This is a genomic window from Sedimentibacter sp., assembly GCF_038562225.1.
Lineage (GTDB): Bacteria > Bacillota > Clostridia > Tissierellales > Sedimentibacteraceae > Sedimentibacter.
This window is the reverse complement of record NZ_JBCFAS010000001.1, coordinates 630605-687469: the sequence shown is the minus strand read 5'-3', so window position 1 is coordinate 687469 and position 56865 is coordinate 630605. Positions and strand designations below refer to the sequence as shown.

General features: G+C 42.2%; 62 protein-coding genes and 2 tRNA genes (1 of these 64 running past the window's edge). 54 read left to right on the top strand and 10 right to left on the bottom strand.

Annotation, left to right across the window (positions count from 1 at the left end; all coding sequences use genetic code 11):
- Window positions 1-577, bottom strand: the 5' portion of a protein-coding gene (locus tag AAGU76_RS03315; protein ID WP_342484014.1) for a peroxiredoxin. Its footprint begins 257 nt before the window's first position; only the first 577 of its 834 coding nucleotides appear in the window; it begins with the start codon at window positions 575-577; its stop codon lies off the left edge, out of view.
- 138 nt (window positions 578-715) lie between these two features.
- Entirely contained in the window at window positions 716-955 is a 240-nt protein-coding gene (locus tag AAGU76_RS03310; protein ID WP_342484013.1) for a hypothetical protein, read from the bottom strand.
- 172 nt (window positions 956-1127) lie between these two features.
- On the opposite strand from AAGU76_RS03310, the gene mltG reads away from it, so the two are divergent.
- The 3 genes from mltG to AAGU76_RS03295 are packed head-to-tail and all read left to right on the top strand — an operon-like array spanning window position 1128 to window position 4031.
- The gene (gene mltG, locus AAGU76_RS03305; RefSeq protein WP_342484012.1) at window positions 1128-2147 is read left to right on the top strand and encodes an endolytic transglycosylase MltG; all 1020 of its coding nucleotides are present in this window, start codon (window positions 1128-1130) and stop codon (window positions 2145-2147) included.
- A gap of 9 nt (window positions 2148-2156) precedes the next feature.
- Window positions 2157-2801 (top strand): O-methyltransferase, encoded by a 645-nt coding sequence (locus AAGU76_RS03300; protein ID WP_342484011.1) that lies wholly within the window; start codon window positions 2157-2159, stop codon window positions 2799-2801.
- Window positions 2802-2810: 9 nt separating this feature from the next.
- Window positions 2811-4031, top strand: a complete 1221-nt coding sequence (locus tag AAGU76_RS03295) for a U32 family peptidase (RefSeq protein ID WP_342484010.1) — start codon at window positions 2811-2813, stop codon at window positions 4029-4031.
- Window positions 4032-4117: 86 nt separating this feature from the next.
- Here the strand turns inward: AAGU76_RS03295 and AAGU76_RS03290 are convergent, their stop codons facing one another.
- The 3 genes from AAGU76_RS03290 to AAGU76_RS03280 are packed head-to-tail and all read right to left on the bottom strand — an operon-like array spanning window position 4118 to window position 5088.
- Window positions 4118-4540 carry a DUF6762 family protein gene (locus AAGU76_RS03290; protein WP_342484009.1) on the bottom strand — a complete coding sequence of 141 codons (423 nt, stop codon included), beginning with the start codon at window positions 4538-4540 and terminating at the stop codon, window positions 4118-4120.
- Between the two features lie 28 nt (window positions 4541-4568).
- Window positions 4569-4880, bottom strand: coding sequence for a YbjQ family protein (locus AAGU76_RS03285; protein ID WP_342484008.1), 312 nt, complete (start codon window positions 4878-4880; stop codon window positions 4569-4571).
- A complete protein-coding gene (locus AAGU76_RS03280) occupies window positions 4861-5088 on the bottom strand; it encodes a hypothetical protein (protein ID WP_342484007.1) in 228 nt (75 codons plus the stop codon). Before AAGU76_RS03280 ends, AAGU76_RS03285 begins: the two co-directional genes overlap by 20 nt.
- A gap of 337 nt (window positions 5089-5425) precedes the next feature.
- Between AAGU76_RS03280 and AAGU76_RS03275 the strand changes: the two genes are divergently transcribed.
- From AAGU76_RS03275 to AAGU76_RS03255, 5 genes are all read left to right on the top strand, one after another.
- Window positions 5426-6742, top strand: a complete 1317-nt coding sequence (locus AAGU76_RS03275; RefSeq protein WP_342484006.1) for a dicarboxylate/amino acid:cation symporter — start codon at window positions 5426-5428, stop codon at window positions 6740-6742.
- Window positions 6743-6863: 121 nt separating this feature from the next.
- A complete protein-coding gene (locus tag AAGU76_RS03270) occupies window positions 6864-7670 on the top strand; it encodes a lysophospholipase (RefSeq protein ID WP_342484005.1) in 807 nt (268 codons plus the stop codon).
- A 77-nt stretch (window positions 7671-7747) separates the two neighbouring features.
- Window positions 7748-8299 (top strand): NUDIX hydrolase, encoded by a 552-nt coding sequence (locus AAGU76_RS03265; RefSeq protein ID WP_342484004.1) that lies wholly within the window; start codon window positions 7748-7750, stop codon window positions 8297-8299.
- A gap of 61 nt (window positions 8300-8360) precedes the next feature.
- Complete coding sequence (locus tag AAGU76_RS03260) at window positions 8361-8600, top strand: CDGSH iron-sulfur domain-containing protein (protein WP_342484003.1); 240 nt, start codon at window positions 8361-8363, stop codon at window positions 8598-8600.
- A gap of 402 nt (window positions 8601-9002) precedes the next feature.
- Entirely contained in the window at window positions 9003-11000 is a 1998-nt protein-coding gene (locus tag AAGU76_RS03255) for a fructose-1,6-bisphosphatase (RefSeq protein ID WP_342484002.1), read from the top strand.
- Between the two features lie 41 nt (window positions 11001-11041).
- Here AAGU76_RS03255 and sigK read toward each other — a convergent pair whose 3' ends face one another.
- Window positions 11042-11743, bottom strand: a complete 702-nt coding sequence (gene sigK / locus AAGU76_RS03250; protein ID WP_342484001.1) for an RNA polymerase sporulation sigma factor SigK — start codon at window positions 11741-11743, stop codon at window positions 11042-11044.
- Between the two features lie 199 nt (window positions 11744-11942).
- Window positions 11943-12662 carry a hypothetical protein gene (locus AAGU76_RS03245; protein WP_342484000.1) on the bottom strand — a complete coding sequence of 240 codons (720 nt, stop codon included), beginning with the start codon at window positions 12660-12662 and terminating at the stop codon, window positions 11943-11945.
- Between the two features lie 141 nt (window positions 12663-12803).
- Here AAGU76_RS03245 and AAGU76_RS03240 point away from each other — a divergent pair, with 141 nt between their 5' ends.
- The 8 genes from AAGU76_RS03240 (at window position 12804) to AAGU76_RS03205 (ending at window position 18058) form a co-directional block, all read left to right on the top strand.
- Complete coding sequence (locus AAGU76_RS03240) at window positions 12804-13649, top strand: histidinol-phosphatase (protein WP_342483999.1); 846 nt, start codon at window positions 12804-12806, stop codon at window positions 13647-13649.
- A 205-nt stretch (window positions 13650-13854) separates the two neighbouring features.
- Entirely contained in the window at window positions 13855-14253 is a 399-nt protein-coding gene (locus tag AAGU76_RS03235) for a PTS sugar transporter subunit IIA (RefSeq protein ID WP_342483998.1), read from the top strand.
- 10 nt (window positions 14254-14263) lie between these two features.
- Window positions 14264-14740, top strand: coding sequence for a PTS sugar transporter subunit IIB (locus tag AAGU76_RS03230; protein WP_342483997.1), 477 nt, complete (start codon window positions 14264-14266; stop codon window positions 14738-14740).
- The gene (locus AAGU76_RS03225; protein WP_342483996.1) at window positions 14737-16185 is read left to right on the top strand and encodes a PTS system mannose/fructose/sorbose family transporter subunit IID; all 1449 of its coding nucleotides are present in this window, start codon (window positions 14737-14739) and stop codon (window positions 16183-16185) included. The genes AAGU76_RS03230 and AAGU76_RS03225 overlap by 4 nt, the downstream gene beginning before the upstream one ends.
- Window position 16186: 1 nt before the next feature.
- Window positions 16187-16804, top strand: a complete 618-nt coding sequence (nadD, locus tag AAGU76_RS03220; protein WP_342483995.1) for a nicotinate-nucleotide adenylyltransferase — start codon at window positions 16187-16189, stop codon at window positions 16802-16804.
- Window positions 16794-17297, top strand: a complete 504-nt coding sequence (yqeK, locus tag AAGU76_RS03215; RefSeq protein WP_342483994.1) for a bis(5'-nucleosyl)-tetraphosphatase (symmetrical) YqeK — start codon at window positions 16794-16796, stop codon at window positions 17295-17297. Before nadD ends, yqeK begins: the two co-directional genes overlap by 11 nt.
- The gene (gene rsfS, locus AAGU76_RS03210) at window positions 17294-17662 is read left to right on the top strand and encodes a ribosome silencing factor (protein ID WP_342483993.1); all 369 of its coding nucleotides are present in this window, start codon (window positions 17294-17296) and stop codon (window positions 17660-17662) included. Before yqeK ends, rsfS begins: the two co-directional genes overlap by 4 nt.
- Window positions 17663-17671: 9 nt before the next feature.
- Window positions 17672-18058: a RidA family protein gene (locus AAGU76_RS03205; protein ID WP_342483992.1), complete on the top strand. Its 387-nt coding sequence runs from the start codon at window positions 17672-17674 to the stop codon at window positions 18056-18058.
- Window positions 18059-18221: 163 nt separating this feature from the next.
- On the opposite strand, the gene AAGU76_RS03200 is transcribed toward AAGU76_RS03205, so the two are convergent.
- Window positions 18222-19511 carry a D-alanyl-D-alanine carboxypeptidase family protein gene (locus AAGU76_RS03200; protein ID WP_342483991.1) on the bottom strand — a complete coding sequence of 430 codons (1290 nt, stop codon included), beginning with the start codon at window positions 19509-19511 and terminating at the stop codon, window positions 18222-18224.
- 134 nt (window positions 19512-19645) lie between these two features.
- Here AAGU76_RS03200 and AAGU76_RS03195 point away from each other — a divergent pair, with 134 nt between their 5' ends.
- The 18 genes from AAGU76_RS03195 (at window position 19646) to AAGU76_RS03110 (ending at window position 39306) form a co-directional block, all read left to right on the top strand.
- The gene (locus AAGU76_RS03195) at window positions 19646-20239 is read left to right on the top strand and encodes a helix-hairpin-helix domain-containing protein (protein WP_342483990.1); all 594 of its coding nucleotides are present in this window, start codon (window positions 19646-19648) and stop codon (window positions 20237-20239) included.
- A 110-nt stretch (window positions 20240-20349) separates the two neighbouring features.
- Window positions 20350-21390, top strand: coding sequence for a selenide, water dikinase SelD (selD, locus tag AAGU76_RS03190; RefSeq protein ID WP_342483989.1), 1041 nt, complete (start codon window positions 20350-20352; stop codon window positions 21388-21390).
- Between the two features lie 11 nt (window positions 21391-21401).
- Window positions 21402-22802, top strand: coding sequence for an L-seryl-tRNA(Sec) selenium transferase (gene selA / locus AAGU76_RS03185; RefSeq protein ID WP_342483988.1), 1401 nt, complete (start codon window positions 21402-21404; stop codon window positions 22800-22802).
- 12 nt (window positions 22803-22814) lie between these two features.
- On the top strand, window positions 22815-24716 hold the full coding sequence (gene selB / locus AAGU76_RS03180) for a selenocysteine-specific translation elongation factor (RefSeq protein WP_342483987.1): 1902 nt from the start codon (window positions 22815-22817) through the stop codon (window positions 24714-24716).
- 117 nt (window positions 24717-24833) lie between these two features.
- Window positions 24834-25520, top strand: coding sequence for a response regulator transcription factor (locus AAGU76_RS03175; RefSeq protein WP_342483986.1), 687 nt, complete (start codon window positions 24834-24836; stop codon window positions 25518-25520).
- A gap of 295 nt (window positions 25521-25815) precedes the next feature.
- On the top strand, window positions 25816-26889 hold the full coding sequence (carA, locus tag AAGU76_RS03170; RefSeq protein WP_342483985.1) for a glutamine-hydrolyzing carbamoyl-phosphate synthase small subunit: 1074 nt from the start codon (window positions 25816-25818) through the stop codon (window positions 26887-26889).
- Entirely contained in the window at window positions 26880-30086 is a 3207-nt protein-coding gene (gene carB, locus AAGU76_RS03165) for a carbamoyl-phosphate synthase large subunit (protein ID WP_342483984.1), read from the top strand. The genes carA and carB overlap by 10 nt, the downstream gene beginning before the upstream one ends.
- Window positions 30087-30130: 44 nt before the next feature.
- Window positions 30131-30228 (top strand) — tRNA-Sec (locus tag AAGU76_RS03160).
- A 19-nt stretch (window positions 30229-30247) separates the two neighbouring features.
- A complete protein-coding gene (locus AAGU76_RS03155) occupies window positions 30248-30616 on the top strand; it encodes a universal stress protein (RefSeq protein ID WP_342483983.1) in 369 nt (122 codons plus the stop codon).
- Entirely contained in the window at window positions 30617-30913 is a 297-nt protein-coding gene (locus AAGU76_RS03150) for a hypothetical protein (RefSeq protein WP_342483982.1), read from the top strand.
- A gap of 114 nt (window positions 30914-31027) precedes the next feature.
- Window positions 31028-32518 carry a hypothetical protein gene (locus AAGU76_RS03145; protein WP_342483981.1) on the top strand — a complete coding sequence of 497 codons (1491 nt, stop codon included), beginning with the start codon at window positions 31028-31030 and terminating at the stop codon, window positions 32516-32518.
- Between the two features lie 141 nt (window positions 32519-32659).
- Window positions 32660-33361, top strand: a complete 702-nt coding sequence (locus tag AAGU76_RS03140) for an ABC transporter ATP-binding protein (RefSeq protein ID WP_342483980.1) — start codon at window positions 32660-32662, stop codon at window positions 33359-33361.
- Window positions 33354-35144, top strand: coding sequence for an efflux RND transporter periplasmic adaptor subunit (locus AAGU76_RS03135; protein WP_342483979.1), 1791 nt, complete (start codon window positions 33354-33356; stop codon window positions 35142-35144). Before AAGU76_RS03140 ends, AAGU76_RS03135 begins: the two co-directional genes overlap by 8 nt.
- Window positions 35145-35155: 11 nt before the next feature.
- Complete coding sequence (locus AAGU76_RS03130) at window positions 35156-36496, top strand: ABC transporter permease (RefSeq protein ID WP_342483978.1); 1341 nt, start codon at window positions 35156-35158, stop codon at window positions 36494-36496.
- A gap of 91 nt (window positions 36497-36587) precedes the next feature.
- Window positions 36588-37649, top strand: a complete 1062-nt coding sequence (locus AAGU76_RS03125) for a mechanosensitive ion channel family protein (RefSeq protein ID WP_342483977.1) — start codon at window positions 36588-36590, stop codon at window positions 37647-37649.
- A 112-nt stretch (window positions 37650-37761) separates the two neighbouring features.
- Entirely contained in the window at window positions 37762-38145 is a 384-nt protein-coding gene (locus AAGU76_RS03120) for a thioesterase family protein (RefSeq protein WP_342483976.1), read from the top strand.
- Between the two features lie 51 nt (window positions 38146-38196).
- Window positions 38197-38658, top strand: a complete 462-nt coding sequence (nrdR, locus tag AAGU76_RS03115) for a transcriptional regulator NrdR (protein WP_342483975.1) — start codon at window positions 38197-38199, stop codon at window positions 38656-38658.
- Between the two features lie 15 nt (window positions 38659-38673).
- Complete coding sequence (locus AAGU76_RS03110) at window positions 38674-39306, top strand: DUF4241 domain-containing protein (protein WP_342483974.1); 633 nt, start codon at window positions 38674-38676, stop codon at window positions 39304-39306.
- Between the two features lie 177 nt (window positions 39307-39483).
- Here AAGU76_RS03110 and AAGU76_RS03105 read toward each other — a convergent pair whose 3' ends face one another.
- Window positions 39484-40416, bottom strand: coding sequence for a CorA family divalent cation transporter (locus AAGU76_RS03105; RefSeq protein ID WP_342483973.1), 933 nt, complete (start codon window positions 40414-40416; stop codon window positions 39484-39486).
- Window positions 40417-40620: 204 nt separating this feature from the next.
- Here AAGU76_RS03105 and AAGU76_RS03100 point away from each other — a divergent pair, with 204 nt between their 5' ends.
- From AAGU76_RS03100 to AAGU76_RS03035, 14 genes are all read left to right on the top strand, one after another.
- Window positions 40621-41010, top strand: a complete 390-nt coding sequence (locus AAGU76_RS03100) for a NusG domain II-containing protein (protein WP_342483972.1) — start codon at window positions 40621-40623, stop codon at window positions 41008-41010.
- Between the two features lie 22 nt (window positions 41011-41032).
- Window positions 41033-41551: a Gx transporter family protein gene (locus AAGU76_RS03095; protein WP_342483971.1), complete on the top strand. Its 519-nt coding sequence runs from the start codon at window positions 41033-41035 to the stop codon at window positions 41549-41551.
- A gap of 10 nt (window positions 41552-41561) precedes the next feature.
- A complete protein-coding gene (locus tag AAGU76_RS03090) occupies window positions 41562-41804 on the top strand; it encodes a DUF4321 domain-containing protein (RefSeq protein ID WP_342483970.1) in 243 nt (80 codons plus the stop codon).
- A gap of 9 nt (window positions 41805-41813) precedes the next feature.
- Entirely contained in the window at window positions 41814-42392 is a 579-nt protein-coding gene (locus AAGU76_RS03085) for a Maf family protein (RefSeq protein ID WP_342483969.1), read from the top strand.
- 37 nt (window positions 42393-42429) lie between these two features.
- Window positions 42430-43119, top strand: a complete 690-nt coding sequence (gene radC / locus AAGU76_RS03080) for a DNA repair protein RadC (protein ID WP_342483968.1) — start codon at window positions 42430-42432, stop codon at window positions 43117-43119.
- Between the two features lie 25 nt (window positions 43120-43144).
- Window positions 43145-44206 (top strand): rod shape-determining protein, encoded by a 1062-nt coding sequence (locus AAGU76_RS03075; RefSeq protein WP_342483967.1) that lies wholly within the window; start codon window positions 43145-43147, stop codon window positions 44204-44206.
- A gap of 49 nt (window positions 44207-44255) precedes the next feature.
- Window positions 44256-45056: a rod shape-determining protein MreC gene (mreC, locus tag AAGU76_RS03070; protein WP_342483966.1), complete on the top strand. Its 801-nt coding sequence runs from the start codon at window positions 44256-44258 to the stop codon at window positions 45054-45056.
- A 24-nt stretch (window positions 45057-45080) separates the two neighbouring features.
- Window positions 45081-45572, top strand: a complete 492-nt coding sequence (gene mreD, locus AAGU76_RS03065) for a rod shape-determining protein MreD (RefSeq protein WP_342483965.1) — start codon at window positions 45081-45083, stop codon at window positions 45570-45572.
- Window positions 45573-45588: 16 nt separating this feature from the next.
- Entirely contained in the window at window positions 45589-48999 is a 3411-nt protein-coding gene (locus tag AAGU76_RS03060; RefSeq protein WP_342483964.1) for a penicillin-binding transpeptidase domain-containing protein, read from the top strand.
- A gap of 99 nt (window positions 49000-49098) precedes the next feature.
- Window positions 49099-49809, top strand: a complete 711-nt coding sequence (locus tag AAGU76_RS03055) for an AAA family ATPase (protein WP_342483963.1) — start codon at window positions 49099-49101, stop codon at window positions 49807-49809.
- Between the two features lie 84 nt (window positions 49810-49893).
- The gene (locus tag AAGU76_RS03050) at window positions 49894-50523 is read left to right on the top strand and encodes a M23 family metallopeptidase (RefSeq protein WP_342483962.1); all 630 of its coding nucleotides are present in this window, start codon (window positions 49894-49896) and stop codon (window positions 50521-50523) included.
- A gap of 11 nt (window positions 50524-50534) precedes the next feature.
- Complete coding sequence (locus tag AAGU76_RS03045; protein ID WP_342483961.1) at window positions 50535-51050, top strand: site-2 protease family protein; 516 nt, start codon at window positions 50535-50537, stop codon at window positions 51048-51050.
- An 11-nt stretch (window positions 51051-51061) separates the two neighbouring features.
- Complete coding sequence (locus tag AAGU76_RS03040; RefSeq protein ID WP_342483960.1) at window positions 51062-51589, top strand: GNAT family protein; 528 nt, start codon at window positions 51062-51064, stop codon at window positions 51587-51589.
- Between the two features lie 351 nt (window positions 51590-51940).
- Window positions 51941-52678: an SH3 domain-containing protein gene (locus tag AAGU76_RS03035; RefSeq protein WP_342483959.1), complete on the top strand. Its 738-nt coding sequence runs from the start codon at window positions 51941-51943 to the stop codon at window positions 52676-52678.
- Between the two features lie 145 nt (window positions 52679-52823).
- Here AAGU76_RS03035 and AAGU76_RS03030 read toward each other — a convergent pair.
- Window positions 52824-52909, bottom strand: a tRNA-Leu gene (locus AAGU76_RS03030).
- Between the two features lie 290 nt (window positions 52910-53199).
- Here AAGU76_RS03030 and AAGU76_RS03025 point away from each other — a divergent pair.
- Genes AAGU76_RS03025 through AAGU76_RS03000 form a run of 6 tightly spaced genes read left to right on the top strand, consistent with a single transcriptional unit; the run spans window position 53200 to window position 56835 of the window.
- Entirely contained in the window at window positions 53200-53547 is a 348-nt protein-coding gene (locus AAGU76_RS03025; protein ID WP_342483958.1) for a DRTGG domain-containing protein, read from the top strand.
- Window positions 53544-53969, top strand: coding sequence for an ATP-binding protein (locus AAGU76_RS03020; RefSeq protein ID WP_342483957.1), 426 nt, complete (start codon window positions 53544-53546; stop codon window positions 53967-53969). Before AAGU76_RS03025 ends, AAGU76_RS03020 begins: the two co-directional genes overlap by 4 nt.
- Window positions 53970-53978: 9 nt before the next feature.
- On the top strand, window positions 53979-55226 hold the full coding sequence (locus tag AAGU76_RS03015) for a [Fe-Fe] hydrogenase large subunit C-terminal domain-containing protein (RefSeq protein WP_342483956.1): 1248 nt from the start codon (window positions 53979-53981) through the stop codon (window positions 55224-55226).
- Window position 55227: 1 nt separating this feature from the next.
- Window positions 55228-55563: a serine kinase gene (locus tag AAGU76_RS03010; protein ID WP_342483955.1), complete on the top strand. Its 336-nt coding sequence runs from the start codon at window positions 55228-55230 to the stop codon at window positions 55561-55563.
- Window positions 55560-56249 (top strand): PHP domain-containing protein, encoded by a 690-nt coding sequence (locus tag AAGU76_RS03005; protein WP_342483954.1) that lies wholly within the window; start codon window positions 55560-55562, stop codon window positions 56247-56249. Before AAGU76_RS03010 ends, AAGU76_RS03005 begins: the two co-directional genes overlap by 4 nt.
- Before the next feature lie 40 nt (window positions 56250-56289).
- Window positions 56290-56835 (top strand): ATP-binding protein, encoded by a 546-nt coding sequence (locus AAGU76_RS03000; protein WP_342483953.1) that lies wholly within the window; start codon window positions 56290-56292, stop codon window positions 56833-56835.
- Window positions 56836-56865: the final 30 nt, after the last annotated feature.

Below are 56865 nucleotides of genomic sequence, written 5' to 3'. Positions count from 1 at the left end.
TCCAGTTGGCAGGCGTTCCAACGTTGTATTCTGTTGAAAGCTGCAGGGCGTCAATGAGTCTTAAGAGCTCATACATGTTCCTTCCGTTGGTAGCAGGGTACGTAAGGATGGCCCTTATGCGCTGGTTAGTGTCTATTATAAACACATCCCTAACGCTTTGTTCATAGATTCTGTCAGGATTAACCATGCCGTAAAGGGCAGCCACATTGGCGTCCCTGTCGGCAATCAGGGGGAATGGAATTTTTATGCCTGTATTCTGAAGAATGTCGTAAAACCATCCTATATGGGCGGGATTGCTGTCTATGCTTACGCCTAAAAGCTGCACGTTCCTTTTTACAAATTCCGGATAAAGCATGGTGAATGCTATGAATTCACTGGTACAGATCGGAGTGAAATCTCCCGGGTGAGAAAAAAGAAGCACCCATTTTCCACGGTACTGGGACAGTGTAACTGTTCCTGAAGTTGTGATTGCAGTGAAGTCCGGTGCGATCCTTCCTATTGTCAGGCATTGGCGGTTTCTTTCAATGATGGCATCGGTGAAATTTGTATCTGAATTGGAATTATTTCTGGAAATCATGTGAACCTCCTTATGTATTTTGTTTATAATATGTTGCTTTATTTGCTTTTGTTAATTAATCATAGATGCTAAGTCTTGAAAAATGCCGTTGCACAAATAAAGCAGCCGGCGAAAATTCACCGGCTGCTTACATGCTTATTACTTTTTGATAATGTGGAAGTCAACACCCCAAATAGGTCCGAATTGGGATGGTTTGTTATTAACAATCTTCTTGTTTTCCATTTTTGTATTCTCTTTTTTGGAAAGAATACTTAAGTTTGGATTCAGCTTACCGTCTAAGTCACTGGATAAACCTCTGTTTCCACCCATCTTTAATCTTAATACGCTTAAGTTATCAATCTTCGTATTGGGAGCGTCGCCCAAGTTCAATCTGTCCAAAAGAACCAGCCCTCTCTTCGAAGTAACAAGCATTATTATGATTGCCGAAGACAAAAAAAATATTCACCGAAAGTCAAAAATATGATTTTTATTGTAATTGGGAATGAAAGGTTGTATAATTTAATGGATTTCAAAAAAATAGAAACTATATGTTTACATATACGGAGGACTTATGAGAAAAATAATTGCTGTGCTTTTGGTGGCAATCATTGCTGCAAGTGCTTTCATGCTGATGGACAACTACATGGAAGAAAACCTTGAAGCTGTAGATATGAACGATACAGCCGAAATTGCGGTTGAAATTCCTTCTGGAAGCACAACAAGCGACATAGCGGAAATATTGAAGGAAAACAATCTGATAAAAAATATTCGGGTTTTCAAGTATCACACGGAAAAAACAGGAGCAGACTCAAGGCTGAAGGCAGGAACCTACATGCTTTCAAGGAGCATGGATGCTGATGAACTGCTGCAGGCTTTAATAAGCGGAGGTGATTCCGGGAATACTTTAAACATAACTGTCATTGAAGGCCTTACGCTGGAAGAAGCTGCCAAGTCTATTTCTGAACAGACTGGTCTTGGCTACGAAAGCCTTTCTGCAATGATGAAGGATGCAAACTACTTCAGGGATGATTATGAGTTTCTCAAGGATAATCCTGAAATAGAAAACCTTCAGGGATTTTTGATGCCTGACACTTACAACGTGTACAAAAATTCAAGCGAAGAAGACATCATAAGAGTGCTTCTGTCGCAGTTTGACGATTACTATACTGCTGAAATAAAGCCAAAGCTTGAAAATGCCAAGCTTGACTTTACAGATACCATGATTCTTGCAAGCATTGTAGAAAAGGAAGCGCTTCTTGACGAGGAGAGGGATGAGGTTGCAGCTGTGTTTTTAAACCGCCTTGACATCAACATGAAGCTTCAATCCTGCGCAACCGTCAATTACGCACAGGGAGAATGGAAGGAAAGACTGACGTACGACGACATAGCAATTGACTCTCCCTACAACACATATGTGGTTTACGGACTTCCGCCCGCAGCCATCAATTCACCAGGCAGAGTTTCGATCAATGCTGTACTTGAGCCTGCGGATGCGGACTATTTGTTCTTCGTAGCAAAGGGAGACGGCTCCCATTATTTTTCAAAGACCTACGATGAACACATAAAGGCAGCAAATGAGTATTTACAATAAGGATGAAAAATGGACAATATAAACAGAGAATATATAGACACATATATACAAAGCCTCATTAAGTATGAGGATGAAAAACTTGAAAAATTCAGACAGGATTGTCTGGAGAGAAATCTTCCCATAATCCACAAGGAAGTCGGTCAGTTCATAAAGCTGGTCATAAACCGTCTGGAGGCCAGAAGCATCATTGAGGTTGGCACCAACGTGGGTTATTCCTCCATATTCATGGTGAACGCCATGAAACCGGGAGGAAGAGTAGTGACGCTGGAACGAAGCGAAAAATTTTACGACGAAGCTCTTAAAAACATCAAAAGCTTCGGACTTGAAGAACAAATACAGGTTCATCTGGGAGATGCTGTGGAGAATCTTGACAACATTGCAGGTACCTTTGACATGGCTTTCATCGACGCAGCCAAAAGTTACTACAGGACATTCTTTGACAAGTGCTGCAGGATGATGAAACCCGGAGGAATGATTCTTTCCGACAACGTGCTTTATCAGGGCATGATAGCAACAGACGACCTGGTTGTGAGAAGAAAAAAAACTCTTGTGAGAAACATGAGAAACTATCTTGAATACATCTCAAATGACGACAGGTTCATTACATCGGTTCTTCCCCTGGGGGACGGACTGGCAGTCACATTAATCAAATAAGGAGAATATATGTTACCAAAATTGTTAGCACCTGCGGGAAATTTAGATAAGCTCATCATGGCTGTTGAGTACGGGGCAGACGAAGTGTACTTCGCCGGAAAGACTATGGGTATGAGGGCAGCAGGCAAGAATTTCAGCAGCAGGGAATTGGAAGAAGGAATAGAGTATTGCCACAAGCATGGCAAAAAATCAAACATAACAGTGAATATAGCACCACACAACGATGATCTGGATGGTCTTGAAGATTATCTGAGGTATCTTTCCAAGATAGGAGCTGATGCCCTCATAGTTGCAGATCCGGGAGTTGTGGATCTTGTGAAGCAAACCATACCAGACATGAGAATTCACCTTAGCACCCAGGCCAATACAACCAACTACCATTCGGCAAATTTTTGGTATAAGCAGGGCGTAAGCCGAATAGTTCTTGCCAGGGAGCTTACATTTGAAGAAATAGAAGCAATAGTGAAGAATTCTCCAAAGGACCTTGAATTTGAATCCTTTGTCCACGGAGCCATGTGCATTTCATACTCCGGAAGGTGCCTTCTGTCAAGCTTCATGACGGGAAGATACTCAAACAAAGGAGACTGCGCACAGGCATGCAGGTGGAAGTACAACCTGGTGGAGGAAAAGCGTCCGGGTGAGTACTACCCCATAGAAGAGAATGAAGAAGGAACGTTCATCATGAACTCCAAGGACATGTGCATGGTGGAACACCTTCAGAAGTTTAAGGAGTTAGGCATTACAGCTCTTAAAATCGAAGGCCGAAACAAAAGCGAGTACTACACTGCGGTTGCGGTACGTTCATACAGAAATGCCCTTGACGAGCTTGAAAAGCCTGAAAGTGAAAGAAATACACGCTACTGGAAGGAAGAAGTTGAAAAGACTTCTCACAGGGATTTCTCTTACGGCTTTTTCCTGGGCAACCCGTACAAGGACGGACAGATATACAATTCAAGCAGCTACATCAGAACTTACGATGTGGTTGGAATTATAAGATCCTATGACAAAGAAACAAAAATAGCCACGGTTGAGCAAAGAAACAAGTTCAGTGAGGGTGATCTGCTGGAAGGCTTCGGACCCAAAGGAAGACACTTTGAAGTTGTGGCCAGGGATTTAAGAGACGCACAGGGCAACAAGATAGATTCAGCTCCCCACGCTCAGATGACAGTGAAGATATACATGGACCACGAAGTGGAGCCAAACTACATTCTGAGAAAGAAAGTAGAATAATAAAAAAAATCTTGAGATATGCCGGTAACAATGACCGGACTGAAAAGTAATTTAAAGGGCAACAGATATACTGCTGCCCTTTACAACTATTCTTCCGTTTCCTCCGTGTAATCATCGGGATTTATTAACGGTATTATCCGTTCTGTTTCTTCCACATGAATATTTAGTATTTCATTTAGCAATTCTTCTATTTGTTTATGGTTTTCCGAATACTGAATTTTCAAGATCCATTTTGGGTTGAAGTCTCCGGATAATTCTTCAATTTCAACTATTCTTTCAGAAAAAACATCATGGTCGTACAAATCGAAAAGTCCGGAATATTTCCAATCTTCCTCTATTTCATGAGTTGTAAGCGTCAGGTATATATAGTATCCGTCACCTTCCTGCACCGCATAGATTTTATCTATATACTCCATGTGATTGGGAATTTCATATGATCCGACAGTGCTGTCGAAAAAACCTGTTTGAGAATCCTTCAGCATGAGTACCAGGTTATTGTAATTGTCCATTTTACCTCCGTTGTAAATTGAAATTTATCTACTTGAATTTTACAGCTGTTCCGTAGGCCATCACTTCAGCCGCTCCGGCCATTACTGATGCTGAGGCATATCGGATGTTCACAACAGCATCGGCTCCCATTGCTTCTGCTTCCTCGACCATTCGTTTTGTTGCCAGGGCACGGGCGTTGTTCATCATTTCATTGTAAGCCTTAAGCTCTCCGCCTATGATAGTTTTCAATCCTTGAGTAATATCACTTCCGATATTTTTGCTCTGTATGGTGCTTCCTTTTACAAGCCCTAACATTTCAAATTCCTTGCCTGTTATATAATCAGTATTTACCAAGATCATCTTCTTCACCACTCCTTATTTCCTTTATTCTTTCCACTAAAACAAAAATACTTGCACCAATCAGTCCCAGAGGAACAATTGAACCGATAATTTTCCATATGGCCGGTATGGGTTCATAAAGCCATGCAATACAGAATACAGCCAGGTAGATAAAAAGCAGAATTGTTATAACAATTGGCGCTACCAGCTTTTTGTCAGAACTTTTCATAGGAATTCTCCTCTCTTATACAAATTATATCATGATGTTCTCAATATTCAATACAAATATGATGCATCATTAAAATTTCAACGGCATTTTTAAAATTCTCCCTAAAGAAACGTGGTTAAAATTTACAAATTAATTTAGTTGACAAATGACATATCATGCTATATCATACTAAACATATAGGAAAAGTAATTTAAGGAGGAGTACCATGATTGAAATAGGGTCGCAGATGTTTATGAAAAGTTTCGGTGCTGCAGGGAGAATATGTTGTTGTTGCAGGTAGCAGTTAGTTTTTTACAATGTAAACAAATTATCACAACAACATAAAAGGAGAATAAAAATGAATTTGAATATAGATATCACTTTGTACGCGGCGCTTGGATCTGCCGCACTGTTAATTGGATTTCTTGCATGGATGGCAAAAAAGGACATTGATTTCGGCATAAGAACATTGACGGCCCTGGGTTTTGGTTTGGTACTTGGCGTTTTGTTCAGGGGTAAGCTGGATTTGGTACAGCCCATCGGTAAAATATATGTGAGCCTTATATCGGCATTTGTTATACCACTGTTGTTCTTCAGCGTAATATCAAGCATATCAGCTCTTGACAACATTCAAAGATTAAGGAGTATCGGAGTCAAAAGTGTATTGTGGCTGACAGGAAATACCGCCATTTCTTCAGGATTGACGGTCGTTACGGCTCTGGCGTTCTTTATTGGAAAAGGTGCTGAAGTAAATCTTCCAACGGATTACGTTGCAAAGGAAGTTCCTCCGTTCACTCAGGTTATCATTGATCTGTTTCCAAAGAACATTTTTGCACAGGCATCAAACAACGCAATAGTACCTATAATATTGTTCTCGGTGATCCTGGGAGTGGCTCTGGTTGCCCTGTCCTCTGAAAATGAAAAGGAAGCGAAGCCGTTCAAGGACTTTATAGATTCCGGCTCTAAAGTAATCTACAAGGTCATTTCATACGTCATAGAGCTTACGCCATACGCTGTTTTGACCCTGGTTGCCAGCGCTGTTTCAAACAACGGACCTGAAAAGCTCATGCCGCTTTTATCAGTGCTTCTTGTTGCATATGCTCTTTGCTTTGTACAGACATTCCTGGTAAACGGAATACTCATTGCAGCATTTGGAAAACTTAATCCGTTTAAGTTCTTCAGGCACATATGGCCTGCCCAGGTTGTTGCCTTCACATCGCAGAGCAGTATCGGAACAATACCTGTAACAGTGAAGTCGCTTAAAAATTCCGGAGTGTCCGAAAGCATTGCATCGTTTGTGGCACCTTTGGGAGCAAACATGGGAATGCCGGGCTGCGCAGGAATCTGGCCTACGCTTCTGGCAGTGTTCGCCATAAACGCACTGGGAATTGAATATTCGGTTACACAGTACATCATACTGATTCTGCTGACAACAGTTGTAAGCATTGGAACCGTCGGAGTGCCCGGCACTTCAACAATAACTACAACAGCCATATTTGCAGCCGCAGGCCTGCCCATAGAAATAATAGTTCTTATGACACCCATAAGCTCAATAGTTGACATGGCCCGTACCGCTACAAACGTGACTGCAGCGGCCACAAGCTCTCTGCTGGTTGCAAAAAGTGAAAAGGAACTTGACGTTGAGAAATACAACGGAAAGGTTCTTCAGTCTTAAGAGATGGAATAGCACCATAAGGTGCTATTTTTTTGCATTAATTAACCTTCCGGCTTGATTGACATTTACTGACAATTGAAGTACAATTATTGGAAACGATAACAATGTATTGGGAGGAATCATGAATAACGAATTTTTTGTTTCATCCTTTGACGGTACAGGACTGTACGCCAAAAAAGATTTCCCGGACGAGCCTAAGGCATTGGTGGTTATAGTCCACGGACTTTGCGAGCATCAGGGAAGATACGATTATCTTACTCAAAAACTGACGGATAACGGCTATGGAGTTTACAGATTTGACCACAGGGGGCATGGAAGGTCGGAAGGAAAAAAAGTTTTCTATGGTGATTTCAACGAGCTTATTGATGATGTCAATTTCATAACAGAACTTGCCAGGATGGAAAATCCTTCACTTCCGCTGTTTGTGCTTGGCCACAGCATGGGAGGATTTGCAGCTGCATTGTTTGGGGTCAAGTATCCGGGCAAGGCTGCCGGCATAGTCACATCGGGGGCTCTCACAAGAAACAACATAGGACTTGCATCCGACATGCCCGCTGATCTGCCTGTGGATACGTATTTTCCAAACGAGCTTGGAGGAGGGGTTTGCTCTGATCCTGCAGTGGTAAAAGCTTATGGCGATGACCCCTATGTGGAAAAACAAATTTCGGCAGGACTTTTTTACGAGGTTTTAAAAGGAGTTTTGTGGCTTAAGGAAAATTCACAAAAGTTTGAATATCCTGTGCTGCTTCTGCACGGCTGCAACGATGGTCTTGTTAGTGAGAAAGATTCAAGGGACTTCTTCGGAGACATTTCTTCAAAGGACAAGAGTCTTAAAATTTATCCCAAGCTGTTCCATGAAATATACAACGAGCCTGTGAAGGATGAAGTCATAGCCGATACGATAAACTGGCTTGACAAAAGAATTTAGATCAAGTTTTTTCCCGGCGTAAGCCGGGTTTTTGGTTATAGTAAAATAGATTATCATACTTTAGAAAGCTGGATATTATGAACTGGATTGAAGCTATAACAAATTACGTACCCTGCTGCCGGCAGGAAGAAAGCGATAAGGAAGTAATTCTTAAATTTTTGGATAAGTTTGACGACGTGCTCACGAGGGACAACAAATTGGCTCACATGACAAGCTCTGCATTTGTGGTGAATAAAAAAAGGGACAAGGTTCTCATGATCCATCACAACATTTATAATACATGGTCATGGACGGGAGGCCATGCTGACGGGGAGGAAAATCTTCTTAAGACTTCCTTGAAGGAGCTGAATGAGGAAACAGGAATAAAAAGCTTCAGGATTCTGAATGAAAACATGGTTTCATTGGACATTCTGCCTGTTTTCGGCCACATGAAAAATGGTGAATTCATTTCGCCGCATCTTCATTTCAATGCAGCTTACCTGGTGGAGGCTGACGAAACTGAACAGCTCATATCAAAACCTGATGAAAACAGCGGAGCCATGTGGATAGATGTTGATGAAATTGGCATGCGTTCAAATGAGGAACACATGAAGAAGATATATTGTAAAATCCTGTCTAAAATCAAGTAAAGAATAAATCATTGATACCTGAGCATAATACCTGTAAATACATTATGTAAAGGAGCAATAGATGGAAAAGCCAGAATCACCTTTGAAACAGCCTGTTGCTGTGCAGCTTAAGCAAGGAGAGAGTTACTATTACTGCACCTGCGGCATAAGCGGCACTCAGCCTTTCTGTGACGGTTCGCACCAGGGAACTTCCTTCGAGCCAATGAAGTTTACAGCCACCATAGACGGAACTTCACACCTGTGCGGCTGCAAGCACACAAAAAATCCGCCTTACTGCGACGGATCACACGATAACCTCTAAAGCTTCGGCAGAAGCTTTTTTGTATGCCCTAACCCCATTTATGCGAGCGACAGCGAGCTGATAAATCGGTGAACGAAACTGCGCCTCCTTTCAGCCCTAACCCCATTTGTGCGAGCGACAGCGAAGTACAAATGGCGGTAGGTCAACCGCAATGATTATGATTTACCCAATTTCTTAGACCGTTAGGGAGAAAGAAATTGCAGGTAATTCAAACATTATGAGTTCCAAATTTGTATGAACGAAAGTGAATAAACAAATTTGTGAACGAAACTGTGGTTCAGAATAGGTTATGATTCCTGCCTTTGAAACAGTATACAATAAATGGAAATGAATCAAAGATATGTTGGATTAATGGTTTCAATATGCTATAATTTATGTATAACCATAAAAGGAGCTGAGAAAATGACTTATTCTAATGATGATGCTATACATGGATTTGACAAGGAGCTCAGATATTTAGACCTTTTGTCAAAGCAGTTTCCTACCATAGCTTCAGCATGCACTGAGATAATAAACCTGCAGGCTATACTTAACCTGCCAAAAGGAACAGAACATTTCCTTTCTGACATCCACGGAGAATGCGAATCCTTCAGCCACGTTCTTAAAAACGGTTCAGGCAACATCAAAAGAAAAATCACGGAAGTATATGGAGACACCTTAAGCGAGAAGGAAATCAAAAGTCTTGCTACTTTAATTTATTATCCGGAACAGAAGTTGGAAATAATTCATAAGCAAGAAGAAAACATAGAGGAATGGTACAGGATTACCATCTACAGGCTTATTGAAATAAGCAGAAAAGCTGCCTTCAAGTATTCACGCATGAAGGTAAGAAAAGCTCTTCCCGAAGAATTTGCATACATAATCGAAGAACTCATGCACAGAGGACCTGAGGAATTTGACAAGGAAGAATACTACAGCGAAATCATAAAGACCATTATCAAAATAGGAAGAGCCGATGAATTCATAATAGCCATGTCAAAGCTGGTACAAAGACTGGTCATAGACAGACTTCACATTGTGGGAGACATTTTTGACAGAGGGCCCGGTGCCGATGTTGTCATGGACATTATCACAAATTACCATTCCGTCGACATTCAGTGGGGCAACCACGACGTATTGTGGATGGGAGCGGCAGCAGGAAGCGAAGCATGTATAGCTACTGTTTTGAGAATCTGCGCCAGATATGTAAATCTTGATACAATCGAGGACGGTTACGGAATAAACATGCTTCCTCTGGCTACCTTCGCCCTGGAATATTACGGAGATGATGAGTGTGCGTCGTTCAAGCCAATTGTTGAAAGCGATAAGATTTACACAGATAACGATCTGAGGCTCATTGCAAAAATGCACAAGGCCATTTCAATAATTCAGTTCAAGCTTGAAGGGGAAATAATAAAAAGGCGTCCTCACTTCAACATGGAAGACAGACTTCTTCTGAACATGATAGACTATCGTGAGGGTACTATCAAACTTAACAACAAGACGTATACCCTTAACGATAAAAGCTTCCCCACGGTAAATCCTGACAACCCTTATGAACTCATACCTGCCGAAATGGAGCTGGTGGAAAGGCTTAAGTCTTCCTTCCTCAACAGTGAGAAGCTTCAGAAACACGTTAGGTTTTTGTTTTCAAACGGCAGCATGTACCTGAGATTCAACTCCAACCTCCTTTACCACGGCTGCATACCCGTCAATGAGGACGGAAGCTTCAAGAAGGTCAAAATAGGCTCCTCAGGCAGGGAATACAGCGGCAAGGAATATTTCGACAGGCTTGAGATACTTGTGCGCGAAGGATATTTCCATGTGAACGACCCTGAGGCCAAGCTCTATGGCATGGACATAACATGGTATCTTTGGACCGGACCTGATTCACCTTTGTTCGGCAAAGACAAGATGACAACCTTTGAAAGGTACTTCATTGACGACAAGGAATCCCACGTTGAAAATAAAAGTCCGTACTTCAAGCTGGAAGATAGTGAGAAGATGTGCAGAATAATTTTTGAGGAGTTCGGTCTGAATCCGGAAGCGTCCCACATAATAAACGGGCACATGCCGGTTAAGCTTAAGAGCGGAGAAAGCCCCATAAGAGCTAACGGAAAGCTCCTTGTAATAGACGGAGGTTTTTCCAGGGCATATCAGAAGACTACTGGCATTGCAGGATACACGCTGATTTACAACTCTTACGGACTCATACTTGTTTCGCATGATCCCTTTGAATCCGCCCAGGTTGCCATTGAGCAGGAGAAGGATATTCACTCCACAACCATGGTGCTTGAAAAAGAAGTGGAAAGGAAGAGGGTCAAGGACACTGACGACGGCGAAAGCATAAAGAACCAGATTAAGGATTTGGAATTACTCCTGGATGCATACCGCATAGGAGTAATAAAGGAACACAGATAATACAAAAAGGCAATGTAAATTGCCTTTTAAAATTTTTTGATCTAATTTCCAACGTTTGAAACCAGTGCGTCGTACAGCTTCTTCAAGGCTTTCTTTTCTATTCTTGATACATAGGACCTTGATATTCCCAGAAGCTTGGCAATTTCTCTCTGAGTTTTGTGTTCATTGTTCCGTATGCCGTACCGCATTTCTATTATGCACTTTTCCCTTTTTTGAAGCGTCTTATCCAGTATCTCATCCAGTGCCTTTATTTTTTCTTCCTTGTCAAGCCTTCCCACTATTTCTTCGCCTTCGTACTTGATTATGTCTATGAGGTATATGTTGTTTCCTTCCTTATCGGTTCCCAAAGGTCCCTGAAGGGAGATTTCCTTCTTCAGCTTCTTGTCGCTTCTTATGGTCATCAAGACTTCGTTGTCTATGCACTTGGCTGCATATGTGGCAAGCCTTATTCCTTTGCTGTTGTCAAATGTGGATACCGCTTTGATTAATCCTATGGTCCCTATAGATATCAAATCTTCCTGGTCTATGCCAACTGTCTTGTATTTTTTTATAACATGGGCAACAAGCCTAAGATTTCTTTCTATAAGGGTGTTTCGTGCTTCTTTGTCTCCTTCTTTTGATTTTTGTATGAGCTCGGATTCCTCCTCTTTGCTAAGTGGCTGCGGAAACGAACTTCCGTTGGTTATGTAACCGAAGATGAAAACAGATAATGGAAATATCAGCTGCAATACATTTTCTATCAAAAAAAACACCCCCAGAGTTATACATTATATGCAGCCTGAAGAGAAAAACTGTATGTACACTTTATTTTATTTTTGGAAATATTTTATTTTTCGGGCAATATATAAAAAATGATAAAAAACGACCGGATGTGACTAAAATCTGGTCGACATAAATAATAAATATGTAATATTCAAGCATGGCTTGAATATTACATAAAAACTATCTCATGGAACGGCTGTTTCCGGTGTGGTTGTTGTGGCTGTTTGTGCCTCCTCCCGGCGCTGCGGGAGAGGATGAACCCGGTGTGGGTGTGGTTGTTCTTGGCATCTGCGGTGTGGTACCCGGGGTAGGCATTGTAGTTCTTGGCATCTGAGGAGTGGTCATTCCCGGCATTTGCGGCTGTGTCATATTATCATGCTCCATCATCTCTTCCATGTGCTTCTGCATATACTCCATGCAGTTCATGTTTCGTGCCAGTTCCATAAGCTGTTCGCATGTCATTTCCATGGGGATGGTTCCGGTTCCGGGAGTAAGGATTCCCGGATAGCGGTTGCCGTCTGGAGGCATGCCGGGCATTGCAGGAAGGCCTCCTGGTCCTCTCATTTCCGGCATAGGCATTGTGCTTCGTGGAAGTGCCGGCATGTCGCCGTCGGGAAGATCATCCATCTGGCTGTCTGGTATAAACGGTGTGCCAGGCATCATATTAGGCATGCCGGGCATGGATGGCATGTTTGGTATGGTTGGTATTGATGCTGGTTGCATGCCGCTTGCCATAAAAGGCGTGGATGGCATGTAATTTTGCATGTACATACTGCTTCCGTACGGAGGCATTCCGGGAAGGCAATCTCCGGACAGGCCCTGAGCATAGCCCATGTGTTCGTAGCCGTATGGCATAGAATTATAGTGGGGCGTGTCATTTCTATAGTTTGAATAACTCATATATATCCTCCAATATCAAATAATTTCTTACAATTAATATACGTCGGAAAAAAGGATTAGTGAATCAAAACTGAAAATTGTTTCTTTACTATTTGGTTAACTTCAATTAAAATATAGATACTGACAATAGGAGGAACTACGATGCACCTGAGCAACCTGCACACCCATACTGCATACTGCGACGGCAAGTACGGCGCAGAGGATATGATACTGGCGGCAGTGAACAGCAACTTCCAGTCCATAGGAATATCAACACACGGACCAACGCCTTTTTTCTCGGACTGGAACATACAGGCTGGACATGTAAACAAATACATAGAAGAAGTAACTTATCTGAAGGAAAAATATAAAAGTTCAATCGAGGTGTTTCTGGGTATGGAGCTTGATTACATACCTGGAATCGGATTTGATGAATTGTCGCTGTCTCTGATTGATAAACTTGACTACTACATAGGCTCCGTTCATTACCTGGGGTATTTCAAGAACGGCGTAATGTGGACCGTAGATTACAACCTTGACGAGCTGACGAGAGGAATTAATGAATGCTTTAAAGGCGATGCCAGAATGGCTGTTGAAACGTACTACAATGTCATATCAGAAATGGCTTTTAAACATCAGCCGCCCATAATCGGACATCTGGATCTGTTCAAGAAAAATAACAAGGAAAATGCCCTGTTTGACGAGAGGGAGGAATGGTACGTAAGGGCTGTGGACAGCTGCCTTGATGTAATAAAAAACACATGCTCATCCATTGAAGTTAACACCGGAGGAATAGCCAGAGGGTACACAACTGAACAGTATCCTTCAACATTCATTTTGAAGATGATAAGGGAAAAGAATATTCCAATTGTTATAAATTCCGACGCCCACAAGGTTGATGGAATTGACTGTAAGTTTGATGAAATGTACAGCCTGGTCAGAAGTCTTGGTTTTGAAAAGCTGAACTATCTTACAAAAGACGGCTGGACCACGCAAAATTTAAACTAGGAGATTGTTAAACCCGTCAAACATATGATATAATAAAAACAAAAGTTGAAACAAAGACTAACGTCTTTGTCTCGATGTTTTTTATTGTATCGTTGTGAAGCAAGCCGATTTGCGATGTATTATGATATAATAAAAACTAGTACTCTTATTGAATTCGATATCCACACATATGTATAAAAGAATAGCAACAGAAGGAGATGAAATAATGATAAATATTTTACTTGTAACACACGGTGATTTTGGCAAGGAATTATTGAAAAGCTCTGAACTTATAATAGGCAAGGTTGAAGGTGCACAGAGCATATCATTTCATCAGGGGGAAAGCTTCGATGAGCTGTTGAGGCAGGTTGAGGAAAAGATAGATGAGCTTTCCGGGGAAGATTTGATTGTTTTTACAGACATGTACGGGGGTAGCCCATACAATGCGGTAACAAGAACAATGAAAAACAGAAATTTCTATCACATTACAGGAATCAATTTTCCGCTGTTCATTGACATTGCTGTTAGCAGAGATTGCTATACAATGGAGGAAGTGGCAGAAAAAATAATCAAGAACGGCAAAAAAAGCATAGTGTTTGTTAACGAGCAGTTCTTGGCAGAATAACGGAGGAACAATGAAAAACATCGTATTGACCAGGATCGATGACAGGCTTTTGCACGGTCAGGTGGTAGTATCCTGGATTCCATTTTCGAAGGCTGACGAAGTGGTGATTGTTGATGATGAATATTCTAAGGATGAATTCATGTCACAAATCATAAAAAATGCAGCTCCGAATAACATAGACGTTAAAGTTTTAAGCACGGAGGAAGCATCATCATACCTTAAGTCGGATGATAATGGATCGAGGATTTTAATCCTTTCAAGATATATTGAATATGTTGATGAATTAATAAAATCAAATGTAGCCATAGATAGTCTTAACGTAGGAGGACTTGGAAGCGGCAAAGGCCGCGAAAGATGCCTGAACTCCATCCACCTGAACGGGGATGAGATCAATTTGCTTAAAAACATGGAACAACGCGGAATTAAGGTTGAACTTAAGACTCTTCCCAAGGACAGGGCGGTTACTGTCGAACAGGTTTCAAAATGACATTTGCTGATTATTTTTTTATAAGTGTTTTATATTTCTGGGCAAGCAGCACGGCGCTGTCCCTGGGCATCGGATATTACACCGTGTACAGGCCTGTTGTGGCAGGTCTTGCGACAGGGTTGATACTTGGAGATCCGTTTCTTGGGATGAGTGCAGGTGCTGTTGTTAACATTGTGTACATGAGCTTTGTTTCCACAGGAGGATCCTTTAAGGGAGACCAGTGCCTTACAGCCGTAATGGCTGCAGCCTGGGCGGTGGTTTATGGCTTCTCGCCTGCGGAATCTGCTGTGCTGGCGTATCCCTTTGGATTTTTGGGGACGCTTATATGGAAGTACAGACTCAGCATCAATTCCATATTTGTAAACGGATACGAGAAGGAATACGAAAGGGGAAACAACCCTGACATAAGTCTTTATGACGGCTTATACCCTCAATTACTTTTGTACATAATGAGCAGCGCAGTGGTGGCAGTATCTTTTCTGGCACTGAACGCGGCTGGAGCATATGCAGCAACATATTACAGCATTATTAAAGGTTTTTTGCATGGGGTCGCCATGTTTATGGTATTTGCTTCAGTTGCAGTCTTGTTGCTAAGCCTTAATAACAAGAAGTCGCTTCTTGTTTTCGCAGCATCCTTTGCGGTTGTGCTGCTGACTGATTTGAATACATATGTTGTTTTGCTTTTTTTGATCTTTTTGCTTTTATTCATTTCAAACAAAAAAATATTCTGCATTAATAAAAGTGACCATAAAAACAATAATATAAGAAAGAAAGATCTTGTGTACTCGTGGTTCATCTGGATGAACTTTTCGCATTCATGCTACAGCTACGGAAGGCTTCAGGGTATGGCTTATGGTCACAGCATGAAGAACATATTCCGCAAGCTTTACAGCCGGGAGCAGGAAGTGTCCGATGCAGTACACAGGCACTGTGAATTCTTCAACACGGAACCCAATATGGGAACACCCATTCACGGCTACATTGTTGCTATGGAGGAAGAAGCGGCCATGAAAGGTGAGAACCTTGATGCATCATATATCAAGAAAGGGATGATGGGCATCGCCGCCGGACTTGGAGACTCCTTTACGCAGGTGGTGTTGACTCCATTGTTTATTTCAACTTCAGTCATGATGTGTCTGGACGGGAAATTTCTGGCGGCGTTTTTACCTATTGCAGCACTTGCGTCTTGCATTCTTGCAATTTCCTTCTCGGGCTGGTTGAACGGATATTACCAGGGGAGGGAAAGCCTTCTTGAAAGAATAAACCTTGTAAAAAATTCTAAGGTTAAACAGTATTTCCACCTGATTTTTCCGGGGATTCTGGGAGCCGCTGCAGCCAAGTTTTTTCTTGTGCAGGGAGAAGCATCCGGAGAAAACATTTTATTGACCGTATTGTCATTGGCGGTATCTGTTGCCTATGCATTTTTTAAATACAAAAGGAGATAAGATGAAAAAGATTGGAATTATGGGAGGAACCTTCGACCCTGTCCACATGGGGCATCTTTTCGTGGCCAACGAGGTGCTTAATATTTACGGTCTGGATGAAATTATTTTCATACCTGCCGGAAATCCTCCACATAAAAGAGGTACAGCAGCATGTTCATATGACCGCTACATCATGACGCAGCTAGCCACATTGTCAAACGACAGGTTTACTGTTTCTGACATTGAAATAAAAAAGGAAGAGAAAAGCTATACCTTAAAGACCATGCTGGAGTTCAAACAAAAATATCCGGAAGCCGAGTTTTATTTTATAACCGGAACCGACGCAGTAATAGATCTTCCCAGTTGGCACAATCCCGGTGAACTTCTTAAGATTTGCAGATTCATAGCGGTTTTGCGCCCTGGCAACAGCCTGGAAGACGCTAAAACAAAAATTGAAGAGATAAACCGCATATACAATGGGCACATTGAGCTTTATCAGGCGCCCATGCTTCAAATATCTTCTACAGACATACGCAGCAGGTTCAAAAATGGAATGTCGGCAAGATATCTGCTTCCGGAAAGCGTGGAGCAGTACATTGTAAAGCACCGACTGTACCTGGAGACGGAAAATGAATTTTGAAAAAATGAAACAAACCCTGGCTGGCTCAATCAGTGAAAAGAGGTTCATGCACAGCATGGGTGTCATGGAGGAAGCCGTAAGGCTTGCAGCAATTTACAGCGCAGACGAAGAACAGGCAAAAATCGCAGGGCTTTTGCACGACTGCGGAAAATCCATGGATAAAAACGACAACCTGACTCATGCTAAAAAGAGCGCCGAGCTTGCAAGAACGGTATACGGAGTTGAAGACGAAGAGATTCTTAGCGCCATACGGTATCATACCACCGGTAGGGAAGCGATGACCATGCTTGAAAAAATCGTCTACCTTGCAGACAAGACTGAAAAAAACAGAAGGTACGAAGGTGTGGAGGAATTGAGAACACTTGCGGACGAGGACATTGACGACGCAATAATCTGTTCGCTGGAAAGGACCATCGAATATGTGAAGATGAGAAGTCAAGAACTTGATATAGAATCACTTAAAACATTGAAATTTCTAAAGGAGGAAAAATGAATTTAGACAGAAAAAGCATTGAAACAATTCTCGAAGCGTGTGATAACAAAAAAGCATACAACTTCGTGGTGCTGGATGTTTCAAAAACCAGTTCCATCACGGATTATTTCATAATATGCAGCGGAAACAACGAAAAGCAGACAGTGGCCATAGCCGACGAAGTGATTGACAAGGGAGCAAAGGAAGGCATAGACTTTTACTATACGGAAGGCTTCGATACGGGAAGATGGATTCTGCTCGAAACAGACAACATAATTGTTCATATCTTCCACAAGGAGGAAAGGGAAATTTACGACCTTGAATCATTGTGGTACGACAACAACTCAATAGATGTTGAACAATATGGAATAAAAAATTGGAAATAGGAGGATGTTATGTCGAATATAACAATTCACACAAGCAACGCTCCGGCAGCAGTAGGGCCTTACTCACAGGCAAAAAAAGCCGGAAACACCATTTATGTTTCAGGCCAGCTGGCATTTAACCCTGCCACAGGAGAACTGTATAAGGGAGGAGACATCAAGGAAGAAACAAGGATGTCCCTGATGAACGTGAAGGCTATTCTCGAAGCAGCAGGCGCCACACTTAACGATGTTGTAAAATGCACTGTATATATCAAGAACATGGAACAGTTCGGACTCATAAACGAAATGTATGCTGAAGTGTTCCAGGACAACAAGCCAGCAAGAGTTTGCGTTGAGGTTGCAAGGCTTCCAAAGGATGGTAATGTGGAAATAGACGCCATAGCTGTGGTGGAATAACAGATAATTCTGGCAGATGAAGGTCTGCCAGAGTTTTTTTATAGGAAAGTCCTCTTTCGTACATCTCTGCAGTAAGCAGTTTTACGCGGTAGGGGACATAGGTTCACCTACCGGAGTTGCGAGCAACTTTTATATAACAAAAAATTCAGGTTGCCCTGAATTTTTAGCTGTTGTTATATTTTCTGCGCCGTTTTCTTCTGTTAATCCTTATTCTTATATCATTGTAAACCTTGAGAAGTATGAGAGCTACTGCTGAAAAAACCACCAGGGAGCCGAGAAACTTAAGCACAAAGTACAATATTCCGCCGCCAGAGCTTTCGAGCTCAACGCTTTTCACATCTACTGGAGATATGAGGTTGACGCTTCCAATCACGTTTCCGTCAACAGAGTACTCTATTTTTCCAACCACATCGTTCTTGGCAATCGGAAGTGTGATTTCATTTATTGTGACGTTGGACTTAATTTCCTGTTCCTGATTCTTCTTTAACAGTGTTTTGAAGCTGCTTTCTGTTATTGCAGATATTTCACGGCTGTCTCCGTTTTCAATCTTGACATTTTCCACAAAGGTGTTTTTGCCTATGATGGTAGTGCTTTGATATTCTTCAAAACCGAAATTGAACAGGTTGTGCACGTCCTGGTACATTTCAAGGGAAACACCCTTCATTGCCACGGCTATGAGATTTGTTCCGTTTTGGGATGCGGATGCCACAAGGCAGTTGCCTGCTTCCGGTGTGTATCCTGTCTTTACGCCGGTAGCGTATTGGTAGTAAGGACTTATGTAGGAACCGTTCACATAGATCTGATTGGAGCTTGTGTTGTACAACAGCTTGTTCAATGTGGTGAAATAACGGGTTTCAGATTTTTTGTTTGTGGGCTGAATCTCATACTTTGTGGTGCTCACAATCTTTCTGAACGTTTCGTTTTCCATGGCGTACTTAGATATCAGCGCCAGGTCAGCAGCCGTTGTGTAATGATTTTCATCATGAAGACCGTGGGGATTTGCAAAGTGTGTGTTGTATGCTCCAAGTTCCTTTGCCTTCTCATTCATCAGTTTTACAAAGTTTTCCGTGGTGCCGCCGTAATGCTTGGCTATGGCAGATGCTGCATCGTTGGCTGACGGAAGCATCAAAGCGTACAAAAGGTCCTTAAGGGTGAGAATTTCACCTGGTTCCAACGCTATGTGGCTTCCTTCGATTTCATAAGGAGTGTCATCATCAACTGTTATGACATCGGATAAATTGCCCATCTCTATTGCTAAAATGGCAGTCATTATCTTTGTCGTACTTGCAGGATACATTTTTTGGTCTGCTCGTTTTGATGATAGTATGGTTCCTGTATCTGCATCTATAAGTACAGCCGTTTCACACAATATAGAAGGTTCAGCATAAGCCCTGCTGAAGTTTAACAAAAGAACCGAAACAACAAAATAACAGGCTATTACTCTTTTTACCATGCGTAAACTCCTTCAATACAAATCAAGTTATAGTATAGCAGAAATTATATAGTTTGTAATTAAAAATTTTGTTTTTTTTCTTAAAATAATGTATAATACTTGTGCGATGAACAACATTTTCTTTGGGGGCTTTTATGAACAATTCCTTATACAAAAAAGGCCTTGCGGTTGTTTTAATCATTGCATTCATTGTTATGGCAGCGGTCGGGATTAAACTGGCTGGAAGGGAAAAAGATTTGGAAATAATTGAACAGGATGAAACATACCCGGATACAGAAGATGCAGAAGACGTCTTGGAGGAAATAACACGATTCATTTATGTGGACGTTGACGGAGCCGTCAACAGCCCGGGAGTTTATGAGTTTCTGGACGGCGACCGGGTTATTGACGCGGTTGAGAAGGCCGGAGGGCTGAAGGAAACTGCCGTTACAAAAAATCTCAACAAGGCGAGAAAGCTTGTTGACGGCGAAAAGATATACATTCCGGAACAAGGTGAAGAAGATGAGTCCATTAACCAGGGTGAACCGGCAGACAACGGAAAAATAAACATAAACACAGCCACCCTTGAACAGCTCATGTCCTTAAACGGCATCGGAGAGGTTTACGCAGGTCGAATAATTGATTACAGAAGCAGGAAGAAGTTTTCTGCCATTGAAGAAATCAAGGAAGTTCCGGGCATAGGCGACAAGACATTTGAAAAGATCAAGGAAATGATAACAATAAATTAAATTGACCATATAACAATAAATTAAATTGGCCATAGCCACAGAAAAACTGATAAGTAATGTACCTTGCCACAGCGCAGGATAACATATATACGAACTAACGAGGTGATATAATGTCTATAAAGGAAATAAAGTTGACACAAATGACAAAGGCATCCGGCTGAGCTGCCAAGATAGGTCCTGAGACCCTTGCTCAAGTTTTGAGCAAGCTGCCGAAGTTTAAAAATGAAAAGCTGCTTGTTGGATTGGAAACATCGGATGATGCCTGTGTTTATAAAATAAATGATGAAACGGCTATGATACAGACCGTTGATTTTTTCACTCCGGTTGTTGATGATCCGTACACATTCGGCCAGATAGCAGCAGCCAATTCCCTAAGCGACGTCTATGCCATGGGAGGCGAACCTGCCATTGCACTGAACATCATAGGTTTTCCCAACTGCCTTGACCCTGATGTCATGGCAGAAATTCTAAAAGGAGGAGCTTCAAAGGTTATGGAAGCCGGCGCAACCATTGCCGGAGGACACTCCGTTGAAGATGACGAACCCAAGTACGGTCTGTGCGTCACAGGTTTCATACATCCTGACAAGGTGTTCAGGAACTACGGAGCCATCCCCGGAGAAGTGCTTATACTGACAAAGCCCATCGGCTCCGGCATAATAAACACTTCAATCAAAGCAGGGATGTGTTCAGAAAAAGCCGAAAAGGATGCAATTAACGTTATGGCTGAACTTAACATGAAAGCGAAGAGGGTGATTGAGAATTATCCCATAAGCTGCTGCACGGACATCACAGGCTTCGGTCTGGCCGGTCACGGAGCAGAGATGGCAGAAGCCAGCAACGTTACGTTTGTAATTGACATGAAGAAGGTTCCGCTCCTGAGAGAAGCACTGGATTATGCTCAAATGGGTCTGGTACCGGCCGGAGCCTACAGAAACAAAAAATATTTTTCTGAAAAGGTAGGATATGAAGGCCTTTCGGAAGATTATGCAGACCTTGCCTTCGACCCTCAGACTTCGGGAGGCCTCATGTTTTCCGTGAACGAAAAATATATGGAAGAAATTATGGATAAGCTTGAAAAGAGCCTTGCAACACCCTGCGCAGCGGTAGGCAGGGTAACGGAAAAGCAGGAAAAGTACATAAAACTAATTTAGCGGGAGATAAAATGGAAAAAAATTTGTTTTTCAGAAGCATTCCAAAGGTCGACATGATGATGGAGACCGAAGAAATGAAAAGCTTGTGTGAAAGGTTTGGCAGGGACTTTGTCCTTGAAGCCGTGAGATTGAAAACAGAGGAACTTCGGGATTACATAAACAGCTCCCATGATGAGGAGAATATTTTAAATAAAATTGACTCGCTGTCACTGGACATAGCAAGCCACATTGAAAAACTCGCTTCATACAACTTAAAGAAGGTAATAAACGCAACAGGTACAATCCTTCACACAAATCTTGGGAGAGCCGTAATCTCTGAAGAGGCGGCCGAAAGGCTCAAGAAGCTGGTAACCGGTTACTCAAACCTGGAGTACGACCTGGAGGAAGGAAAAAGAGGATCAAGGTATTCGCACTTTGAAAAAATCATCACCAAAATTACAGGAGCAGAAGCCGCCATGGCTGTAAACAACAATGCAGCAGCGGTGATGCTCATTCTTTCTGCTCTTGCTAAAGGCAGGGAGGTTGTTGTCTCAAGGGGTGAACTGGTTGAAATAGGAGGATCCTTCAGGGTCCCGGACGTCATGGCTCAAAGCGGTTCAAAACTGGTTGAGGTTGGAACAACCAACAAGACACACCTCTACGACTATGAAAATGCAGTCAATGAGGAAACAGCGGCTCTATTGAAGGTTCACACCAGCAACTACAGGATTGTAGGCTTCACAGAATCGGTGAGTGTGGGAGAACTGTCAGAGCTGGCCCATAAACACGGAATTCCTGTCATTGAGGACATAGGAAGCGGCGTTCTTGTTGATCTTTCCAAGTACGGTCTTGACCATGAGCCCACCGTGCAGGAGTCCATTCAGGCTGGGGCAGATATTGTATGCTTCAGCGGTGATAAGCTGCTGGGAGGACCGCAGGCAGGAATAATTGTTGGGAAAAAGGAACTTGTGGAAAAAATAAAGAAGCATCCTCTCACAAGGGCTTTAAGAATCGACAAGTTTACTGCCATTGCACTGGAATCGGTGTTTCACGAATACATCCATGAGGAAAAGGCAGTTAAGAATGTCCCTGTTCTTATGCTCATAAACAGAAGCCAGGAAGATATCTGTCATCAGGCAAAACAGCTGTGTGAAATGCTGGAGTCTGCCGTAGGTCACAATTGTCTAGTTAAGGCAGAAAGCTGCGAATCTCAGGTTGGCGGCGGTTCGCTTCCCCTTCAAAGGCTCGGCAGCTGGTCAGTTGTGTTAAAGCCAAAGACCATGACGACGGCTAATCTCGAAAAGAAACTAAGGCACCTGGAAACACCGGTAATAGGAAGAGTCGCAGATGATAATTTCATCATGGATTTAAGAACGGTCCTTGAAGGTGAAACAAATTTAATCTATGAATCCATCAAAAACATATTGAGTTAGCCTGGAGGGCATATGAACGTAATAATTGGAACGGCAGGTCACATAGACCACGGAAAGACAACATTGATAAAGGCTCTAACCGGCAGGGACACGGACAGGTGGGAAGAAGAAAAAAGAAGGGGAATAACCATTGACCTGGGCTTCACCTACTTCGACCTTCCTAACGGCAGCAAAGCCGGAATCATAGATGTGCCCGGACATGAAAAATTCATCAAGAACATGCTTGCAGGCGTCATAGGCATGGATCTTGTGCTCCTGGTCATAGCAGCGGACGAAGGAATAATGCCGCAAACAACGGAACACTTAAACATACTTAACATGCTGGGAGTAAAAAACGGAATAGTTGTTCTGACAAAGTACGACCTGGTGGATCCCGAATGGATAGAACTGGTCAAGGAAGACATAAAGGAATCCCTGAAGGGCACATTCCTGGAGAATTCTCCCATGGTGGAGGTTTCTTCAAAGACAGGGCACGGACTTGACAAACTGGTTGAACAGATTGTAAGACAGACCGAAACACAGGTTGAAGGAAGGGATTTAAGCACCATACCGAGGCTTCCCATAGACCGTGTGTTTTCCATAACCGGATTTGGAACAGTCATAACTGGGACGCTTATTTCAGGGGAGCTTAAAAAGGGCGACGAGGTTGAAATATATCCAGTAAACAAAATATGCAAGGTCAGAAACATACAGGTGCACTCTGCAGACTGCGATAAGGCCTATGCCGGACAAAGGACTGCAATCAACCTGTCCAACGTGCGAAAAACGGACATTTACAGAGGATGCGTCATAGCTCCCGTAAATTCCATGAAAAACACTATGATGCTGGATGTGAGGCTATCCCTTTTAAAAAGCTCAAGACGGGTGGTGGAAAATCGCTCAAGACTTCACCTTTACACCGGAACCAGCGAAATACTGTGCAGGGTGGTTCTTCTTGACAAGGATGAACTGTCACCCGGTGAAAGCTGCTTTGCTCAGCTTCGTCTTGAAGAAGAAATTGCTGTTCGAAGAGGAGATAAATTTATTGTAAGGTTTTACTCACCCATGGAAACCATAGGGGGAGGAGAAATCATCGAGCCTGTTCCGCTGAAGAAAAAGAGATTCGACGACAAGCTCATAGAGGAACTTAAGGTTAAGGAAAAAGGTTCCGGAACTGATGTCATAGAAAAGATAATTAGAGAAAACTCAAAAAATGTTCCGTCGGTTTCCGAGCTGGCAAAACTTACAGCCCTCAGGGAGGAAGAGATCAAAAACAGCATCGAGGTTTTGGAGGAAGAGGAAAAGCTCGCAACCTTCAGGCTTAAAAACGATATATACGTATGGCACAAAAGCTTTGAAAGAGAGCTGGAAGAAAACATAGAAAAGTACCTTTTCGATTTCCACAGTAAAAACAAGTACGTTAAGGGTGCAAAAAAATCTGAAGTGAAAAGCAGATTCCTTCCGGCACTTAAACAAAACGTGTTTGATCTTGCTGTGGCTGGGTTTTGCGAGAGGGGAGTGCTGAAGCAGGAAGGCGAATTTTTGTCACTTCCATACTTCAAGGTGCAGCATGACGAGGAATATGCAGCTGTATCCAGTGAAACAATCAGAATTATGGAAGAGGCAAGGTTTGAGTTTCTGAAGCAGGATGAGCTTGCATCAAGAATAAATTCATCCAGGGCAGAAGAAATAATAGCACTCATGCTTGATGAAAAGATACTTGTGAAAATAGGAGAGCTGGGAATAACAAAGACAGAAATATATGAGGAAGCAAAAAGTATATTAATAAACTTTATTACAAAAAATCAAAAAATAACCGCTGCAGAGTACAGAGATGTCCTCTGCGCAAACCGTAAGGTTGCAATCGGGCTGTTAGAGCATTTCGACATGACGAGGATAACCAGAAGGGTGGGCAACGACAGGGTTTTGTTTTAGTATTACGTCACTACATTTTACCATAATTTAATATTTTTCTTGACAATTTTTGCATTTCAATGTAATATTAATAAAAAGTTTAATTTTTGTAACAAACTAATTTAAGGAGCGTAACAAATGAAGGTGTTAATTGTAGATGACGAGCTCTTATTGATTAAAGGTCTTAAATTCAGCTTGGAACAAGACAGCTATGAAGTTGATTCTGCTGTCGACGGCAATGAAGCCTTAAGAAAAATAGCTCTAACTGAGTATGACATAATAATTCTCGACTTAATTTTGCCTGAAATGGACGGCCTTGAGGTTTGTCAAAAAATTAGAGAAATAACCAATGCTCCCATACTGATTCTTACTGCAAACAATGAAGACATGAACAAAATACTCAGCCTTGAATACGGAGCAGACGATTACGTGACGAAACCCTTCAACATTCTCGAACTCAAAGCGAGAATCAAGGCGATTTTGAGAAGGACCAAAGGTATAACCCAAAAACCAAACGAGCAGACCATCATTGTGGATGATTTCATCATCAACGCTCTCGGAAGAAAAGTGAGCCTGCACGGTCAGGAGATAAATCTGACGGCTAAGGAGTTCGACCTTTTACTTTTGCTTGCCACCAATCCCGGCAAGGTGTTTTCCAGGGAAGAACTTTTGGAAATCATCTGGGGCTACGAATACTTCGGGGACTTAAGAACAGTGGATGTTCACGTGCGAAGACTCCGTGAAAAAATAGAGAGCAAGGATAAAAATTATGAATATATTCTCACAAAATGGGGCGTGGGATATTTCTTCAGAAACAAAAGCTGATGAAATTGTTTGCTTTTGAAGTTTTGACAAAAGTTACGCTGTTTAAAAATATTCTCAAAAATATTTAAACATACATATTGACAAATCATCTGACTTGTGTTATTTTTTTATAGATAAATTTCTGAGGTGTGAAAATGGACTATAAAAAAAGCAAGTTAAAAAAGCATATGTTAAAATATATAACGTCTTTAACAAAATTGTCTAATGACGCAAATAGCTGTTTTCACTATTATTTTTAGCGAAGCAGCTATTTTTTTGCATATACAGGTTTTTAATAATTATATAGGAGGCATTTATGAAGGGAAAGTTAATACTTGAAAACAACACTGTATTTGAAGGCGAATGTTTCGGAAAGATATCCGAAACGGTTGGAGAAGTGGTTTTTAATACAGGAATGACAGGGTATCAGGAAATACTCACAGACCCGTCCTACTACGGTCAGATAGTAACAATGACCTATCCTTTAATAGGAAATTACGGAACCAACCTGGACGATTCACAGTCATCGTCGCCGAAGGTCAAAGGTTTCATAGTGAGAGAAGCATGCAAGGTGCCTAACAACTTCCGCTGCGAGATAGATTTGGATGTTTATTTAAAGCAAAACAACATTATGGGCATCCAGGGGATAGATACAAGAGAACTTACTAAGATACTGCGAAATGCAGGAACCATGAAAGGAATCATAACTACCAGGGAACTGAGCATCGGTGAAGCCAAAGACCTTTTTGACTCTTTCACAAACACGGACGCCGTTGACAGAGTTACTCCAAAAGAAGTGAAGACCATGGGAGACGGGGACCTTCACATTGGCGTCATAGACTGCGGCATCAAGTCAAACATTCTGAACTCATTCATGAACAAAGGGTGCAGGCTTACAGTGTTCCCTGCCCACACTTCAAAAGAAGAGATAATGAAGTACAATTTTGACGGAATATTTTTATCAAACGGACCGGGAGACCCTACGGATCTGCCTGACGTAATTGAAACAGTAAGGGACCTCATAGGAAAAATCCCTGTGACGGGAATTTGCCTTGGAGTGCAGATAATCGCCCTGGCCATGGGAGCAGAGACTGAAAAGATGAAGTTCGGCCACAGAGGATGCAACCATCCGGTTAAAAACCTCGTAACAGGCAAGGTAACCATAACATCCCAAAACCATGGATACATGGTGAAGAGGGATTCACTTCCAGCGGACCTTGAAATAACCCATGTGAACATCAACGACGGCACGGTTGAGGGAGTGAGACATAAGACCCTTCCTGTAATGGGAGTTCAGTACCATCCCGAAGCGTGTCCAGGACCACACGATTCACATACGATTTTCGACGATTTCATAAAACTTTACAAAGGAGAACAAATATGGGCTTAGATAAAAGCATTAAAAAAGTGTTGGTTATAGGCTCTGGACCTATAATAATCGGACAGGCGGCCGAATTTGACTACTCCGGCACTCAGGCCTGCAGAGCCTTAAGAGAGGAAGGAATCGAAACAGTTCTCATAAATTCTAATCCTGCAACCATAATGACAGACGCGGAAATTGCAGACAAGGTTTATATAGAGCCTCTGACTGTTGAATATGTTGAAAAAATAATTGCAAAGGAAAGACCTGACAGCGTCATTGCCGGCATGGGCGGACAGACCGGCCTGAACCTGACCGTTGAGCTTTACGACAAGGGAATCCTTGATAAATACAATGTTAGAGTAATAGGAACCAGCGTACAGTCCATTAAGTATGGTGAGGACAGGGAGCTGTTCAAGGAAATGATGAACAGGATAGGGGAACCCATCGTTGACTCTGAAATTGTCACTGACCTTGAATCAGGCAAAAAGGTTGCCGACAGAATCGGTTACCCCGTAATTATAAGACCTGCCTACACGCTGGGAGGAACAGGCGGAGGAATAGCCAACAACCAGGAAGAGCTTGTTGAAATTCTGTCCGCAGGACTTCAGCTTAGCCTTAACAGCCAGGTGCTCATAGAAAAAAGCATCAAGGGCTGGAAGGAAATAGAATACGAGGTTATGCGAGACAAGAACGGCACTTGCATAACCATATGCAATATGGAAAACTTCGACCCGGTTGGTGTTCACACAGGAGACAGCATAGTAGTGGCCCCTTCGCAGACCTTGTCTGACGTGGAATACCAGATGCTTCGTACCGCGTCCATAAGGATAATAGATGCCATAGGAATCGAGGGAGGATGCAACGTGCAGCTGGCGCTGAATCCCGAAAGCTTCGAGTACGCCGTAATAGAAATAAATCCGAGGGTCAGCCGTTCTTCAGCTCTGGCTTCAAAAGCCACAGGTTATCCAATAGCAAAGGTTGCAACAAAAATAGCTCTGGGCTACAACCTGGACGAAATAGTTAACGCAGTTACAGGCAAGACGTATGCAGCATTCGAGCCGACGCTGGACTATGTGGTGCTGAAGATTCCAAAGTGGCCTTTTGATAAGTTCTTCAAGGCAAAGAGAAGCCTCGGAACAAAAATGATGGCAACCGGAGAAGTGATGGCCATAGGCAACAGCTTCGAAGCGGCGCTTTTAAAAGCAGTGCGCTCTCTGGAAATTAAGCAGTACAGCCTCTACAGCAAGAAGGCTGCTGAAAAAAGCATGGTGGAGCTTAAGGCAAGAATCCAGACTCCAGACGACGAAAGGCTGTTCTACCTGGCAGAGCTTATAAGAAGAGGATACAGAATCGGAAAGATAGCCGAGCTTACAGGCGTTGACAAGTTCTTCCTTCACAAGATATACAACATCGTTGAAGAAGAGGAAATGCTGAGAAACGCAAGCATTGAGGAGCTTGACGGAAAATGGCTTAAAAGGCTAAAGAAAATGGGATTCTCCGATAAGGGAATCGCTGATTTAATAAAGGTAAAACCGGGAACAATATACGACATGAGAATGAAGAACAACATAAAGGCAGTGTACAAGATGGTTGACACCTGCGGAGGAGAATTCGAGGCAGTTTCACCGTACTATTACTCCACTTACGACGAATTTGACGAAGTTGTCACTTCAGATAAGAAGAAAATTCTCGTTATCGGTTCCGGTCCCATTAGAATAGGTCAGGGCGTTGAGTTTGACTACTGCTCGGTTCACAGCATATTTGCCCTGGAAAAATGCGGCATAGAAACAATAATAGTAAACAACAATCCCGAAACCGTAAGCACGGACTTTGACATTGCCGACAAGCTTTATTTCGAGCCCCTGACGGAAGAAGATGTGCTGAACATTGTGGAAAAAGAGAATCCTGACGGAGTTGTGCTGCAGTTTGGAGGCCAGACAGCCATCAAGCTTGCAAACTTCTTCAAGGAGAAAAACATTCCTATACTGGGAACCGACCCTGAGCAAATTGACATGGCCGAGGACAGGGAAAAGTTCGATGAGATACTTGAAGACTTAGGAATCAAAAGACCTAAGGGAAAAGCAGTCACAAACGTGGAAGATGGAAGGAAGGCAGCTTCCCAGGTGGGATATCCGGTGCTTGTAAGACCATCCTACGTGCTCGGAGGACAGGGAATGGAAATTACCTACACCGAGGAAGATTTGGTGATGTATCTGAGCAGCGCATTCGAGAGAGAAGCCAAGAACACCGTTCTCATCGACAAGTACCTGGTAGGAAGGGAAATAGAGGTTGATGCCATTTGCGACGGAGAAGACGTCTTGATACCAGGCATCATGGAGCATCTTGAAAGAGCGGGAATCCACTCAGGCGACAGCATATCCATCTATCCTCCTAAGAATCTGAGCAAGGAAATAAAAGAAAAACTTGCAGACATAACGAAGAAAATAGCCAAGGCACTTCAGACAGTGGGAATGGTGAATATCCAGTTCATCGAGTTTGAAAACGAGCTTTACATCATTGAGGTCAATCCGCGTTCAAGCAGGACGGTTCCGTATATAAGCAAGGTTACAAAGATTCCAATGATTGAAATAGCAACAAGGGTAATGCTTGGAGAAAAGCTTAAGGACATGGAATACGGCACCGGTCTTTACAAGGAATCTGAGCTGATTGCAGTGAAGGTTCCGGTTTTCTCAACCCAGAAGCTTGACGGTGTTGATGTGAGCCTCGGACCTGAAATGAAATCCACAGGTGAAGTTCTGGGAGTTGGAAGAGATTATAACGAAGCGCTTTACAAGGGCTTCATAGCAGCAGGAGTAAAGATGCCTGACAAAAACAAAAAAATCCTTGCTACCGTTAGAAACCGCGATAAAGAAAACTTTAAGCCTATAGCTGTAAAATTAAACAAAATGGGATATGGTTTTGTAGCTACGGAAAACACTGCAAAATATCTGAATGAAAACGGAATTATGGCGGAGACAGTCAAGAAGGTAAGGGAAGCAAAGCCTAATATCATCGATTTGGTAAGAAGCGGTGGTATAGGTGTTGTTGTAGACATACCCACAAAGGCAAATGACGTTCACACAGACGGCTTCAGAATAAGAAGAACTGCTGTTGAAGCTTCAATCAACGTGTTTACATCCCTGGACACCGTAAGTGCCCTGGCAGATATAATGGAAACGGGCATCACAGCTGATGATGTTGATGTGTACAACATTTCGAGATAAATATGCTTGAAATTGTTTCGTGATTGTGTTATCATAATACCGATGGGGATAGATAGGTGCTGGTGTGCCTCCTGGTCTTCAAAACCAGTCGCGGGGCGTTAATAGCGTCCTGGGTGGGTTCAATTCCCACATATTCCCGCCACTTAAGGAGAAAAGTAGCGATGCATAAAAATGTGTTGGTATGTGTTACACAGCAAAAGACATGTGAGCGGCTCATAGAACACGGCGCCGAGCTTTCCAGAGAAGAAGGCAGCAGCCTGTACGTCATTCACGTTGTCAACGAGAACGACAAGCTTTTATATAACCTGAGCGATGGAGATGCTTTAGAGTATTTATTTGAAATAACAAAAGAAATTGGTGCAAACCTGGTAGTGAAAAGATCAAAGGATGTTGTGAAGGCAATTGTGGACTTTGCGGTTGAAAATGATATAACCCACATTGTCTTGGGAAGTTCCAAAACTCAAGACACCGCCAACAGTTTTGCAATGAAGCTTAAGAAAAAGCTGCCGGACAGGATATTTATCCTTTAAATGAACAGACTTTATATTATCATAAAATTCCTGAAAGACAAGAATGTACCTTTGAAGGAAAAGCTGTGGGTTATAATTCCTTTGATATATATACTTAGTCCTGCGGATTTGATACCGGCTCCAATTCTGGGCTTCTCCGTTATTGACGACCTTGTGATGATTGTGTTTTTGCTAACAGTTGTGGCAGAAAAGACAAGAAAATATTACGGAGAAGAAAACTTAAGCAAGAAAGGCACTGAAGACATTAAAAACATAGTTGAAGATGTTGAATATGAAATTGATAAGGATGAGGATTAACCTCGTCCTTTTGTTTTTTTGTAATTATATTGTTGCAAAAAATTACAAAAATGTCTTTATTTTTGTCGAAATTATTGTTAATATATTATTAAGAAATATTCGGAGGTAGGCTATATGAACAACAATTATAAGATAATCCGTACTATTTTCGAGAATGCCTTCCAAAGGGTTCTGGAATGCAAGGACAATGATACGGGTGAAATTTTTTACAGCAATGTAATAACAAGTCAGAAGGTTATAAATTTAATTGACATCGATGAGCTTAAAAAAATCTCCACCAACATTCTTGAGTGCTACAATACCGAAGACCGTATTTACATATACACAAAGCCTTTAAAAACCGAATACAAGGGAATAAGGGATTATTCCGGAAAAAGCCTCACTCTGAAGCAGCAGTTCGACTTGTCAGAAAAGGTTATCGTTCTTGCTCAGAACATATTCAACATGACCGATGTTGTACAACAGAAGATTCTTGACCTTGACAGGCTTTACGTAGACGAAAACGATTGTTTGGCAGTTGATTTAAACCTTGTTTTCGAGCAGGAATACGACATAGCCGACAATGAAACGTTCAAGAGGCTCGGAAACATGATTCATTACATATTTTCCGGTACTGAAATAGTTGATTACAACATATCCGACACCATACCGCCGGATATATTAAAAATAATAGTAAGATGCCTTACAAGGGAATATCTTTATCCCAGGGATGTTCTTGCGGAGCTTAAGGCATCACCCATATTTGCAATGATCTTCGGTCCGGAGGTTCCAAAGATCAAGACAGCCAAGGCCTCGGAGGAAATGAAGCAGGAGCCGGAGGAAGCCCCGACGGTGGCTGTCTTTGGTGACAATCTTCCGGATGAGGAGCCGGACGACAGGTCCATTTACGACATCTATGTGAATGACAACAACGAAAAGGAAAAGCGTCCTGCTGCAAAGAAGGGAAGACTGAGGATAAATAAGGAAATAAAAAGGGCTGTCGTTTCAATTACTGTAGTTGTGCTTGTTCTTCTTGCAGGCAACATGCTCATTAAAAACTTCAACAAAGGCAAGGAGGTTTCTGCAGGAGGCAGCAGCCAAAACCAGCCTGAACAGGGTTCACAAACGCAGAATCCACAGGAAACAGATCCCGGACAAACGGAGGAATCACCCGGCACTGCTGACTCCACTCAATTGTACTACAACGACAAACTTATTGAAAAAACCGGATACAGCGGAGAAAAGGCAGCAATTGACTCAGACATCTATGTGGAAGGCAGCAGCTCGCTTGTGGTGGAAAACAAAGGGGACGGAAAAATCAAGTCTTTGTTTGCCATAGTGGATTTCACAGATGAGAAATTCAGCTACATGCTAAAAAAACAGATAGGGATTTCAGCAAAGACAAAATCCGAAAGCGATGTTAAAGCGCAGGTTGTGCTTGAAGCCTACAAGGGCGGGAAGCTTACATCTAACTTCCACACTTCAGTCAGCATTTACGACGACATGTGGTCTTCTCTTACGGTCCCCATAAACGTCACCGATGCGGATACCCTAAACATTTACATAGAGTATGAGGGTCAAAACAAGGTTTGGATAGACTCAATATATATTGACGTAATCAAATGACAGCAAAAGATCGTTAACCGATCTTTTGTTTTGTGTTACAGGGTTACTTTATAACAAAATTTTATTAAACTGCAAAAAACTGAGAACTTTTTTAAAACATATACGTCATAAAGAATGGACTATTCAGAAGAGGGGTGAAGCATGGATATCATCAAAATGGAGAATATCTCCAAACTTTACAAAACAGGTCAGATACAAGTGGAAGCATTGAAGGACATATCCTTTGTAATAAAGGAAAAGGAGTTCGTGTCCATAATGGGACCTTCCGGATCAGGAAAGTCAACACTTTTGAATATCATAGGCTGCCTGGATCATTCAACCTCGGGAACATACACGCTTTCCGGAAATCAGGTTGATAAGCTCAGCGATTCCAGGATGTCAGAAATCAGAAACATGTTCATTGGCTTCGTGTTTCAGAACTTTCATCTTCTGCCGAGGATGAATGCAGTAAAAAATGTTGAAATTCCACTTATTTACAGGGGCATCAGCTCCAAGGCCAGAAGGGAGCTGGCTGAAAATGCTCTTGAGCTTGTGGGGCTCAAGGAAAGGATGCATCATCTTCCAAGCCAGCTTTCGGGAGGACAGCAGCAGCGTGTTGCCATTGCCAGGGCAATTGTGGGAAATCCATCAATCGTTCTGGCGGATGAACCTACAGGAGCCTTGGATACAAAGACGGGAGATATGATAATGGAGCTGTTCGTGGAGCTCAATGAAAAGAAATCCATGACCATTGTGCAGGTAACGCACGAGGAAGAGGTAGCAGAATACGGAAGCCGCATAATCAGGCTGGTGGACGGCAGAATAGTATCTGATGTAAGCAGTGGAGGGAAAGCAAATGTATAAAAAAATTATTTCAGCAGCACTTATAATAGCGCTTGTATTTTTCGGAGGTTATTTCACGGCAAAGCAGCTGGTACCTGATACCTCTGAGACTTCAACAGGGCCCAGGTACGCGACAAAGCCCGTGGAAAGAGGCGACATCAAACAGGGCGTAAACATAACAGGACAGCTTAACGGCAACTGGGGAGGATCAATCACAGCTCCCAAGCCCGAAGGCATAACCGATTCCAACGGCATGAGCGTTTCCGTCACCTACACCATCGAAGAGGTGTTTGTAGAACCCAACCAGATGATAAAAAAGGGCGACAACCTTGTGCGCCTGTCAGCATCAAATCTCGGGGACATTCTTGAGGGCCTGACGGAAGGCATACAAAAGAAACAAAAGGACATTGAAGATGTAAACAAGACCATAGAAAAAAAGCTTGACGACCTGGGAGACAAGATAAACCAGGATATCACAAGCATATCACAGGTAAATCCCTATGACGGAATCGTCATAACAGCTCCAATAAAAGGACGCCTTTCGGAATTTACGGTTGATGAAGGAGACAAAGTTGAAGATTCGCACATAGCAACAATTGTTGATGACAGCAAGATTAAGATTACATTCAAGGTAAATACATATGAATATTCAAATCTTAAAGTTGGACAGAAGGTTCTATTGCAGTACAGAAGGGTACTGGAGAACGGCGGAACACAGACTGCCTTTGACGGACTATACTCAGGAACCATCAAGAAGCTCAATCCTAATGCCGTTCCCGGCGACAACGGAATGACATACGTTCACAACGGCGAGATAGAAGCCGACAATCCCGGCCTTGTGCAGCCGGGCATGGTAACTACAATCTATACCGAAAGCGGCGGAGTACCTGTAACCGGATTGACATACATCGGAAAAGTTGCATCATACGTAAATGAAAAGAAAGTTTATTCAACCCTTTACTCAGACAGCGATGACACAACCATCATAGCAACGGAAGTGCCCGTAAGCGCAAATGAATTTGTTGAAAAGGGACAGATTCTCGTGCGCATAGCAGGAAATGATGTTACGAAACAAATACAGCAGGACATTGAAAGCATAATGAGTGAATATGAAAAAATAGATAACCTGAACGAAGAAATAGAAGGCATCTATAAAAAAATCGACAAGGTATCAGAACTTGCAGCAAAGATGATGGTTACAGCACCTTCGGACGGAATGGTTTCCTATGTAAACTACAGGGTGGGTGATACTCTTGTAGCTTCTGAAACCAGCGACCCATGGTCACTGCAGCTCATGGACATGTACAACACAAATGAAATGTACATCTATACAACAGTAAGTGACCTGGATGTGCTGTATATAAGCCAGGATGCTCCTGTTACCGTTACGGTTGACGCCCTTCCAGGAGAGCAGTTCGAAGGAAGCGTCATGAGTCTTAATCAGTACACCGACAGGGACGGAAAGACTGTTTACAACGTTCAGATAAGAGTAATCGGAAGAGAAGGACTGAGACCCGGCATGAACACAAACTGCTTTGTGGATTCCGGAGAAGCCTTCGACACCCTGCTTGTACCTATTGAGGCTGTGTTTGAAGAAAACGGCATTCAGAAGGTTGAAGTTCTAAATGCTGAAGGCCAGCCGGAGATAGTTGAAATCGGAGCAGGACTCATGAACGACAGGTATGTGGAAGTGCTGAGCGGGCTTGAGGAAGGGCAGCTTGTGGTGACCGGAAGCACAAAAGACTTGATGCCCAGCGAATCAGTGCCGGAAAATGATTCATTTTTGCCTAGCACCAAACAATAAGGAGTGATGACATGCAAGAAAGAGGAAAAATTTCATCCATTGCTGTAAGGCTGAAATTTTCTGCAATTATGGCATTTGACGGAATAATTTCAAATCTTCTTCGAACATTTTTGACCGTGCTGGGCATATCCATAGGCGTTGCTGCGGTTGTAAGCCTCATGGGTATAGGAGAAGGCGCAAGAAGATCGATTGTATCACAGTTTGAAAGCCTTGGAGAAAATGTCATAGTTATAAAAGCAAACGCGGAAAATGTGAAGTTTGAAGCGGAGGAGGCGGAAGAACTTCCTTCAAGGGTTGACGGAATAGATTATGCCACACCAGTTGTGTACACACAGGACACTCCCATTAGGTGGAGAAGAGATGAAAGCAAGATGAACATAGTTGGAGTAAATCAGGATTACCCCATGATAAAGGACCATCCTGTTGTGTCCGGAAACTTCTTTACTTCACTTCATGTCAAGCAAAGGTCACCTGTGGCGGTTCTCGGTTACAACGTAGCCAAGTCGCTCTTGAACGGCAGAAGCCCCGTAGGGCAGGCAATAAAAATTAACGGCATAAACTATAGGATAGTCGGAGTCCTTTCTGAAAAGGGAGAAGGAAAAGGTGACGGCATCGATGACAAGATAGTTATACCGTACACTTCTGCCATGAAGATTGCAAACACAAAGGATGTGCTTGAAATATGGGCGAAGTCCGACAGTGCTGAAGAAGCCGAGCTGGCAATGGTACAGCTTGGGCGAATATACAATCGCAAGGTCGGAATAGGCAGCAACATAAAACCTGAAACAGGTTCTGAAGAAGGCGGAGCGGTAACTGACGGAGGCGAGATGCCGGTTGAGCCGGTTCCCGAACCCGAACCGTCGCCAGAGGAGCCTTCAAAAGACGATAATGTTTTTGAAAAGGGCGAGGAACCTCTTACGATCACAAGCCTTAACAACCTGGTTAAGGAAGCTGACCAGGCTAATCGGATAATGACGGTGCTTCTTGGAGGAATTGCCGCTGTGTCGCTTCTGGTAGGAGGCATTGGCATTATGAACATAATGCTTGTTGCTGTAACGGAAAGAACCAGCGAGATTGGTGTAAGAAGAGCATTGGGTGCAAAGCAGGAAGACCTGCTCATACAGTTTCTTCTGGAGGCAGTGTATGTGAGCATCATCGGCTGTGTTGCAGGTATTCTCATAGGAGCATGGGCTGTGAGCCTTGTGTCAAGATACGGTCTTTCAGCCGTTGTTAGTATTGACTCCATAAAAATAGCAGTATTCGTTGCGCTGATGTCAGGTCTTTTGTTCGGTGTTTACCCGGCTATTAACGCTTCGAACCTTCCGCCGGTTGAGGCTCTTAAAAGACAGTAGTAAAATAGAGGTTTTGATTTATCAAAACCTCTTTTAAATTTGGCTGTTTTATTATATAATCTATATAACACAAAAAAAGGAAGGAAAGAAAATGATTTTTACGCAGGAAATAGATACTGTTACAATGGCGGAATCTGCAATAATCATACTGGCAGCCGTTCTTTTCAGAAATTTCATAGCCAACATAATAATCAAGGTGCTGAAGAAGCTTTCGGTCAAGTACAACCTGAAGAACATTGCGCTGGTTCTTGACTCCATTGAAAAACCACTGGTGAACTTCTTCACCCTAACAGGGTTTTACTTTGCTCTGGCGGTGCTTCCCTTCAATGAGAAAATAGGATTGTTTCTGTTCAGGGTATACAGAACTTTCATCATAGTGACGGTAACCCAGTGCCTTTTGAGAATCGTAACATCTTATGCTGAGGTTCTCAACAACCAGTACCTTAACAAGGAAGACAAAACTGAAAGGACGCATATGTCAAAGACTGTGTTTCCTCTGGTAGCAAAGCTGGTCAAGGTCATCATCGTGGCAATAGCCGTTGTAGCCATAGCGGTGGAGTTTAATTTCGAGCAGCTAAGCAGCATACTTGCCGGTCTTGGCATTGGTGGCGCTGCACTGGCCCTGGCTTCACAGGATCTCATAAAGAACTTTTTCGGAGGATTTGTCATACTCACAGACAAGTCATTTGCTGTAGGAGACTGGATAAAGGTTGATTCCTTTGAAGGGACAGTTGAAGAACTGGGCCTTCGAAGCACAAAGATAAGGACTGTGGACAAGGAACTTGTTACGGTACCCAATTCCAGGTTTGCTGACAGGGAACTCATAAATTTCAGTGCCAGGGAAAACAGAAGGGTAAACTTCACGGTGGGAGTTGTATACGGCACCAGCCCGGATAAGCTTAAAACTGCCATGGAGAAAATTAAACTCATGCTGGACAGCCACCCAATGATAAAGGAGGAATCCCCGCTGGTTAAGTTTGACCGGTTCAGTGCAAGTTCCCTTGACGTAGTCGTTCAATATCTTACAAAGACCATAAACTACAACGAGTACATGAGCATAAAGGACGACGTGAACTTCAAAATAATGGAGATATTCAAACAGGAAGAGATTTCATTTGCATTTCCAAGCATGAGCGTTTATATGAAAGAATGACGTGTCAAAATGCCGTATAAGACTTTTAATAAATATGAATATTTAACAGAAATTTCAGGTAAAATACAAATAATGAAAACAAGAGCAAAGTTTGGAAGGAGAACATAATACCATGGAAATTAAATTAAATGCAGGAATCAAACACAAAGAGGAAAAAATTGTTGCCATGAGCGATACGGCCAGAGTATTTGGAAGCGGAGCCGCCGAGGTATTTGCCACACCCATGATGATAGGTCTTATGGAGGGTGCCGCGATGAATGCGGTGAAGGGTTACCTGCCTGAAGGCTTTTCAACTGTCGGAACATCTGTGAACGTAAGACACTTGAGCGCCACTGCTGTGGGAAAGAAAGTATGGGCTGAGGCAGAGCTTGTGGAGGTAGACAGAAAGAGGCTTGTTTTTAAGGTGGATGCTTATGACGAAGATAAAAAAATCGGAGAAGGAACCCACGAGAGATTTATAATCGATGAGGCAAAATTTATGGGCAACTTGAAATAATATGTTTACTATAAGTTCGATTTTTAGTAAAATCATTAAAAGGAGAATACTATGAAGTGCCCGAAATGCAATTGTTCTGAAAGCAAGGTTGTTGACACCAGACCTACGGATGACGGATTCAAAATCAGGCGCCGAAGGGAATGCATAGAATGCGGCTACAGATTTACGACATACGAGAAAATAGAAGAAACTCAGATTGTGGTGATCAAGAGGGACGGCACAAGGCAGGGTTACAATCGAGACAAGATTATTAACGGACTTATCAGGGCCTGTGACAAACGTTCCGTAAGCCTCAAACAGATAGAGGGAATAGCCGACAAGGTTGAAAAACAGCTCTTGAACACATTCCAAAACGAAGTGTCCACTGAAGTCATAGGAGAACTGGTGATGAATGAGCTTCAGGGAGTGGATGATGTGGCATATGTAAGGTTTGCTTCCGTATACAGGAAGTTCAAGGACATTAACACATTTATGGATGAATTGAAAAAGATTCTGGATGAAAGAAAAAAATAGCAAAAGGAGCATAGTATGTATATTAATTTAGATGTGCTTAACATTACCAACGGCAATACCACCATGATGGATACCGAATTCGGAAGGATGAATATAGAAAGAATAAGCGCCGGGAAGTTGAAGCTTGCCACCGGAAGGGTCATTGCAACGGATCCGATCATGATGTACGATGACGAATGCTACTCCGAACATGTGAAACCCGGAGAATATCCGGTGTACATATATGTGGGAAAGACTGAAAACAGAAAGAAGCAGACTGTTGTGGCTGAGCTGAGGTTTTCTGACAGCGACCCTGTTAAGTGGGAGATGGCCCTTTTGAAGGGAGAATCTTCAAAGGGATTCGGACATGACGAATTCATGGGATACGAGGTTGAAAACGGACTTGGATGCTTCATGGATGAGCGCGTCATGGAAATGCTGGACGTAATGGATGAGGAAGAGCTTGAAGATTACGAGAAAAAAATAAGGGATGCCGTAAGAAACAGCGAATGCTCCTGCGCAGACATTGTAGTAGACAAGAAGGACGGAAGCAACATAATCGTCTTTGCCAGTGGATGGAACGAAGGAACATTCCCTACATACTACGGGCTTGACAGCAAGAACAAGCTTGCCAGACTTGTGACCGATTTCATGGTCATAGAAGCATAAAAAGCTCCTTATGGAGCCCGGTTTGATGACAAAGTATATATTTGGACGTTGTCATTCTGAGGCGTAGCCGAAAAATCTTATGTTTTCAATAAATATGGGATACTTCACTATCGTTCAGGATGACAACGTCGTTGTTTGTCAATAGTCTAAGCTCCTTACGGAGCCTTTTTATTTTCATCACATAAGATTCTTTTTCTTAAAAAACCACAATGATATCAGCAGTGTCGATATGCTCATGGCTATCACAAAAATGTAGCCGTATTGCCAGTCAAGCTCCGGCATGTTTTTAAAGTTCATTCCGTACCATCCTACTATGAGGGTCAGAGGGAGAAATATGGCTGTTATAACAGTGAAAAGCTTCATGGTGTTGTTGAGATTCAAATCAAGCTGAGCCTGGTAGGATTCCCTGACTTGAGTCACGTAGTCTCTTAGGTTTCCAACCTTCCTGTTCAGGCGGTCTATTCTGTTGAAAAGGATTTTAAAATAGGCTATGGATTTGCTGCTCAGAACTTCATTTTCGTTTTCTGTAAGGTCTTCAACAGTGCCAAGAAGCGGTTCGTAGTGCCTTTTCAAAAACAGGAGCCTGTTTTTAAGCGATACTATGTCGTTTATGTAATCCTTGGTCTTTCCTTCGATAACATCTACTTCCACATCGGAAATTTCCGACTCTATGTTTAACAGTACACTGTTGTCCCTGGACGTCATTTTGTCTATGAGGTTGTAAAGTATTTTTTCCAGACTCAGGCTCAAGGCACCCTTTATATGAATATCCTCTCTTATTTCTTTGAAGATGCTGAGATCTTTTTCGCTGACAAACAGCAGGAATCGTTTTGAAAGATAGAAGTCCAGTTCCTCTACGGCAAAGCCGTCTTCACCATCATGGATTATGTTTAATATACCGAAACTGTAACTTTCGTACACCTCAAGCTTGGACATGTCTGTGTCGTTTGTGCAGTCGTTAAGAGTCTGGTAGCTGAAACGAAAGCAGTCATTTCTTTGTATAAGTTCTTCAGGAGAAAGTATCATCCAGTACTTGCCTTCCTCATCTGTAGAAAATTTATCAAAATCAGCTTCTGTCAGACTGTCCTGGGTAATCTTGTATATCTGCAAATTATCACCTCATTTAAGAATAGATTATGGAAAGAGAGCTATATTATATTATCATCTTAGCATTTTTAATGATTTCTGTAAATTAAATTTAATTTTGTTTTATGTGAAGATTGATAAAAATGTTCGTAATTTGTATATACAATCTTGAATTATGCCGTGAATGATGATAAAATGAATAATCTAAAAAATACAAAAGGGCAAATGATGAAAAAGAAAATTAACAGATACGACATTGCATTGATAGCAGTCATTGTAGCAGCAAACATAGTAATACTTTTTTTGGGAAGCAGAAAAGCGGTTCATGCGGATGAAAAAGTTGCATATGTATATTCACGCAACGAGCTTGTGGGAGAATATGTCTTAAGCGATGACTACAAGACCGAGTTTACCATTGGCGATGAAAAAACAGGATACAATGAAATTCATATTGAGAACGGCCAGGTTTGGATTCACGAAGCCAGCTGCCCGGATCAGATATGCCTGTCGCAGGGTAAAATTTCCAGCGACGGGGAAATAATCGTGTGCCTGCCCAATCAGCTCATGGTAAAGATTGAAGGCGGCGAAGAAGATGACACAGACTTCATAGCAAATTGAGAGAAAAGAGAATATTGATATTATGAATAGATTGCAAAGATATATATTTTTGTCGCTGCTTACGGCGGCTGCACTGATACTCAGCATAATTGAAGGGATGATTCCGCTGCCGTACATAGCTCCCGGTGCAAAGCTGGGGTTATCCAACATTGTCACAATGACGGTGATTGTAGTTTTCGGGTTTAAGGATGCATTGCTGGTCGTTGTATTAAGATGCATTCTTTTAATGCTTGTTGCAACAAATCCTGTAACATTCATTTACAGCATAGCCAGCGGAATAATGAGCACAATAGCTATGGCCTTCGGCGTCAAGTACATGAACAAATTCAGCTATATAGGGGTAAGCGTGCTGGGTGCCATGACTCACAACGCAACACAGGTTACAGTTGCCGCCATCATATTCGGAACATTCAACCTGTACTACTACATGCCCATATTGTCGCTGGTAAGCATTTTTACGGGATGCTTCGTGGGCTATACTTCTATTTTTGTTTCAGACAACCTGAACAGGACCATGTTAAAATTGAGAAGAGAGGTATAAGAGGTATAAAATGAAGAAGGGAAATTCCATTTATCTGATTTTGCTGATACTGACATCCACAATCATAGGCACCATATTGGGAAAGGCTTTTTCCGGAACAATTCCGATCTTAAACTACGGCGAGTCAATAGGCTTTGGGCCTGCAACGCTGGACCTTGAAATTTTCACCATGACATTCGGATTCAGCGCCAACCTTACTGTTGCAGGAATAATTGGACTTTTGATAGCAATAATAGCATATAGAAAACTTTAAGGACGAATGATGAAAAACATAATATTAGCTTCAAAATCACCCAGAAGAATAGAGATGCTCTCAAGATATTTCCAGGATCTGAAGGTTTTCGTACCTGACACTGAGGAAAGTGTAAACGAACAGGACCTTCCGGAAACCACCGTCATGAAAATTGCTTTTGAGAAGGCATACAAAGCCATGTGTGAGTATGAGGAAAAAGGACTAATAATAGCTGCAGACACGGTGGTGTTTCTTGACAGGATCATGGGAAAACCAAAGGATGAACATGAGGCTTTCATGATGCTCAGGTCCCTGTCCGGAAAGATACACAGTGTATATACGGGAATCTGCATCATTGACAGTGAAGAAAATAGGAAAGTCGTTGATTATGAACAAACCTTCGTAAAGTTCAATGAACTTACGGATGATTTCATAAGAAGATACATACAGACAGGTGAATATAAAGATAAGGCAGGGTCCTACGGAATTCAGGGCTATGGAGAGCTCATGGTGAATAAGATCGACGGGTGCTACAACAACGTCAAGGGACTGCCGCTCACAAAACTTAACAACATGCTTAACAGACATTTTTCTTTGAATTTGCTTTAGCAGGAATATCCTGCCAAATTGCATATTGGAGGATAAAATGGACAATAATAACTACACCATAAAATCAATTCCCCATGGGGAAAGGCCCCAGGACAAATTGTTCAGGTACGGGGCTGGTTCTTTATCCAATTCTGAGCTTATTGCAGTTATAATAAGGACCGGATGCAAAAATGAAAATGCTGTGATGCTTGCTCAGAGAATTTTAAGTGAAGATGGCTTAGGGCTTCGAAACGTAGCTGAAGGAAATTTGGAGAAGTTTTTGTCATACAAGGGCGTCAGCCTTGTAAAAGCTGCCCAGCTTATGGCTGTGGCTGAGCTTTCGAAAAGAATAAGCACCTTAAAGATGGAAAAGATAAAGATTTCCTCTCCAGGGGACGCTGCTGTAGTCATGATGGAGGAAATGAGGTACTATAAAAAGGAGTATTTCAAGATAATACTCCTGGACACAAAAAACAATATAAAGAAGATATCACAAATTTCAGTTGGAAGCCTCAACAGTTCCATAGTGCATCCAAGGGAAGTTTTTTCGGAAGCCGTTGCATGTTCATGCTCTTCCATAATACTTGTTCACAACCACCCCAGCGGCGAAACTGAGCCAAGCCACGAGGATATCGTGCTTACAAACCGCCTTGACGAATGCGGAAAACTGCTGGGCATAAAGGTTTTGGACCACATTATTATTGGTGACGGCGTTTTTTACAGCTTCAAGGAAGAAGGATTAATTTAATAATTGCGAAAGGCGAAAGGATAAAATGGGATTTTTCGATTTTTTTACACAAAAGATAGGAATTGATTTAGGAACTTCAAACACACTGGTATATGTAAGCAACAAGGGAATAACTGTAAACGAGCCATCTGTTGTTGCAATCAACACAGGTTCCAATGAGGTATGTGCCGTGGGTGAAAATGCAAAGGCAATGCTCGACAGGACCCCGAAGACCATAAATGCCGTAAGACCTCTTCAAAATGGCGTAATAGCCGATTTTGAAATAACAAGGGTAATGATCAAATACTTCATTGACAAGGCTCTTAACAAGAAGCGCTTCATTAAGGCAAACATAGTTATATGTATGCCTGTGGGCGTGACATCCATAGAAAAGAAGGCCGTGGAAGATGTTGCCTATGACTCAGGAGCGAGAAAGGTCAAGCTGGTGGAGGAGCCCATGGCGGCAGCAATTGGGGCAGGTCTTCCCGTTGATCAGCCTTTGGGAAACATGATCATAGACATAGGCGGAGGCACAACGGAAATAGCCATAATTTCCCTTGGAGGCATAGTTGAAAGCGACTCGCTTAGAATTGCCGGAGATGACATGGACATGGACATAAGAGAATACATCAAGCTGAAATACAAGATGGACATAGGTCTTGTAACAGCTGAGAAAATAAAAATGACACTTGGAAATGCCAGCAAGGAATACTATGACAAAAAGCACAGGGCAAGAAACAAGCCCCAGGATACCCAGGAAGATGGCAGCAGCGATGATTTCGACTATGTCCAGGTCATGGAAATAAGAGGAAGAGACATTGTTTCAGGTCTTCCGTTAAAGATTACGGTTACAAGTGATGAAATCAGGGAGGCCATTGCTGAGACGGTGAACAACATAACCAATGCAATCAAAAGAGTTTTCGAAAGAACGCCGCCGGAACTGTCGTCGGACATTTATACCAACGGCATCTACCTTACCGGAGGAGGGGCTCTCTTGAAAGGCCTTGACATCTACATAGAGAAGGAAACTGGATTGAAGGTGTTCATAGCCGAAAACCCTCTGCAGTCGGTTGCTTTGGGTGCAGGAAAAATATGCGAGGAAATGTAGCGGTGAGCAAATGAATTTTTTTAGGAAACATATCAAAAGGATATTGTTTTTGCTTACAATATTTGTACTCATTGTATTGATTGGTCTGTCTTCCATCGGAAGGATTAACGACGTAGACCTGGGATTCTTCGGCAGTGTGGTTGCCGGATTTCAGAAGCTTGTGTTCAACACAGGACAGACAGTGACCAGTTCTTTTTATTCTGTTCAGGAAATTGTGAGAATGAGAGAAGAAAATATAATGCTTACGGACAATGTCCACGAATTGCAGGAACAGGTCAGGATTCTGGAAAACATAGTAAACAAATCCGAAGCCCTTGAAACAGAATATGAAATGAAAAAAAATCTTTCCTATGACTATGTTGTTGGACAAGTAATTGCCATGGACGATTCAAACTGGTTCAGCAGGTTCACAATTGACAAGGGAGAACAGGACGGCCTTAAAAAAAACGACATCGTCATCCATGCCGTAAAGACTGATAAAGGTGTGGTTCAGATAGGGCTCGTGGGAGTTATTACCGAGACATCGTCAAACTGGTCAAAAGTAATAACTCTGCTGGATGAAAGCTGCAAGGTAAGTTTTCGCGACATCAATACCGATGAGAGCGGAATCGTGCAGGGCAGCAACGACGGAACCATAACAGGCTACTTCTTCAACTCAAAGGCAGAGGTTAACAAAGATGATAATCTTGTGACCTCCGGCATCGGAGAAGTTTATATTCCGGATATCTATATAGGCAAGGTCAGGGATGTGGTGCCCACAACCGACGTATCCACGCAGAAGATTGTGGTGGATTCTGCCGTTGAGTTTACAAAGCTGAACAGGGTGTTTGTTCTGAAGGTAAACAGATGAAATCAAATGAAAGGTAGCAATTAAATGAAAAGATTCGGCATAATGGCTGCTGGCGTGTTGCTTAGTTTTATTCTGCAGACTTCTCTGTTGGGTTTTTTTGACATACTTGGAATTATTCCGAACATATCATTGATTTTGGTGGTTATTTTTGCCCTGATGTCAGACGGTGTAACCGGAGGAATCATCGGATTAATGACAGGTATACTTTACGACGGCATGCTCTATGACGTATTTGGAGTTTATACGCTGGCCTACTTTGTCATTGGAGCGGTTATAGGGTCTTACAGCGATAATATGATGAGGGAAAATTATCTTGCCTATTGCGCTGCAGCAGGGGTGTCGACGGTTGCAATGCACCTGATGGTGTATGTGCTGCTGTTTTTTTTGAAATACAGCGTAGAGAGCGCCGTATTTGCTTTCAGGAGCGTTGCTGTTGAAACTGTCCTGAACACATTGCTTACAGTGATGGTGCTTAAATTTGTTTTATTCATATTTGGCAGGCTTAATTTGAAGTAAGAAACAGAGGTGCAAATTGAACATACAGAAGTTTTTCAAAAACAGATTCAATATATTATACATGGTAATAGTTGTGATGCTATGCATACTGGGCTTCAGAATGGCGGTTCTTACCATAGTCGAGGGAGAGGATTACAGGGAGGCAGCCGATGTGAAAAAGATCAAGGACATACCGGTGAAGGCTTCAAGGGGAAAGATTTTTGACAGAAACGGTCAGGTCCTTGCGGACAATGTATCAAGCTTCACGGTACAGATGTATACAGATGAAATAGAGCCTGAGAACTTCAATGAAGTTTCATACATTCTGGCAAAAATACTTGACGAGAACGGAGAAAGGCCCATAGATGACTTTCCCATAGAACTGGACACATTCGAATACATCGATGAGGAGCTTGAAAGGTCACAAAACCTGTCAAGTACGCAGGATTACACAGAGGAAAGCTTTGAATCGGTATCGTATACAACGGCTGAGGACAAGGCGATGGATGCTGTAAAGGGAAACATTAGGGAGTGGCTTAATTACAGCATCAACGTGTACGGAGAAAGCTTCGGTCCAAAAGAAATTGTTTTAAATGAAATACTGAGGGACATGGATCTGCCCGTCACCATAACTGACGGTCAGTTTGTGTTCAAGCAGATAGAAATGCAGGTTGCTGAAGCAGAAACAGACAATCCAACACAACAATCACAGCAAAATACACAGCAAGCTTCTGAGGAAGATGCAAAAGAGACAGATCCCATAAAAATCTGGAAGGCGGAGCATGGGCTTGATGAAAACTTAGGCGCCGAAGATGTTGTAAAGGAAATCCTTCTTAAAAACAACAAATATCTGAACACACTTTTCTCAAATTCTAAAATCAGACGGTTGTCCTACGAATTCCTGAAGTCAAAAGGCCTAACAAACAACATAAGGCTGGCTGAATATTCCTTTGTGCAGGACGAAGCCTACAGAAACATAAAAAGGAATCTGAACCTTAATCACGAGGAAATTACCATGAACACATCTGCAAAGGATGACTTTGTGCTTCTCACCATGAAGTATTCCATCGACAACCTTCTGCAGACTGTGTATCAGTCAAACAACGAAAAGATTGTACCTGGCTTCATGCTCATTGAAAGTCTGAAAGAAATTTATCCGGACCTGCCGGTGGAATTTGTGGAAGACGGAGAATTCGGATATTTTCAATATACAGACGAAGATGTAAAAAACAAGTATCTTTCACAACAGCATCTTGATCCAAGCACAACAGCATATGATTTTACAAAGGAAACGGCATTCAAAAATTATGACGTTCTTTATAATCTTGTAACAGACAATTCAGTTAAGTATTATTCCCAGGTTGAGCTGCTGAAATATGAAAATCCCAGCATATCAATCGGTGAATGGGAATACACGCCCATGAGAGACAAAAGGATATGGATAAACAAAAACGTTAAGATTACAGATGAATCTGCGGATATAAAAAACTTCACCGCTCAGGAAGTTTTCGGAATGCTCAGGGACACTCTTAAGATAGGAAGCGACATAGACGACTATGACATGAGGAACATGATGGTCATTAGGGAGCGCTACAGCAAGACCAGCTACCTGTCATACCATCCTGTGGACATATGCTACAGCATTTCAGAGAAAACCGTAGCCATGATTTCTGAAAGATCCCATGAGCTCGGCGGAATAAATGTGGAAATGGAACCCTTGAGATACTATCCTCAATATGAGACGGCATCACATGTGCTTGGGTATCTTGGAAAGATTGCCCAGGACTATGAGGTCCAGGAATATGTGGTTCAGAGAGGCTACAGCACAGACGACATTATAGGCAAGACAGGTGTTGAGGAAAAGTTTGAGGACTACTTAAGAGGCGAAAAAGGAAAGAAAACCGTTGAAGTTAACAACATGGGAAAGACCATAAAATCGGTTTCAAGCCAACCGCCTGTTCCGGGAGACAATCTCTACCTGACCATAGATCTTAATTTGCAGAAAAAGGCGGAGGAATCTCTGAAAAGGGGACTCGAACAAATACAGGCAGGAGGTGTTTTTGAAAGCGAATGGGGAAACTTCAAGTTTGCAGATTCATACAAAAACGCCAGGTCAGGAGCTTTGGTAGCCATAGATGTGAAGACCGGCGAACTGCTTGCCCTGGCCAACTTTCCATCCTATGACCTCAACCTGTTTTCTACGGGAATTTCATCGGAGGATTGGAACAGCCTTCTTAATGATTCTAAGAACCCGCTGGCACCGAGACCTCTTTACAACATAGCAATGCTTACGGCTATACAGCCGGGCTCTACATTCAAGATGGTAACTGCTTTGGCTGCTCTTGAAAAAGGAGTTAACCCTAATACTCCGGTTTACTGCGCAGGTACCATGGAAGTGGGTGACAGGCATTTCAGCTGCTGGATTTACAACCTGTACGGAGGAGCCCACGGCTACCAGACCATGTATCAGGCTATAATGAATTCCTGCAACTTCTACTTCTACACAACGGTCCTTGGAGAAAATCTCGCAACTCACCAGAGCCACCCTGTGCAGGTTGATGCGGAGGATATAATAGAAATGGCCGATATGCTTGGACTTAACGACAAGACGGGAGTGGAAATCGACATTCCTCAGGAAACATCGGGAGGAGTTCCCAGCATAGAAGGCAAGAAGCTGAATATCAGAGTTTATTTGAGGCTCTTCCTTGAGGCCAACGTCGAAAGATACCTGGAAGAGGGGTATTCCATAGATGAAAGCATGAAAAATGAAATTGTAGAGGAAATTGTCAGCTGGATTGACCGTGAAGAGCCCATGACCAGGGGTGAGGTCTATGAAGGGTTAAAAGCCTTGAGGCTCAACCCTGAAAAGACAAATGACAACAACGTTCCTCTGGTTGACATACTGAAGTATTCATATATAAATCAGGCTGCATGGAACGTGGGGGACAACTTAAACATCAGCATAGGCCAGGGCAACAATTCATACACTACGCTGCAGATGGCCAATTATATAGCAACCATTGCAAACGGCGGCTACAGAAGAAATGTAAGCCTCATAAAGGATATCAACACCTATGACGGAAAAGACACGGACTATGTGCCTTTAAGACAATCGGAAAGAATAGGTTTATCGGATTACAGTTACCTAGACATTGTCAAGCAGGGAATGCTTATGGTTTCTGACAACGACAGCTCAAAGCCATATTCCAATTTTCCTGTGAAAGTTGGAAGCAAGACAGGAACTGCACAGAAGGAAGGAACAAATCCTGACACAGGACAGCATTATGACGACTTTGCATGGTATGTGGCATTTGCTCCATACGATGACCCGCAGATAGCAGTTGCCTGCGTGTTGTTTGAAGGAGGCTCCGGGCGTTATCCGACACCAATAGTCAGGGAAGTTATAGGAGAATATCTCAAACTAAACGGCCTGGCCGGAAATCAATAAATTCAATTAAGAGTTAAAAATTAAGAATTAAATGAAAGGATTTGCCTTAGGCAAATCCTAACAACAATTATTTATTCTTTACTAAAAAACGGGGGTTATATGAGTTACGTTATTTTGGTGGGTTCCCAGAAAAGTGAAATCGGAAAAACAGTACTGAGCATAAAGATGGGCATCGAATTGTCCCAAAAAGGCAAGAGGGTGCTGCTAGCTGATTTTTCAGGCGGCAAAAGAAAAATGTCGGAATATTTCAAAGTAGATGAAGATATCATTTATGATATTAAGGATGTGCTGGACAAAACATGCTCCCTTGAGCAGGCAGCCATCGAGATTGTAGAAAACTTATGCCTTGTTCCAAACCCGAGGGTTCAGGGAAAGCTGAACGGCGTAAGAAAGCAAGACTTTAAAAATTTCATCAAGGATACTGAAAGCCAGCATGACTATGATTTTATCATAGCCGACGTAGGAAGCATGTCGTCATCGTTCATCGATTTTGAAAGCGCCGATCATGGGGTGATTATAAACAACAATGATTTTTCGTGCGTAAGGGAGATGAATGCCGATAAAACCATGGCACGCATGAATGGCTTAAATGATATTACACTTGTTATAAACAGATTCAACAAGAAAAATGCTGTGAAGGGAACAATGCTGAAGCTTAGGGACATACAGAGGATGACGGACACAAAGACGCTTTATGTCATTGAAGAAAACCCAAAATACAGCCAGATGGACAGCTACTTCCTTTTCAGCAGCGATGAAAACTCATTCACCGGGACAGTAAAAAGCATGGTATCTTCTCTGCAGCAATAATGAAACTTTTGCGAAAGCAAAAGTTTTTTATTTTGTAATAAAGCTTGTAACATTTTAATAAAATGTATGGAAGGGGTGGGTGAGATGAATAAAATACCAAGAAAGAGAATCAGCATCAAAAGAAAGGAAAATTTTAACAGAAAATTGGCGCTGCAGGTTGTGTTCAGCATTGTATTGGTGGCTGCCGTAATTGTTGCAAAAAATATGGAATCGGATGCTTCCAGAAAATTCATAAACGCAGCCGAAGAAAAGATATCACAGAGCCTTAAGCTAGATGAACTTAAAAACACAGTGGAAGAATTCGCTTCGTCAGTAGTGGACAGGATGCCTTTTGCAAAGAGCAGCTCAGACTTTACAGCTCCCGTAAGCGGACAAATATACAAGGAATACGGATTGAACAAAGACAAAGACCAGTCATACTATAACCACGGCCTGGACATAATATCCGACACTCAGACGGTCAAGTCAATGTCTTCGGGCACCGTTATACAGATTGGAAACAACGAGAAACTCTCGGATTATGTTGTGGTTGAAAGCGATGGCAAGACAATAATATACGGACAAATCAAGGAAGCGTTCGTGAGCGAAGGAGAAAAGGTAGCTGCTGGAGATATAATAGCATCCTTAAGCGAAGCAGAAAGGCACCTTCACCTGGAAGTGTGGGAAGGCGGCGAATCCTTGAATCCCGCAAAATTATTCGACCTTAAAGACTGATGCGGGAGTAAATGCTTATTATTATCGCCTTGGCGGCTCACGAGGCGGCGCACCTGTTTGCTGCGGTTCTTCTCAAAATAAAGTTTGACAAGGTTAAAATAACGTTGTTCGGCTTCAATTTAAATGCCAATTTAGACAACACAGCATTTCATAAAAAAGTGCTGCTGTTTATTTCGGGACCATTGTGCAATGCATGCCTGTATTTGGTATTTCGAAGTTCCATGAACCAGAATTTCGCAAACATCAACTTATTCCTGGCATGCATTAACATGATTCCGGTTGTCCCGCTGGACGGGGGCAACATTTGCAAGACGGTGCTGGAGCTGTTTGTGGACATTAAAAGTCTGTGCAGATACATGATTATGACCAACACCTTTTTTATTGTTTGTTTTCTTTCCATAATATACATTTATAAGAACTACATATATTTTTTGTTGATTGTAATGGCGCTGAAGGGTATAATCGAAGAAAACAGGGATTTAATGGAAAAGTATATTCATCAGAGCTACAGAAAATATAAATACTAGCAGGAGGAAAAATGGTTTCAAAAAACACATACTTAAGAAGAAGCACTTTCGATGACTGCACACTGTTTACAAAATGGGAACAGCAGGATTATGTAAAACAGTTTCTGACAATAAACATGGAACGGACTTATGAAGAGGTTGTGAGAGAATTTTTGGGAAGGGAAAATGATCTTTCCAGGGAACAATACACAATTTTGCTGAAGGAAGATAGTATTCCTATTGGAAGAGTTTATCTGTCCGGGATTTCCAGGGCAGCAGATTCCATTGACATAACTCGCATCTACATAGGGGAAGAGAAATTCCTGGGATTGGGATACGGCAGGGAGGTCATGGAAACCTTGCTGGATTACTGCTTCAACACTCTAAAAATGCAGCGTGTCACCATAGACCACTATCCGGGAAACGAAAATGCTGCTGCTCTTTACCTGAGGCTTGGCTTTAAATATGAAGGAATAATGAGAAATGCTGCGAAGAAGGACAATGAATATTACAATCTGCATCTCATGTCCATTCTCAGAAGCGAGTACTGCCATAAATAAACAAAACTTAAAAAAAATATTTGAAATTATTTAAATTTAGGTTATAATATAAGTACATTTGTAAATGAGAATTTATAAATGCCTCTTAAATTTTTTGCCTCAAGCCGTGGATGCCCCACGGCTTGCCCTTTTTTTGAATTATTTACCTGCAACGGAGAATAATACAACAAGAATGCAGAATATGAAAATAAAGACAAACACATTTCTTTTGAAGAAGCGAAACAATTTATAAATCATTTTATCCCCCCGTACATTATATGTGAAACATTTGCAAATAACATAACTTCATAAGTGACAGTATGAAAATGTCAGCATAAAATGAAAATATAAACAATGAAACGGAGGGGTATAATGCCTAGAATATATTTAAGCCCGTCGACGCAGCAATTCAATGCTTTTGTGACTACAGGCACGGAGGAATACTGGATGAACCAGATTGCCGACGCCATGATTCCTTACCTGCAGCAGTATGGAATTGAGTACGGCAGAAACACACCTGAGATGACGGCAGGTTCGTCCATAAGGGAATCCAACGCCGGCAACTACGACTTTCACATAGCGATACATTCCAATGCCTCAGGTCCTGGCCAGGAAGGCAGAAACAGGGGAACCATAGTTTTTTATTACCCGTCAAGCACAAACGGATTGAGGATGGCGGAGCTGTTAAGGGATCAATTCAGAATAATATATCCGAATCCTGACCGGGTAACCACAGTGCCTACGACCACTCTGGGAGAGGTTGCGAGGACCGCTGCACCGTCTGTTCTCATAGAAGTGGCATTTCATGACAATGTGGAAGATGCCAACTGGATAACGAACAACATTGATACCATAGCAAGGGCAATTGCTGCAGCAGCAAACGAATACTTCTCTTCATCCCAGGGAACAGCCACAGGCCAGACTGCACGAGTGAGACTCACAAGCGGATACCTGAACGTGAGAAGCGGACCTTCACTGAATTCTCCGGTAATAGGAATGGCTCCCAACGGGGCGGTAATGAGAGTGCTTGGAAGAAGCGGCGACTGGTACAACGTTCAATACAACGGAACCAGCGGTTATGCAAATGCAAACTATCTGGTTCTGCAGTGAAAAAGAAAAAACAAGAGAGATCCTCTTGTTTTTCTTTTTTGTATGAAATTTTTGGTCGGAAGGAACTATTTACTAGCTTAAAACAGGTATAAAAAAACATGAAACAATGAACTGTTGTTCGCTGCTTCATGTCCTATTTTTTGTATGGTGCGGTCGGGGGGATTTGAACCCCCACGAATATACATTCGCTAGCCCCTCAAGCTAGTGCGTCTGCCGTTCCGCCACGACCGCATTGCTTTATCATTATAGCGGATGATTCAGGTTTTGTAAAGAGAATTTTCAAAAATTTTTTCTGGAATTTTCAGTAAATTTCTGCAAACGGTTACACTCTGCGACTTGAATAATGCTTGTAATTAATCTGCAAATGCATTATAATTATAACAATATAGTTATTGAGGAAACAGCCTGGCTGCAATTTTAACGACTAATACCGCATGAATGTCGTGCAGCTAAAATGTATTATAATTTCAACAGTCTTTTTAATGGTTTTAAAAAATCCAACTTCAAACCCGGGGGCCTATATGAAAATCAATGAAATAGCCAGTATTTTGAATGCAGAAATTATTACGAACTTCAGCGATGAACGTACGGATATTCAATATGGATTTGCCAGTGATTTAATGAGCGATGTGTTGGCTTATGCTACAAGCGACTCGCTGCTCATTACGGGACTCAACAACCACCAGGTCATCAGAACGGCTGAAATGATGGATATGACCACTGTACTGTTTGTAAGGGGAAAGAAACCCGGAAAGGATATTATTGACCTGGCCGTTGAAAATTCGCTGACTATTCTGGCAACAGACCACACCATGTTTAAAACTTGCGGTTTGCTTGTATTAAGCGGTATGAAGGGAATTGAAGGATGACTGATAAATTTCTAAAAAGATACAGCTACAGCGTTTCTGCAAATGATTTCATAAATGCGGGCAAGGCTTCAAGTTCCATAAAGGGAAACCTGAAGGCCATGGGAATCAACGGGCAGATTGTAAGAAGAATCGCAATAATATCCTACGAGGCGGAGATCAACATCGTGATACATTCCCACGGAGGAATGCTTCACTGTGACCTGTACGAAGACAAGATTGTTATAATATCCAAGGATAAGGGACCCGGCATCAGCAACATAGAAATGGCCATGACCGAAGGATATTCCACAGCTTCAGAATCAGTCAGGGAACTGGGATTTGGCGCCGGTATGGGATTACCCAACATGAAAAAATATTCAGATGACTTCGAGATCAGTTCAAGCAGCAACGGAACGGTAATAATCATTACTATATACCTATAGGAGGCAAAAATGAATTTTTCTATTATGTTCGATAAGGAAAAATGCAAAGGATGCACCAACTGTATGAAAAGATGCCCGACACAGTCCATCAGACTCATTGATGGAAAGGCTTTTATAAATAGTTCCAAATGCATACACTGCGGCGAATGCATAAAAATATGTCCCTACGGGGCTTACACTCCTGAACCGATAGAATGGTACGAAGAGATGCACTATTCCTCATACAAGTACAAAATAGCGATTCCTGGCACTCCGCTGTACGGTCAGTTTCCAAAAACCATCGACATTTGCAGGGTTCAAAACGCCATTCTGAAGCTGGGTTTCGACTATGTATACGATGTAAGCTGGGCTGCAGATCTTGTTGCAAAGGCCATTCACAAGAAATTAGGTAAGGACAGCATGGTGAGGCCTCTCATTTCTGCCAATTGTCCTGCAGCGGTGAGGCTTATTAAAGACAGGTACCCTTCACTGATGGATAATCTCATTCTTCTCAAGGAGCCCATGGAAATCGGAGCCATGCTGGCCAGGGAGCGCGCCAGAAAGCTATACAATCTCAAGGATGAGGAAATCGGGGTGTTTTATATATCCCCTTGCCCGGCGAAGCTTCTTGCTGTCACTGACCCCATAGGGGACTATAAACCTTCGGTTGATTGGGTTATTCCGTTAAACACCATTTACGGAGAACTCTACAGGGAGGTTCTCAAGGAGGATGACCTGGTATGTTCATCTCCTTCGCTCAATGGTTTGAAGTGGGCCGTTTCAGGCGGCCAGTCCGAATCGGCTGGCATCACTAATTATATTGCGGTTAACGGCATGGAAAACATAATACAGATACTTGAAGAAATAGAAAACGGAAAGCTTGACGATGTGGATTATGTAGAAGCCTTGGCTTGCGTGCAGGGATGCGTTGGCGGTACGTTTAATGTTGTAAATCCTTTCGTTGCAAGCAGCAATATCAAAAATATAACCAGCAAGGAAAACAACGATTGTCTGAATGCAGACCTGGACAGATTCGACGAGTTGTACGAATCCGGAATCATCAAGTACAAGTTAAGAGAAGAAGATATCCAGAGCAGGTTCAATATGAAGGAAGCACTTGACAGAAACGAGAAGATTAAAGAAATCAACGACATGCTTCCAGGCCTTGACTGCGGCTCCTGCGGAGCACCCACCTGTTATGCCCACGCGGAGGATGTTTACAACAACGAATCGGAGTTTTATGACTGCGTTGTCTTGAGAGTAAATGAGAAGAGGTGAGATGATGAAATGTACGGATTTAGCTGAAAAGTTTGGGCTTGAGGTATTGACCGCATCAGAAAAGGATATTTCAATAGAAGGGGTTTATATCGGAGATCTTCTCAGCATTGTTATGGCTAAGGCAAAGCAGGATTATGCATGGATTACTATACAGACGCATCTTAACATTGTGGCTGTGGCCGACCTGCTTGAACTTTCATGCATAATAATTGTTGAAAACATGGATTTGGAGCCGGATGCGCTGGAAAAAGCCATGGAACTTGAAATACCCGTCTTCAAAACAAAGAAAAGCGCATACAACGTAGCCTGTGACTTCAACCAAATGGGAATAAAATGAAATATTATTACGACCTGCACATTCATTCGGACCTGTCGCCCTGCTCAAACAGCGACATGACGCCAAACAACATTGTGAACATGTGCTGCATCAAAGGTCTTAGCATCATTTCCGTAACAGATCACAACACTGCCGAGAATATTCTTCCTGTGGTACGGCTGGGAGAAAAGGCTAACATCATGGTTGTTCCAGGTATAGAGGTGACAACGAGGGAAGAGGTGCATGTTCTTTGTTATTTCAGAAATGTAGACGATGCTGTGCTTTTCGGTAAAATGGTTTATGATTCCCTGCCGGACGTATGCAACAATCCTGCAATATTCGGCGAACAGAACATATACGACGAATGTGACGAAATAACCGGACAGCTTAAGAAGCTTCTGCTCAACGCAACGTCATACTCCATTAATGAAGTGTGCTCACTGGTGAAATCCTGCGGCGGAATAATGGTTCCTGCCCACGTAAACAAAAAGTCCAACAGCATATTGTCTGTCCTGGGCTTCATGCCTAAAAACCTCCAAATAGATTTTGTTGAGGTTTATCAAAAGGCAGAAACAGACAAGAGGCTCACTGAAGGGTACGGTATTTTTTACAATTCAGACGCTCATCAGCTGACGGATATATCGGAGGCTGTAAATTTCATCGAGCTTGACAGCGTGGAGGAAATTTTTAAATATATGAAAATTTAAAGGTCGCAGCAGCGACTTTTTAATTTCGGGTGGAGGAAAAATGAAAGAAATATCAATGCATATTTTGGATATCGCCATGAACAGCATAAAGGCCGGAGCTTCTCTTTTGGAGATTGAGATTACAGACAGCGAAAAAGACAATCTCGTAAAAATAGCCATAAAGGACAACGGTGCAGGGATGAGCGAAGAAACGCTTAAAAAAGTCACAGATCCTTTTTTTACAACAAGGACTACCAGAAAAGTAGGCCTTGGCCTTCCCATGCTCAAGGGTTCTTGTGAAAGATGCAACGGAAAATTGGAGATTGATTCACAACTTGGTGTTGGAACAACAGTTTTGTGCTGGTTTGAAAGAAACAACATAGACAGGGCGCCCATGGGAAACATGGGTGACACCATAATGACTATCATAAATTCCATGGAAAATTGTGAATTAATTTACACACATGGTACAGACAGGGGAAATTTCGTTCTAAATACTGAAGAAATAAAGAATATGCTTGATTGCAGCAGTCTTAACGACGGAGAAGTTCTTCTGTGGATAAAGGATTTCATAAATGAAAATATAAGCGAATTATCTATAAATTAACAAGCTACACTGTGGAATTTATATCCATTG

What these genes read in the sequence shown, in the direction of transcription:
- AAGU76_RS03140 (WP_342483980.1), top strand. Translation starts at nt 32,660, where the DNA reads ATGGATATCATCAAAATGGAGAATATCTCCAAACTTTACAAAACAGGT.
- AAGU76_RS03020 (WP_342483957.1), top strand. Translation starts at nt 53,544, where the DNA reads ATGACTGATAAATTTCTAAAAAGATACAGCTACAGCGTTTCTGCAAAT.
- AAGU76_RS03095 (WP_342483971.1), top strand. Translation starts at nt 41,033, where the DNA reads ATGAATAGATTGCAAAGATATATATTTTTGTCGCTGCTTACGGCGGCT.
- AAGU76_RS03055 (WP_342483963.1), top strand. Translation starts at nt 49,099, where the DNA reads ATGAGTTACGTTATTTTGGTGGGTTCCCAGAAAAGTGAAATCGGAAAA.
- AAGU76_RS03295 (WP_342484010.1), top strand. Translation starts at nt 2,811, where the DNA reads ATGTTACCAAAATTGTTAGCACCTGCGGGAAATTTAGATAAGCTCATC.
- AAGU76_RS03245 (WP_342484000.1), bottom strand. Translation starts at nt 12,662, where the DNA reads ATGAGTTATTCAAACTATAGAAATGACACGCCCCACTATAATTCTATG.
- AAGU76_RS03045 (WP_342483961.1), top strand. Translation starts at nt 50,535, where the DNA reads ATGCTTATTATTATCGCCTTGGCGGCTCACGAGGCGGCGCACCTGTTT.
- AAGU76_RS03205 (WP_342483992.1), top strand. Translation starts at nt 17,672, where the DNA reads ATGTCGAATATAACAATTCACACAAGCAACGCTCCGGCAGCAGTAGGG.
- AAGU76_RS03040 (WP_342483960.1), top strand. Translation starts at nt 51,062, where the DNA reads ATGGTTTCAAAAAACACATACTTAAGAAGAAGCACTTTCGATGACTGC.
- mltG (WP_342484012.1), top strand. Translation starts at nt 1,128, where the DNA reads ATGAGAAAAATAATTGCTGTGCTTTTGGTGGCAATCATTGCTGCAAGT.
- AAGU76_RS03300 (WP_342484011.1), top strand. Translation starts at nt 2,157, where the DNA reads ATGGACAATATAAACAGAGAATATATAGACACATATATACAAAGCCTC.
- AAGU76_RS03155 (WP_342483983.1), top strand. Translation starts at nt 30,248, where the DNA reads ATGCATAAAAATGTGTTGGTATGTGTTACACAGCAAAAGACATGTGAG.
- AAGU76_RS03035 (WP_342483959.1), top strand. Translation starts at nt 51,941, where the DNA reads ATGCCTAGAATATATTTAAGCCCGTCGACGCAGCAATTCAATGCTTTT.
- AAGU76_RS03085 (WP_342483969.1), top strand. Translation starts at nt 41,814, where the DNA reads ATGAAAAACATAATATTAGCTTCAAAATCACCCAGAAGAATAGAGATG.
- AAGU76_RS03260 (WP_342484003.1), top strand. Translation starts at nt 8,361, where the DNA reads ATGGAAAAGCCAGAATCACCTTTGAAACAGCCTGTTGCTGTGCAGCTT.
- yqeK (WP_342483994.1), top strand. Translation starts at nt 16,794, where the DNA reads ATGAATTTTGAAAAAATGAAACAAACCCTGGCTGGCTCAATCAGTGAA.
- AAGU76_RS03005 (WP_342483954.1), top strand. Translation starts at nt 55,560, where the DNA reads ATGAAATATTATTACGACCTGCACATTCATTCGGACCTGTCGCCCTGC.
- AAGU76_RS03110 (WP_342483974.1), top strand. Translation starts at nt 38,674, where the DNA reads ATGTATATTAATTTAGATGTGCTTAACATTACCAACGGCAATACCACC.
- rsfS (WP_342483993.1), top strand. Translation starts at nt 17,294, where the DNA reads ATGAATTTAGACAGAAAAAGCATTGAAACAATTCTCGAAGCGTGTGAT.
- AAGU76_RS03255 (WP_342484002.1), top strand. Translation starts at nt 9,003, where the DNA reads ATGACTTATTCTAATGATGATGCTATACATGGATTTGACAAGGAGCTC.
- AAGU76_RS03015 (WP_342483956.1), top strand. Translation starts at nt 53,979, where the DNA reads ATGAATTTTTCTATTATGTTCGATAAGGAAAAATGCAAAGGATGCACC.
- AAGU76_RS03145 (WP_342483981.1), top strand. Translation starts at nt 31,028, where the DNA reads ATGAACAACAATTATAAGATAATCCGTACTATTTTCGAGAATGCCTTC.
- radC (WP_342483968.1), top strand. Translation starts at nt 42,430, where the DNA reads ATGGACAATAATAACTACACCATAAAATCAATTCCCCATGGGGAAAGG.
- AAGU76_RS03025 (WP_342483958.1), top strand. Translation starts at nt 53,200, where the DNA reads ATGAAAATCAATGAAATAGCCAGTATTTTGAATGCAGAAATTATTACG.
- AAGU76_RS03230 (WP_342483997.1), top strand. Translation starts at nt 14,264, where the DNA reads ATGAAAAACATCGTATTGACCAGGATCGATGACAGGCTTTTGCACGGT.
- AAGU76_RS03235 (WP_342483998.1), top strand. Translation starts at nt 13,855, where the DNA reads ATGATAAATATTTTACTTGTAACACACGGTGATTTTGGCAAGGAATTA.
- AAGU76_RS03090 (WP_342483970.1), top strand. Translation starts at nt 41,562, where the DNA reads ATGAAGAAGGGAAATTCCATTTATCTGATTTTGCTGATACTGACATCC.
- AAGU76_RS03200 (WP_342483991.1), bottom strand. Translation starts at nt 19,511, where the DNA reads ATGGTAAAAAGAGTAATAGCCTGTTATTTTGTTGTTTCGGTTCTTTTG.
- AAGU76_RS03240 (WP_342483999.1), top strand. Translation starts at nt 12,804, where the DNA reads ATGCACCTGAGCAACCTGCACACCCATACTGCATACTGCGACGGCAAG.
- AAGU76_RS03175 (WP_342483986.1), top strand. Translation starts at nt 24,834, where the DNA reads ATGAAGGTGTTAATTGTAGATGACGAGCTCTTATTGATTAAAGGTCTT.
- selA (WP_342483988.1), top strand. Translation starts at nt 21,402, where the DNA reads ATGGAAAAAAATTTGTTTTTCAGAAGCATTCCAAAGGTCGACATGATG.
- AAGU76_RS03120 (WP_342483976.1), top strand. Translation starts at nt 37,762, where the DNA reads ATGGAAATTAAATTAAATGCAGGAATCAAACACAAAGAGGAAAAAATT.
- AAGU76_RS03280 (WP_342484007.1), bottom strand. Translation starts at nt 5,088, where the DNA reads ATGAAAAGTTCTGACAAAAAGCTGGTAGCGCCAATTGTTATAACAATT.
- AAGU76_RS03270 (WP_342484005.1), top strand. Translation starts at nt 6,864, where the DNA reads ATGAATAACGAATTTTTTGTTTCATCCTTTGACGGTACAGGACTGTAC.
- carA (WP_342483985.1), top strand. Translation starts at nt 25,816, where the DNA reads ATGAAGGGAAAGTTAATACTTGAAAACAACACTGTATTTGAAGGCGAA.
- mreD (WP_342483965.1), top strand. Translation starts at nt 45,081, where the DNA reads ATGAAAAGATTCGGCATAATGGCTGCTGGCGTGTTGCTTAGTTTTATT.
- AAGU76_RS03130 (WP_342483978.1), top strand. Translation starts at nt 35,156, where the DNA reads ATGCAAGAAAGAGGAAAAATTTCATCCATTGCTGTAAGGCTGAAATTT.
- AAGU76_RS03285 (WP_342484008.1), bottom strand. Translation starts at nt 4,880, where the DNA reads ATGATCTTGGTAAATACTGATTATATAACAGGCAAGGAATTTGAAATG.
- selB (WP_342483987.1), top strand. Translation starts at nt 22,815, where the DNA reads ATGAACGTAATAATTGGAACGGCAGGTCACATAGACCACGGAAAGACA.
- AAGU76_RS03150 (WP_342483982.1), top strand. Translation starts at nt 30,617, where the DNA reads ATGAACAGACTTTATATTATCATAAAATTCCTGAAAGACAAGAATGTA.
- nrdR (WP_342483975.1), top strand. Translation starts at nt 38,197, where the DNA reads ATGAAGTGCCCGAAATGCAATTGTTCTGAAAGCAAGGTTGTTGACACC.
- AAGU76_RS03075 (WP_342483967.1), top strand. Translation starts at nt 43,145, where the DNA reads ATGGGATTTTTCGATTTTTTTACACAAAAGATAGGAATTGATTTAGGA.
- AAGU76_RS03290 (WP_342484009.1), bottom strand. Translation starts at nt 4,540, where the DNA reads ATGGACAATTACAATAACCTGGTACTCATGCTGAAGGATTCTCAAACA.
- AAGU76_RS03010 (WP_342483955.1), top strand. Translation starts at nt 55,228, where the DNA reads ATGATGAAATGTACGGATTTAGCTGAAAAGTTTGGGCTTGAGGTATTG.
- AAGU76_RS03135 (WP_342483979.1), top strand. Translation starts at nt 33,354, where the DNA reads ATGTATAAAAAAATTATTTCAGCAGCACTTATAATAGCGCTTGTATTT.
- AAGU76_RS03225 (WP_342483996.1), top strand. Translation starts at nt 14,737, where the DNA reads ATGACATTTGCTGATTATTTTTTTATAAGTGTTTTATATTTCTGGGCA.
- nadD (WP_342483995.1), top strand. Translation starts at nt 16,187, where the DNA reads ATGAAAAAGATTGGAATTATGGGAGGAACCTTCGACCCTGTCCACATG.
- AAGU76_RS03100 (WP_342483972.1), top strand. Translation starts at nt 40,621, where the DNA reads ATGAAAAAGAAAATTAACAGATACGACATTGCATTGATAGCAGTCATT.
- AAGU76_RS03265 (WP_342484004.1), top strand. Translation starts at nt 7,748, where the DNA reads ATGAACTGGATTGAAGCTATAACAAATTACGTACCCTGCTGCCGGCAG.
- AAGU76_RS03125 (WP_342483977.1), top strand. Translation starts at nt 36,588, where the DNA reads ATGATTTTTACGCAGGAAATAGATACTGTTACAATGGCGGAATCTGCA.
- carB (WP_342483984.1), top strand. Translation starts at nt 26,880, where the DNA reads ATGGGCTTAGATAAAAGCATTAAAAAAGTGTTGGTTATAGGCTCTGGA.
- AAGU76_RS03195 (WP_342483990.1), top strand. Translation starts at nt 19,646, where the DNA reads ATGAACAATTCCTTATACAAAAAAGGCCTTGCGGTTGTTTTAATCATT.
- AAGU76_RS03050 (WP_342483962.1), top strand. Translation starts at nt 49,894, where the DNA reads ATGAATAAAATACCAAGAAAGAGAATCAGCATCAAAAGAAAGGAAAAT.
- AAGU76_RS03275 (WP_342484006.1), top strand. Translation starts at nt 5,426, where the DNA reads ATGAATTTGAATATAGATATCACTTTGTACGCGGCGCTTGGATCTGCC.
- AAGU76_RS03000 (WP_342483953.1), top strand. Translation starts at nt 56,290, where the DNA reads ATGAAAGAAATATCAATGCATATTTTGGATATCGCCATGAACAGCATA.